Below are 57,671 nucleotides of genomic sequence, written 5' to 3'. Positions count from 1 at the left end.
GAGGGAACCCCCGGGAAACGTATTCCCCCCACACAAAAAAGAGCCCCGGGAGGGGCGACATGTATGGAAAATGGTTGAATCTATTGGGGAAATCCCGCCTAACCACAAATGATAACCCAATTTCATGAAATTTATCCATCATGGAACGGGAATATGTCGCGGCTGCCGCGGCTCCGGGGGTGGGGTTTGGGATCATTTCCCCCGGGGGTTCCCGCATTCACCTTCGGTGAATTTGGTCACCCCCGGCTACAAACAAAACACCCCTCCGGGGCTTAGTAACTGTGTCTTTCTAAATGCTCTTAATTTCACGGGTTTTCTGAATTCCTGAGTATGGAATAAAGCAGGTGCCAACTTGTGTATACACCATGGACCTAAAAGGTCGCGGCTATTCCAGTTCGATGAGTTTATTGTGGATGACGTACTGCGTGAGCTCCACGTTTGACTTCATGTTCATCTTCTCCAGTATGCGGTTGCGGTATGAGTAAACCGTGTTGATGCTGATTGAGATCTCTTCTGCTATCTCCTCGGCCGATTTCCCCGAGGCTATGCGGCACATTATCTGGTATTCCCTGTCTGAAAGCGTTTCGTGCGGAAGTGCCCTGTTCTTTGATTCGAATATGGAGGCAAGCTTTTCCGCCAGAGGCTCGCTTATATACCTTCCGCCAGAGACGATTTTTCTTATCGCCTTTACCAGTTCATCCGGGGCGCTTACTTTCTTGAGGTAGCCCGCGGCCCCGGCCTTGATTGCCCTCAGGCCGTACTGCTCCTCGGTATACATGCTCAATATTAAAACAGGAAGCGCGGGATAGAGCACCTTTAGTTCCTTTAAGGCCTCAAGACCGCTTTTGCCCGGCATATTGATGTCCAGGACAACAATCGTCCACTTACTCTTTTTCAGAAGATCGAACATCTCATTGGCATTTGAAGCCTCGCCAAGCACCTTCATATCGTTTTCTTCGGCCACAATCTGCTTTAAGCCCTCGCGTACAATTGCGTGGTCGTCTGCTATAAGAATTCTGATCAACTGAACTCCCCTTTTATTTTGTGTATGGAATCAAAAGAAATCCCGGCTAAAAATCAAGCCTCAGACTGTACTTTGTCTGCCGCCTGTTTTAATCCTTTTATACCCCGGCGTTCAGGATTTCATTTCTGCCGGCTACAGGCATAGCAACTTTTACAGAAGTTCCCCTGCCCGGCTCTCCTGAAATTACAACCGAGCCGCCCAGAATATAGGCGCGCTCCTTCATTCCCAAAAGCCCCAGTGACCTGGGGTCATAGAGCTGCTGTCCGGTAATTCCCTTGCCGTCGTCTGTCACCTCAAGAACCAAGTTCCTGCCGGAAATTCCCATAAATACGGATATAAGACTTGCATCTGCATGCCTTGCCACGTTTGTAAGCGCTTCCTGAAAGATCCTGAATATGGCTGTGGACTTTTCCTCATCCATTTCAATTTCCTCTTTCGGTAGGCTTAAGTCGCATTTAATTCCGGTACTTTTCTGAAAATCCTGTGCCTGCCATTCTATGGCGGGTATCAGCCCCAGGTCGTCGAGTATCCCCGGCCTGAGCTTTGCCGATATCCTCTGCACCGATTCAACTGTTTTATCAATTACCTTGCTGGCAGATTCAATTTTTTCCTTTAAGTATTTCTGGTCGTCTCTGAGTTTATTTGCAAAGAGGGATATCTGTATCTTCAGGACCGTAAGCACCTGTCCTAGTTCATCATGGATCTCGCGGGCAATCATTGTTCTTTCCTCTTCCCTGATGGACTGTATTCTTGAAGAAAGGTTTCTCAGCTGCTGGCTTGTTGCTTCCTCCTGCTGTTCATGCTGGTAGATCCTGTTTGTAAGTTCTTTTTCAGTTTCCTCGAATCGTTCTGTTTTCTCTTTTATAAAGCTCCTTAATTCCACAACCATCTTGTTAAAGTTCCGCCCCAGATTGCCTAGCTCGTCCATTGCATTTATATCTACCGTGGCATCCAGGTCCCCGATTGACACCCTGTTTGCCGCTTCATTGAGCCTTTGAACCGAGCGCGTAATGTTTCCCGAAACAAAAATAAAGATCATTGTTGTAAGCAGAATAAAAACGCCTGCAATGCCGAGAGCTAAATACTTTTTATATTTAAGCTCTACGATCCTTTTTTTAATCAGGTTATCCAGCTCTTCGGTGGAGCTTTTCCAGAGCTTGAAGTTTGAATCCACGGCCTGAATTGCCGAGGCTTCAAATAAAGCCTTTTCAGGAATAGTTCTGTTTTTTAAGGCGCTGTCCAGTATCTGAGTAAAAAACCTGGATTTATTTATGGCATCCAGCAGTTTTGTCTTCAGGGCACTTTGCAGCTGTCCGCCTGCGTTACGCCCGAAGGCGTATTCCATAGTCACCCGGGTTTTAACTATATTGGATTTTAAGAGCCCGTTAAGCTCAAGCACGCGTGAGAGTTCATCAGGGCTCAGCCTGAGTCCGGTATGTATCATATCGGAATAATGTATGATCTGGTAGATCTGAAAAGTAGCTTCCGGAATTCTCATCAGGACCGTATTCATCAGGTAGTAGCTGTCGAGCCTCGGGTCAAGTATGAGGTTGGATAAGTCTCCTACGTCAATGATTACAAAGCGGACCTTCTGCAGCATTTCCATGCTCTTATAGCCCTTTTCCTGAAGGGAGGCAACAGGAAAGTTACTGATGAATTCAGACCTCAGGGCTGTAATTTCCTTTATATCATTAGATATCCTGCTGTAGCATGGGAATTTCTTTTCATATTCATCCAGGCGCCTGAAGGCGGCGTCAACTTTGCCGGAAAGTACTTCAGCCTTAGTGTTTATTTTTCCGTAAATTGCCTCACGGTCAAGCTGCCACATATACCTGTAGAGTTCACTTAAGGGCTGGAGATAGACTGTTCCCCTTAATTCTCTGTCCGCAAAATCTATCGATATATTCTTTTCTGAGATGAGCTGGTAAAGCAGTATTACGAGGGGCAGAAGAAAGCCCAAAGCCGTAAGCCTCAGCTTCCAGGATATTTTTATATTCCTGATGATCTTGGGTTCAAAAGGCGCCATTGGATCCTTTGTTTAATTACTCGGAGCAAATTCTTATTCCTGCGAACATATTAAAAATCCATGCAAAGGTAAAGGGAAAGGCGGAGGTATAGAATTCAACTTAAAACTTAAAACTTAAAATTTAACATTTATTGGGGCTGATTCGAAATTAAAAGAAGTTTTTATTATCTTCGCATTATACTATAATTTTTTTTGGAGTAAGTAAGAACCGATGCAATTTAAGACACGAACACATACCTGCGGAGAGCTGAGAGAGCAAAACATTGGAGAGGAAGTCGTCCTGAACGGCTGGGTAGATACCAGGCGTGATCTTGGAGGAGTAATATTCATTGACCTGCGCGACCGTTACGGCATTACGCAGGTGGTCTTTGAGCCTCATTATAATTCAGAAACTCACGAGCTTGCAAAAGACTTAAGAGGAGAGTATGTAATTTCCGTAGTAGGCAAGGTAAGACGCCGCCCCGAGGGCACTGAAAACCCGCAGCTTTCTACAGGACTTATAGATGTAATGGCGGATAAGCTCATTATACTCAACCAGGCTAAAACGCCGCCATTCCCTTTGACAGATAATGTGGATACAAATGAGGACCTGCGCTTAAAGTACCGCTATCTGGACTTAAGACGCCCTTCTATGCAGAAGAACCTGCTTCTGCGCCACAAGATGTACCAGATTACAAGGAAGTATTTTGACGAGAACAGCTTTGTTGAAATTGAAACTCCGGTCTTAATGAAAAGCACTCCTGAGGGCGCAAGAGATTATCTGGTGCCGAGCCGCGTCCATAAGGGAAAATTCTACGCCCTGCCGCAGTCGCCGCAGCAGTATAAGCAGATACTGATGGTTTCAGGCATGGACCGCTACTTCCAGGTTGTAAAGTGCTTCCGCGACGAGGATTTAAGAGCCGACAGACAACCCGAGTTTACGCAGATAGACGTTGAGATGTCTTTTGTGGACCAGGAAGACGTTTTCGGTATCGTCGAAGGCCTGATGCAGCGGTTCTTTAAGGAAATTAAAGACTACGACCTCACGCTCCCCATTCCAAGACTGACATTTGACCAGGCCATGGAAAAGTACGGCAGCGACAAGCCCGACCTTAGATTCGGTCTTGAGATGATTACATTAAATGAAGAGCTTAAGAATTCAACTTTCCGCGTCTACCAGGATGCAATAGAAAAAGGCGGCATCGTAACTTCACTTCTTGCAAAAGGATGCGGAGATTATACAAGAAACCAGCTTGACGTTCTGACAGATTTTGTAAAGAAGCTTGGTGCCAGCGGCCTCATATGGATGAGGGTAAAAGAAGACGGCCTGGAATCTCCCACTGTTAAATTCTTAACCGAAGAAGAACAGAAGGCAATTATTAAGAAGATGGGTGCTGAGGCAGGAGATTTGATATTCATAATTTCAGGCCCACGCCTGAAAGCTCTGACCGTAATGGGCTACTTAAGGCTTGAGATGGCACGCAGGCTAAGCCTGATTACGCCAGAAGCCAAGCCGGCGCTTCTGTGGGTTACGGACTTCCCTCTTTTCGAGTGGGACGAAGATACAAAGCGTTTCTATGCAATGCATCACCCGTTTACCTCTCCAAGGCTTGAAGACGTTGAATACATGCTTACAGACCCGGCAAGGGTTAAAGCCCGCGCATACGATCTTGTATTAAACGGAAGCGAAATTGCCGGAGGCAGCATAAGAATCCACGACGCAAACCTTCAGTCATTGATGTTCAAGGCTTTGGGTATTTCGGATGAAGAAGCCGAGATGAAGTTCGGATTCCTTATGAACGCCTTCAAGTACGGAGCACCGCCTCACGGAGGAATTGCATTCGGATTCGACAGAATGGCTATGATATTTGCCGGTGCGCCTTCAATAAGGGAAGTAATAGCGTTCCCGAAGACAGCCAGCGCAGTATCTTTAATGGACGAGGCCCCCTCAACCGTAGCCGACGACCAGTTAAAAGAGCTGCACATAAAAGTCAGATAATCTACAAAATAATATAAAAAAGGCGGGTCTTTAAGCCCGCCTTTTTTTATATATTAACTTGATGCCATGAACAATTTCACAGTATCTCTGGTATGGATGAGATTGTACCTGCTCCAGTTTCATTCCGGCTTTCTGAATATAACCTATTGCTATCCGCTTTAGCGGATACCTATTTGTAGGAATATGAAAGAAAAGATTTTCAGAACCACGTAGTGGTTCCATATTTTTCCCTACCCAAACACATATTTAAGATCATATTTCACCCCGAATGATTTCAAAAATTCAATGTATTCTTCCTGAAATGTCCGTATCCTGTGGTGTTCTTCCTGGCGAGCAATGTATCTGACCACCCTGTCAATATGTGAATGTGAATATGAAAATGCACCGTATCCATCCTGCCATTTGAATTCACCCAGGCAGAGTCTCTTATCATTGATAAAACATGTTGAAGAACGCTTTACTTCCCTGACAATCTCAGCAATGGACAATTCCGTATTCAGACCAAGGAAATAATGGATATGATCACTTACGCAGTTAATTGCAATCATCTTCTGACGTTTTTTAGATACAATTCCTGTAATGTACTTGCAGAGCTCATCCTTGAAGTCCGGATGGTTTAAAGGTACTCTGCCCAGTGTGGAATGAACAATATGGATGTAGACCTGGGAATACGTGTTTGCCATGCCAGCATACCTCATAATTGTTTTTAAGGGAAGGTTAATGATATTATTATAAATAATACCACAACATGCAAGCGGGAAGGGAAAATATAGAATGTTTATTATTCCGTGCAAAGCCGGCATATGGAACCACTGCGTGGTTCGGAATTTATTTTTGATCTGCTTTTCTACAAATAGGTATCCGCTAACGCGGATAGGACAATTTTCAATTCAGTGTTGAAATAATTCTTTTAACCGCTTTCAGCGGTTGTCTATTTGTAGGTATCCGCTAACGCGGATAGGAAAAACTTTGCTTTGAATCAAAGAAATTTCCTAACTGCGTTAGCAGTTACCAATTTGTAGCATTTGTAAACGAATTATTTCAAGATTGTCATCTTCTTTGCGGAGGTGTAGTTACCGGCTTTGAGACGGTAGATGTATATGCCGCTTGGAAGGCCTTCGCTCTTGAATTCAGCTGTGTAACGGCCGCTATTCTGGTGCATATTAACTAGCGTTGCCACTTCACGCCCCAAAATATTGTATACCTTAAGCGTTACATCCGATGCCTCAGGAATTGAATAGTCGATCTGCGTCCCGGGGTTAAAGGGATTTGGATAGTTCTGGCTCAGGCTGTATTCAACCGGAATCGCAACCTCTCCTGTATCACTTGTGTTTACTATCTCATGAAACTTCTTCCTGGCGTTCTGGACCGTATTCCTCAAATCCGCCATCGTCTCTCCTGCAAAAATTGCAAAGGCAACTTCAAGCGTGTCGTTTGCTTTTATGCTATATGGGCCTCCGGATACCACCATGGAAATGTCCCCTGTTCCGGCGCTCATTTTCTGTGTCGAGAGTGTTGTCCACTTCTCCTGTTTTGTAAATTCGTTCTGGCTCGGGGTATATAAACCAACCCCGCCTTCGGAGCCGTCGTTGCGTATGGCGTAATAGTTGAAATCGCCTGAAGATACAAGCGCGCATCCTGCAATTACTCCGGGATTACTGAGCTGGCTATATGCATAGCCGAAGTTGTAATCCTTTTCCCAGTATGCATTATCAGCCGTAGCCGTATCGGCATTAATGTCCCAGTCAAGGAATAACCCCGCACGGAAGCCGGTTATGTCGTTTCCGCTTTTGTTGGCCATGCGGTATCTTAAGATCACAAATTTATCATAGGGCGCCTGTGCGTATGAATAAGAACGAAGCGTTGTTTCAACCCCCAGGCTGTAGCTCCCGGCGTCCTCGTCATTAAACATGGTAAACCCTTCATAGCCTCCCGTTAACTGATTTTTAGCAAGCATAAAATTCTTCAGCACCTTAAAATCCTGTTCCTGCACGTCACCCGTTCTTGCGGCGTCTGTGAGCTTATCCGCGGAAATTCCGTACATAAGGGCGCCTTCAAAAAGAAGGTTCGATCCCCCGTTGTAGCGGAAGCCGTCGCCTTCAAAATTCATCGGGTAGTCATTAAAGCCAAGATTCCCCTTGCTCGTAATTGTAAGACCGGCTTTTCCCGATGTCTGGGTCATGTAGGAAGGGTTAACCTTAACTGCAATCACCTGGTAGTCGGAATATGTGCCGTCATTATATTTAAGGAGGAGCTTCATTTCATAATTATTCGGCACATTGCTGTTTATGGTAAAGCGGAACTTGCTCATGCTGTTATTAAAGCTTGAAAGTGTCTGAGCCTGCCCCTGGCTGAATGACGCTCCTGTAACCGAAGCATAGCCGTCCAGACTCTCTAAAGTTATACTCAGTGAAGATACCGGATCCAGGTAATTTACAAAATTTGCTGAAAGGGTTACTGTTTCGCCGGGTTCAAAAACCCCATTGTTATTCCCCTCCTCATCGGAGAAAACAAAATCGTAACCCCTTACGGATTTCGAGTTTACGTTATTTAATGCCTTAAAGGCGTTGATCCTTCCTCCGCCTAACTGGTACTTATACGAAGGATTGGCGGCGTCTATGTTGTCGCAGTTAACCCTTATCTGTTCTGCTGCCTGGCGGGGCGTAAACTGTGGAAAACGCGACAGTACCAGTCCTGCAAGCCCTGCAACAAGTGGTGAAGCCATTGAGGTTCCGGAGAGGTTTCTGTATACGTCCTGTTTCCATGTAGAATAAATGTTGCTTCCCGGGGCAAATACATCCACCGTAGAGCCGAAGTTTGAGTAGTATGATCTGGTGTCATTCAGCTGGTCTGTTGAGCCCACTGATAGCACGCCGTCGTAAGAAGCCGGATATGAAGCCGCGTCTGAATTTTCATTGCCGGCAGAGGCGACAATAAGCACATTCTTTGAAAGGGCGTAATCCACCACGTCCTGCCCCATCTTTGAATATCCGTCACCGCCCCAGCTGCAGTTGATTACCCTGGCGCCGTTATCCACGGCATAGATTATTCCCTCATAGCCGTAATCGACATAAACTTCACCCTGGGAATCACGGTCGTCGTTTCTTGAGGTTTTAACTGCCATAATCCTGCAGTTATACCCTATGGAGGCTATTCCTTTTCCGTTACCCGTTGTGGCAGCGGCAATACCGGCCACGTGCGTCCCGTGGTCAGCCTGATCCTCGTCCGGGTTATTGTCGGGCGTTCCTGTCATGCCACCGAAGTCCCATCCCCTTACGTCATCAACGTAGCCGTTATGGTCGTCATCAACTCCGTTATCCGGAGTTTCCTTTGTATTTATCCAGATTTTATCCGTCAGATCGGGATGGCCCCATTCTACTCCTGTATCCACGATGCCGATAATTATTGCATCGCTTCCTTTGGTAATTCCCCATGCAAGCTCGGCCTGTATGGTCGCAAGGCTCCACTGCTGGCTGTAGCTGGGGTCGTTTGGCACTGTGCTGGTTTTGTATACAAAGTGGGGTTCTGCCCAGAGGACTTCACCTGTGGATTTGACTTTCTCTGCCATATCCCGGGGATCAACGTCCGAGCCGTACTCAACTGTAACTATATCTTCCAGAATGCCAGTCTTATCGGGAAATGTACTTGATATATTTTTAATACTGTAGGCACTCAGCTTTTTACTTAAGGAAGCATAAGCCAGAGACTTATTCAGCCTCGCTCCGGACTTCAGCTTTACTACAACTTCACCCCGGAGGTAATGAGTGTTTCCCTGGCCCAATACCCTTCCCTTTTGGGAGGTGGCGCTAAAAGCCAGATTACTTAAAAATATAAAAAAGAACAGGTAAGCAGCTTTTCTTAACATCTTGACGACCTTCACTTATGTCTGGTAACAGTTCAGGACATACGCCTGAACTGTTACTTTGATTGTTTATAAGGAACTTTGATTATTAAATTCAAAAAAGTTATTCTTTTTGTTAATATCCGGAACCGATGGATCACCCAGCTCTACTGATTTTATTTTTCCGCTTGTTCCGCATTCGATCCACGTGGAGCTGGAATCTTTCCATACTTCAGCGTCCCGCGGAATAATTACCTTCCTGCCGTCTTCCCACGTTATGTTAAGAACAATTGGAACAGGTATTGTACCTTCATTTGTAATTAGCAATTTTAATTTATTATCTTCAACTTTTACTTCTTTTATTGCCAGGTCGGGGTAACCTTTTTCAAAAAACCATCTGTTCCAGAACCAGTTTAAGTCAGTTTTAAGATAATCATTGAACGTGTTGAAGAAATCATATGGGCCGGGGTGTTTTCCGTTCCAGCGGCTTATGTATTCTCTGAGCGCATTATCGAAGGTTTTCTTTCCCAGTAAAGCCCTCAGCATGTCGTAGGCCACTCCAGGCTTTCTGTATGAAGCAATTCTGTACGAGCCCCATTTCATCATATAAGAAAGCGTCATAATGGGCATGTCCTGCTCGCCTCCGGCAAAAGAGGCATAGTCACGGGCATTTTCCGATCTCGGGTCATATCCCGGAGCAAGGGAAGCCTGCAGGTCGAAAGGTATCATGGTTGCCCAGCCTTCATCCATCCACGCGTACTTGCGCTCGTTTGTACCCATATAAAACGGGAAGTATGTGTGCGTAATTTCGTGGGAGGTAACGTGCACGGTTTCAGAGCGGTTTTCCATAGAGCCGTCGTTAACCATCATGGGAAACTCCATGCCTCCTTCACCGTTAAAAACTGTAAGGCACGGGTACGGATACGCTACACCCGGAAGGTCGAACGAAAGGCTTTCAACCGTTTTTCTTGCAATTGAAGCTACCTCATAGAAATCCTTTGAAGCCTCATTGTATGCTGCACTTATAAAAGTCCTGCGGTGAGAGCCTTTATCCACCTCAATGCTCACGCCGTCCCAGAGATAATGGCTGCTCATTGCAAAGGCAAAGTCGGGCACGCGACTGGCCTTAAAGTGCCAGGTGCGGCTGTCATTATCCTGGTAAATGTCTTTTTTTGAAAGGTCTTCTTTTGTAACAATGTTAACTACATTGTCCGAAGTTTTTGCAAGATTTATGCGGTCAAGAATCTTGTCTGAAAATATATCTTTGGCGTTCTGAAGTTCACCCGTAGCCCAGAGGCCGATTCCCTCAGGCTCGGTCAGTTCAACGTCATAGTTTGAAAAATCGTTATAAAATTCCACCGTTCCCGTGTAATCTGTCCTGTCCCATCCGTCTATGTCGTCATATACCGCCATCTGTGGGTACCAGTATGCAACCATGAACGTTGAATCTCCGTAAGTGCCCATTCTGAATGAGCCGTTGGGCATTGTAAAGCTCCAGCTTACTTCAAGTTTAATGTTGCTTTTAGGGAGGATCTTTTCAGGCACCTTAACGGTCATGTTTGTACCCGAGCGGTTTACTGTTTTATTGTCCTTAATATTTATTTCACTTCCGGCAACGGTTAAATTTTCAATATTCATCCCGTCCGAGAGGAATCTTTTGCCCACTGGAAAATCCCTTGCGGCCTCATACCTGAATATATCATGGTAAAGCCTTATTACAATTTCCTTAAGCGTGTCGGGGCTGTCGTTGAAGTAAGTAATTTCTTCTTTTCCCGTAAGGAGTCTTGTTTTGGGGTCCAGCGAGGCCTGGATCTTATAGTCCGAACGGTTCTGCCAGTAGTTTTTCCCCGGCATTCCGCTTAGCGTGCGCGTTTGCTTTTCTACGGCATTTTTAATGTTAAGAGGGACATATAAATCCTTAGCCTGTGAAAATAAATCTGTACTTAATAATAAAAGAGTAATTAATAATGGAAGCATGATGCGTGCAGCAGGTAAAGACGGGCTCTTCATCTTTTGTCTCCTTGGTAATTATGTCTGAATTACAAAATCCCGGAAGTCTTTTATAGTAACTCCCGGGATTTATAATTTATTCTTTCTAAAGATTAATATTTTTTATATCTGTTCAAATCAGATCTGTTCAAAAACCGTTGTATCTGTTTTTGTGGTTTCTGCAAGTGCGTTTTCAAGGCACTCAATTATATCGGCAGCGTTTTCAATTCCTACCGAAAGCCTTACCAGGCCTTCTGTAATTCCAGCGGTTTTTCTTCCTTCCTTGCCCATTGAGGCGTGTGTCATGCTTGCAGGATGCTGAATTAAGGTTTCAATGCCGCCAAGACTTACAGCCAGCTGGCAGAGTTTAACCGAGTTCATCATAATCTCACCTGCCTCGTAGCCTCCTTCAACTTCAAAAGAGATAACGCCGCCGTGTCCGCCATGGTGCTGTTTCTGAGCAATTTCATACTGCGGATGGCTCTTAAGTCCCGGATAGGCAACCCATTTTACGAGTGGGTGCTTTTCCAGAAATTCAGCTACCGCCTGTGCGTTTTCGCAGTGCTTCTGCATTCTGAGAGAAAGGGTTTTGATTCCCCTGTGCACAAGGAATGAATTAAAGGGATCAATGACGCCGCCTATCTGATTTAATACTTTTTTAAATACCTTATAAGCTTCCTCATCCTTAACCACAACAATTCCCGCAACGACATCCGCGTGCCCGTTTAAGAATTTCGTCATGCTGTGCAGCACAACGTCAGCACCAAATTCCATAGGGCGCTGCAGAGCAGGGCTTAAAAATGTATTATCCACAACAAGCTTTGCACCGTTAGCGTGCGCAATCTTTGCTGCTCCTTCCAGGTCGGTAATAGAAAGTGTCGGGTTTGCGGGGGTTTCCACGTACAGCATTTTTGTATTTGGGCGCATTGCCTCTTTTACTTTCGCGAGGTCCGAAGTGTCTACAAATGTAGTCTCCACGCCGAAGTTTGCCATTATAGTGATGAGGAGTGTGGAAGTGGGGCCGTATACAATTGAAGAACATACAACGTGGTCGCCTGCTTTAAGCATTGCCATAAAAACAGTGTGAACTGCGGCCATTCCGCTTGCGCATCCAAGTGCCTTGTATCCGCCTTCAAGTTCAGCCACACAGTCTTCCAGAGCTTCCACGGTAGGGTTGGTCATCCTTGTGTAGATATATCCCTTTTCCTTTCCTGCGAAAAGAGACGCTCCGTGCTGGGCCGAATCAAACCTGAATGTTGAGGTCTGGTAAATTGGAGGAGTTACTGGTCCGAACTCATAACTGCCGATTCCTGAATGAACGCATTTTGTGTCGAAATTCCGGATGTCGTGATTTTTCATAAAAAACCTGGTTTTTGTTTTTTAATCATGTATTTATTTTTCTTCCGGATCTAAAATAGCTAACGCCGTTAAATATTCAAAGTGGATTTATTTTTGTCTTTTTGGGTGAAAAAAAACCCTGAAAAGTACAAAGACCTTTCAGGGTTTAACAAATTTAAGATCAAATTACGCGATCTTATATATCCAGAGCCTCTTCAACTTCAACGGACTCTTTTCCGTTTGCAGTTTCCTGAGCCTCATCATCTTCGGAAATTACGCGTGCGATATCAGCAATTGAATCGTCTTCGCTGAGTCTTATGAGCCTTACGCCCTGGGTATTCCGTCCCATGACTCTCAGGTCTCTGACGCTCTGGCGAATGATCATTCCCTGTTCGGTCATGATTACGAGTTCATCGTTGTCGTTAACTTCCCTCATTGCTATCATCTTGCCGTTTTTATCGCTTGTCTTGATAGTAATGATTCCCTTGCCGCCGCGGTGAGTGAGTCTGTAATCCTCAAGGTCCGAGCGTTTGCCATAGCCCTTGTCGGTTACAACAAGAACCGTTGAAGCGCGGCTTATGACTATGAGTCCAACAACAACGTCTCCCTTGCCAAGGTTGACTCCGCGTACGCCGGTGGCTGTACGTCCCATGTCGCGGACGTCTTTCTCGCTGAAGCGGATTGCCATACCGTTGCGGGTACCAAGAATGAGGTCGTTATTGCCGTCGGTTTTCTTAACCTCAATCAGGCGGTCGCCGTCAGTAAGGTTAATGGCGTTAATGCCGCCTTTTCTGACGTTTGAGTAGGCTGAAAGGACAGTCTTCTTAACCGTGCCCTGTTCTGTTGCCATAACAAGGTACATGTCGTCACTGAATTCCTTGACAGAAACGAAAGCCGTAATGTTTTCGTCCTTTTCCTTTTCAATCAGGTTAAGTATCGAGCGGCCTCTGGAGGCGCGTCCTCCTTCGGGAATCTCGTGAACCTTCAGCCAGTAGCACTTGCCCTTGTCTGTAAAGAACATTATGTAATGGTGCGTTGAAGCGATAAACATGTGTTCAACAAAGTCATCTTCTTTCGTACCGGCACCGGTAACTCCCTTGCCTCCGCGTCCCTGCTTGCGGTATCCGCTGACCGGGAAGCGCTTGATGAAGCCGTTATGCGAGATTGTTACAACAACGTCTTCCTCGGCAATGATATCTTCAAGTGAGAATTCCTTGTAGTCGCGGATGATATCTGTTCTTCTTTCGTCGCCGTATCTTTCCTTGATAGCCTGGAGTTCCTGTATGATAATCTGATATCTTTTTTCTTCGCTTGCCAGAATGCCTCTTAATTTTTCAATTAACTTTATTATTTCCCTGTACTCGTCTTCAATTTTCTTTCTTTCCAGGCCTGTCAGCCTCTGAAGCCTCATATCCAGGATTGCGCGTGCCTGTATTTCTGAGAGCTTGAAGCGCCTCATAAGGTTGTTCTTGGCGGTCTCAACGTCCCTTGACTTCTTAATTGTCTCGATCACTTCATCTATATTGTCGAGTGCAATTATATAGCCTTCAAGAATGTGGGCGCGCCGTTCTGCGGCGTCGAGCTCGAACTTTGTCCTTCTGATCAGGACTTCCATTCTGTGTTCGAGGAAGTACGACATCATTTCCTTCAGCGTCAGGATCTTCGGTATACCCTTAACGAGTGCCAGCATAATGACGCCGAAAGTGATCTGCATCTGTGTGTGCTTAAAGAGCTGGTTTAAGACCACCTCAGGCTGAGCGTCGCGCTTAAGTTCAATTACAACCCTCATTCCGTCCCTGTCCGACTCATCGCGTATGTTCGATATGTCGTTTATTTTTCCTTCGCGGACCAGTTCAGCAATTTTTTCAATGAGGTTAGCCTTGTTTACCTGGTAGGGAATTTCAGTTACAACGATGTTTTCCCTGTCGTTTTTGAGTGTTTCAACGTTAGCCTTTGCCCTTACAACCACACGGCCGCGGCCCGTTGTATAAGCCTCCTTTACGCCGTCGTAGCCGAAGATAATTCCGCCCGTGGGAAAGTCAGGCGCCGTAACATACTTCATCAGTTTTTCAGAAGTAATGTCGGGGTTTTTAATGAGTGCCACCAGGCCGTCAACCACTTCAACAATGTTGTGAGGCGGAATGTTTGTTGCCATACCAACAGCAATACCGCTTGCACCGTTGACAAGAAGGTTCGGAAGGTATGAAGGCATAACCACCGGCTCCTGCAAAGAGTCGTCAAAGTTAGGTGCGAAATCAACCGTGTTCTTATCCAGGTCGCGCAGCATTTCCTCGGCTATTCTTGCCAGGCGTGCCTCTGTATAACGCATAGCAGCAGCAGAGTCGCCGTCAACGGAACCGAAGTTACCCTGGCCGTCAACCAATGGGTATCTAAGTGAGAAATCCTGCACCATTCTAACCATCGTATCATATACTGCCGTATCGCCGTGCGGATGGTACTTTCCTAAAACCTCACCGACGATTCTTGCTGACTTTTTATACGGCTTATTGAACGGAACTCCCAGTTCATGCATTCCATACAAAACTCTGCGGTGAACAGGTTTAAGGCCATCTCTTACATCCGGCAATGCTCTTGAAACTATAACAGACATAGCATAATCTATATAGGAGGATTTCATTTCCTCTTCCAATGCAACCGGCACTATTTTTTCAAAAATTGTAGCCATACTAAAAATATTTCCTGTTTTATAATAATTTTATCTTAACTCTTTACTGCCTACTAATTACAACTTGCTAATTAGTAATTTATACGTCCAGGTTGCGGACATACTTTGCATTCCTTTCAATGAATTCCCTTCTGGGTTCAACAGCATCTCCCATAAGAGTTTCAAATATCTTATCGGCTGCTGCGGCACTTTCAAGGTTTACCTGAAGGACCGTTCTGGTCTCAGGATTCATTGTTGTAGCCCAGAGCTGCTCGGGATTCATTTCTCCAAGACCTTTATAGCGGGATATCAGTACGCCTTTTGGTGAACCGTCGGCTGCAAGCTCTTCGCCGTCCTGTCCGTCGTTTGAAGAGCCGTTACCCTTAAAGCGTTTTAATATGTTATCCCTTTCTTCGTCGTCATATGCATACTGCTCTTCCTTTCCCTTCTTGATCTTATACAAGGGCGGCTGAGCTATGAATATTCTTCCTGAAGTCACGAGCTCTTTCATGTGGCGGTAGAAGAAGGTCAGAAGAAGCGTTCTGATATGGCTTCCGTCCACGTCGGCATCCGTCATAATTATCACTTTGCCGTAGCGCGCTTTCTCGGGGTTAAAGTCGCCTCCAATACCCGCGCCTATTGCGGCAATGATGGTCTTGATTTCATTGTTTTCAAGTATCTTGTTCAGCTTTGCTTTTTCGACGTTCAGGATCTTGCCTCTTAGAGGCAGGATTGCCTGGAAGCGCCTGTCGCGTCCCTGCTTGGCAGAGCCGCCTGCGGAGTCACCCTCAACTATATACATTTCGCAGTGTTCGGGATCGTTAATAGAGCAGTCTGCAAGCTTGCCCGGCAGGTGCATGCTGTCGAGTGCATTCTTTCTTCTTACGAGGTCACGCGCTTTTCTAGCAGCTTCCCTGGCCTCTGCGGCCCTAAGGCACTTTTCAATTATTTTTTTGCCTACAGAAGGATTTTCCTCCAGGAATTCAGCCAGCTTTTCTCCTACTATCGATTCAACAACAGACTTTACCTCGCCGTTTCCGAGTTTTGTTTTTGTCTGTCCTTCAAACTGCGGCTCTGCTACTTTTACCGAAATTACCGCTGTCAGCCCCTCTCTGAAGTCGTCACCTGAAAGCGTGATCTTGCCTTCTTTAATGAGGTTATTTTTTGCAGCATAGTTGTTGAGCGTACGCGTAAGAGCCGACTTAAAGCCCACGAGGTGAGTTCCGCCTTCGTGTGTATTAATATTATTTACGTATGAGAATATATTTTCAGAATATGTATCGTTATACTGGAAAGCCACTTCAACCGGAGTGTTTTCCTTTTCACCTTCAACATAAACAGGTTTATGCAGTGCCTCACGGGCCTCGTCAAGGTACTTCACAAATTCAATGATTCCGCCCTTGAAGTGATAAGTAATATCCTCGCCTCCGTTGCGTTCGTCCTTGATCTGGATGCTGATATTCTTGTTCAGATAGGCCAGTTCCATCATTCTTTCTGTAAGGGTGTCGAATTTGAACTTCTGGTTCTTGAATATTTCCTTATCTGGTAAGAATGTAACCTTTGTGCCTGTCTCACCCTTTTTGGTTTTACCTACGATCTTAACGTCGTATTTTGGTACCCCGCGTGTGTACTCCTGCTGATAAATGTTGCCGTTTAATTTTACTTCAACCTGAAGCCATTCCGAAAGGGCGTTTACAACAGAGACACCAACGCCGTGCAGACCGCCTGAGACCTTATAGGAATTCTTATCGAACTTGCCGCCTGCGTGAAGCACGGTCATAACCACTTCAAGCGCCGACTTCTTTTCCTCGGGATGTAAATCAACCGGGATACCGCGCCCGTTATCTATAACACTAACGGATTCGTCTTTATTAATTGTAATTACAATACTGTCAGCATAACCGGCAAGTGCCTCATCAATACTATTATCAACCACTTCATTCACCAGGTGATGAAAGCCTCTTGCGCCCACGTCGCCAATATACATGGCTGGCCTTTTACGGACGGCTTCCAGTCCCTTTAACACATTTATATTCTTTGCCGTATAACTATTTTCTGCCATTTCTTTTGCCAATTTTACACCTTTTAGTTATTACTGTACTTCTTTTTAAGCAACGAACTTTATTGACTTAATAAGCTCCTTGTGGAAGTGGGAGTTTATCTTGTCTATAATTATTTTTTGCCTGAATTTCAGTTCGCTCCTCAAGACCGAATTCTCGACCTTGAGATAGAGAACCTGCTTGTCTACCTTTTTTGCCTTTGCCAGCTTTTTAAGGTCGGGAAATAGTTCATAGAACTTATCAACGACCTCCGCACTCTGTATAAATGCTCTTAAGTTGGCTAAAGTTTCATCTTTTTGAAAAACTTCCGAAAAACTTTTTGCATCAGGCATATGTGGCCTGTCCGTCTTTAACTTTTATTAAAATGTCGTTTTCCGATTTAGTTAAATAGGAAAAATTTGAAAAATCTGTAAGCGTTACAAACGCCTGCCCGACGTGCCTGAGGTACTCGCTTATCTTAGAAGCCCTCAGTGTGTCGAGCTCTCCGAAGACGTCATCCATGAGAAAAATGGGTACTCTTGAGAGGCTGTCTTTCAGATAAAAAAACTGTGCAAAGCGCAGCATAATCTGAAATGTTTTATTCTGCCCCTGCGAGCCGTATTTTTTCAAATTCACCCCGTTGATGCTGAAATCAAAGTCGTCCCTGTGCGGCCCGACCAGGTTAGTGCCCCGCCTGATTTCATCATCCCGCTTTTTACCTAAGAGCTCCAGAAACCTTGCCTCAACATTTACTCCATCTGCAAGTCCGTCCAGGTACTGATAAAGTACCGTCGGGTTTTCCAGGCTTCCCATGATATTTTTGTAAGAACTTTCCACGTAGACGTTAAAGCTTTCCAGGAAACTGATCCTGTGTTTTATGATCTCAGAGCCCGCCTCGGCAAGCCTTTCCGACCAGGCATCCAGCTGCCCGAATAAACTTCTGTCCCGGGTTTCTTTAATTTGGGATAAAAGAGAGGATCTCTGGCGCAGTGTACGGTTGTATTCCAGAAGAATCTGCAAATATGTTTCGCTGGACTGAGAGATTACAGAATCTATAAATTTTCTTCTGTCGCCGGGGGATCCCTGTGTTATGGAGTGATCCTCGGGAGTCAGAATTACAACAGGGTACTTTCCGATAACGTTTGCCGCACGGAAGACCTGTTTGCCATCCACAAAAAAATACTTCTTGTTATCCGGTGCCGTATAATATACTCTGACGTTATTATCAGTCAGGCCCTTAAATGTACCTTTGACCTCAAAGTAATTGTCATTAAAGTTTACAACCTCGCTGTCGGTAACAGAGTTGTACCCCTTGGTCGTACACAAATAATAGATCGCCTCTAAAATAGAAGTCTTCCCCTGTCCGTTTCCTCCTACTATGTAATTTATACCGTTAGAAAACTCAATTTGTGTATCTAAATGAATTCTAAAATTCTTTAGCAGTATGGATTCTAATTTCATTCCGCTCCGGCGGATTTACAATTTAATTGTTTAAGCGAACAGGCATTAAAAGCATCATCAGTTCCTCGTTCTCCCTGTTCTTCACGGGCTCAATTATAACGGCCTTTGTTGGAGAATGAAGCCTGAAGGTAATCTCTTCCTCGCCTGAAAGATGGCTTATGACGTCATTTACATACGCCGAATTAAAGCCTATATCCATCGGTTCGCCCGAATACTCGCACTGTATGTTTTCCTTTGCAAAGGCACCCAGGTCCAGATCCTCGGCTGAAACCTCAAGGTTGTCCTTTGATATGGCAAATTTTACCTTTCTGGAATTTGAAGGTGAAAACAGGAGCATTCTTTTTACGGTTGAAAGCAGGTCCTGATTCTTAATCTTCATCTTGTTTTCATTTTCAAGAGGAATAACGCTCCTGTAGTCGGGGTATTTCTGCCCGATGAGCCTTGTTATAAACTCCAGGTCGCCGACCCTGAAAGAGATGTGTGTCTTGCTTAAGAGCATTTTTACGTCTTTTTCATCCAGAATTTTCACCAAAACTGAAATAGCCCTTTCAGGAATTATATACTGCTCGTTAAAGCGGAGGCTGATGTTTTTCTTGAAGAGGTTAACCAGCCTGTGGCCGTCTGTGGTAACGAACCTGAGACCGTCATCCTGAAATTCCAGGAGGGTTCCCATCATTGCCGGGCGCATATCCTCTTTGCTCATTGCAAATGAGGTCTGTTCAATTGCCTTTTTCAGTTCACCTCCCGTAATGTCCACTTCTCCTATGCGTTCTGTATCAATATCCCCGGCCGGGAAAGCGGGTATATCGGGAAATTCCTCGGGCATGAGATAACTAATAGTGTAAACACCATTATCGGTCTTTAAGTTTATTTTTCCGCTGCCGGAAATGTCAAAAATTATGGTAGTTTCCTGCAGTGAACGGACTATATCAAAAAGGAGGCGTGCAGGTACAACCAGCCTCATATTTTCTTCGGTTACTACGTTTAATGATGATTTTAAGGCTATCTCCAGATCGGTAGCATAAATGGTAAGCAATCCGTCCTTTAAGTCGAATAAAAAGTTCTCCAGGATAGGCATAGGTGTGCGGTTTGGGACGGCCGGAATTATTTTCGTCAGCAGTTTTTCCAGTGACTTACTGTTTACCTTAAATTCCATTTTTTTCTCCAAATTAAAGTGTAAAAATATCATTTTTTAACCTCACTTTCAATGCGAATCGTGAGGTATTAAGTCGTGTTATCAACAATCCACAGGCTTATATTTATTATTATTTATGTTTTTAAAATAATTAATAAATTTAATAATAGTGTTAATATGTGGATAACTCAAAATGCCGTGGATTCGGCTCAAATTCCGCGTTTTTAAACGTTTTTAAATGTGGACAACTTCAGGCTAACTTTGAGTAATTAACACTGTGTGAATAAGGGGTGTTTTATCCACACCATTTCCACTGTTTATCCACAGCTTGTCCACATAAGTTTTGTGGAAATCCACATTAAAAGAACACTTGTTTCGGGGTAGTTTCCAGGGGCTGTTTTTGGGTAGAATAAGCCCTCCTCTACCCCGTTTTCAGGCCCCGCAGGGGCCGTTTTTTTTTTAGGATACGCTCATCTCTATTTTGTTCTTTATCGTATCCACGGTCTCCTTCAGCGTCTGGTCTTCATCCATCATCTGCTCCATGCTCGAAAAGGCATGAATTACCGTTGAGTGGTCCCTTCCCCCAAAGTGGAGCCCAATTGTCTTTAGGGACGACTTTGTGAGCTTTTTGGACAGGTACATTGCAATCATGCGCGCCTGTACGACCTCTTTTTTGCGGTTTTTGTCCCTCAGCTTGTCTTCTTCAACGTTCAGTGTCTCGCAGACAATCTTGGTAATGTATTCAATTGAAATATTAACCTTCCTGTCGGTTGCAATCTCACGGACAGTTTTCTTTGCCAGCTCAATATTTATCTCTTTTGAGCTCAGTGAAGCGTTTGCCAGGAGCTTTATCAGGCAGCCTTCAAGTTCACGTATGTTGGATGTGATATTAATTGCAATATATTCCAGTATTTCAGGAGAAAGGCTTATTCCGTAGTTTTCGCTTTTTTTCTTTAATATGGCTATTCTGGTTTCAAAGTCAGGCGGTTGAACGTCAGCTGTAAGGCCCCACTGGAAGCGCGAAATGAGCCTTTCATTCAGGCCTTTCAGGTCTTTAGGGGGTTTATCGCTGGAAAGTATGATCTGCTTGCCCGACTGGTGAAGTGTGTTGAAAATATGGAAGAATAAGTCCTGCGTTTTTTCTTTATTTATGAGGAACTGGATATCATCTATTATGAGGGCATCCATGCTTTTATAGAAGTTGGAGAATTCATTTACTTTATTTGACTGTATGGCTTCAACAAATTCAACAGTAAAGATGTCGCTGGAGAGGTAAATAACCCTTTTTTGTGGGTAATTGCTTAATATTTTGTTTCCAATTGCCTGCATGAGGTGTGTTTTGCCAAGCCCTACGCCCCCGTATATAAACAAAGGGTTAAAGGATGTTTCGCCCGGGTTATCCCCAATTGCAATAGCTGCAGCGCGGGCAAGCTGGTTTCCCTCCCCCTTTATAAAGTTGTCAAAAGTGTAGCGGCTGTTCAAATAAGATTCAAAAGGAGGTTTTTTATCCTGTTCGGGAGCAGCATGCGTAACCGGTTCCGGTTTTTCGGGGGCTGTTTCCCGTCCGAGTTCTATCTCGGGCACTTCGTTCTCCTCAGAGATCACATAAGCGAGCTTTGCCTCAGAGCCTATTATCTGCCTTATGGTCTTGTTTATCAGGGTGTTATAGTGCTCATCAATCCACTCTATAAAGAAGTTGTTAGGCACCTGAATCTTTAATGTCAGGTTATCCAGGTGAAGAGGTTTGATGGGCAGGAACCACGTATTGTAGGTTATAAGGGGGACGTTTTCCCTGATGACTTTTAAGCATTCTTTCCAAATTATTTTAGGATCGCTACTTACGGCTTCTGTAGCAAAGTTTTCAGCATTATTCATAGTTATTAACATTTAAAATGGGTTAAAAATTGAAAATTCTAAAGATTCTGGCGTTTTTCCACAATCCCCCACAAATTGTCAACAAGTTATCCACATTAATGTGGAAAAGTTAAGTTATTGAAAAATAAGCATTTACAGACACTCTCTTGGTTTCACTCACAGTTATCCACATTTTCAAAATGTGATCTGTGTATCATTGAGTATGTGAAACGGTTTCACGTTAAAAAGTTATTCACAAGTTATCCACACTTATTAACATTCTTTGGGGGAATGAAAAATAGATAGATTTTTCTGCCTGTGCAAATTAATTATTAAGAAAATTCTCTAAGTCATTATGCCGGAATAAGATAAAATTTTATATATTTCATGCTTTGATCTTTCTTAAAAGCGGAAGTACATTCATAACAAAAATATCGGGGTAAAATGTGGATAACTTGAATGTGGATAACTTAAAGGTGGTTATTACCGGCGGAGCCGGTTTTATAGGAAGTCATATTGCCGAGTACTGGATTGCCAGGGGTGCAGATGTGCACGTCATAGATAACCTGAGGAGCGGCCACCTGAAGAATGTGACGCTGTTTCCAAAAATAAACTTTCACCGCGGAAGCATAACAGACAGGGATCTTGTTTTTTCTGTTCTTGAGGGTGCAACCTACGTCCATCACCTGGCCGCAATGATTTCTGTACCTGAATCGGTAGTGAAGCCCGTGGAATGCGTTGAGATTAACGTACTGGGGCTTCTAAACGTGCTTGAGGCTGCAAGGCAGCATAATGTAAGGAAAGTCGTCCATTCGAGCTCTGCGGCCGTTTACGGCGATAATCCCGAAAGCCCGAAATTTACTACAATGCGCCCTATGCCCAAGAGTCCCTACGGCATTACAAAACTTGACGGCGAGTACTACCTGGAAATGTACAGGGAAAGCTTTAATCTGGGGACGGTTTCCTTAAGATACTTTAATGTATTCGGGCCCAGGCAGGACCCCCAGAGCCAGTATGCAGCAGCTATTCCCATATTTGTCAGCAAGGCGCTTAAAAATGAACCGATTACAATTTATGGCGACGGAGAGCAGACACGCGACTTTGTTTTTGTTAAGGATGTTGTAAATGCAAACGTCATTGCGGCAGCGAACCCTCAGGCGCACGGGGTCTTTAATGTTGCAAACGGGGCGTCTATTACTATAAAGGAGCTTGCTGAACTTATAATTAAAGAAACAGGAAGCCGGAGCAGGATCGTTTTTGAGCCTGAAAGGCCCGGCGACATAAAGCACAGCCTGGCCTCAATAAAGGATACCGTTGAAGGCCTGGGCTTTAAGCCTGAGTTCAACCTTATTGACGGCCTAAAGGAAACAATATCCTACTTTGTAAATGAATTCAGCCAGGAAAAGGCCTGAAATTCATCCCTCCGGATTTAATCGTATTTTTTTATTTCGGAAAATCTGCTTTATTAATTATAGAGAAAGAATTTCTGAAAACGGAAAAATTAAAAAAGGAAGATGACAATTCCCCAAGAGGTTCTTCATCTTCCTTTTTGTCTCCTTCTTTTTGCACGTGTCCAGTATCTTTTCCGGAAATCATTGAATAATAATGTTCGTTTATATATAAGACGGAAATTTCATGGAACGTAAGCAAATAAGTATCCTCCAGATAGAGGATAATCCGGGTGACGTGCGTCTGATAAAGGAAATGCTGAAGGAAGTTAAATCCCCGGGCTGTTTACTAAGGCATGCTTCGGATCTGGCCTCAGGAATAGAATTCCTGAAAAGCCAAGAATTTGACCTCATACTTCTGGACCTCGGGCTGCCCGACAGCATGGGGCTCTCGACGCTGGAGAAAATTCACTCCATTAATTCTATTATTCCCATTGTTATTATGACAGGTCTTGATGACGAGGAACTTGGGCTTAAGGCCGTTAAGACCGGAGCGCAGGATTACCTGGTCAAATCTGAAATTGACCCTGACATTTTAATCCGCTCCATCCGTTATGCAATTGAAAGAAAAAGAATTGACGAAAAGCTGAGGCGCAGCGAAGAACGCTTCCGCTCGACATTCGACCAGGCAGCCGTCGGGCTGGCACACGTATCGCTCGTGGGCGACTGGCTGAGGGTTAATGAGAAGCTCAGTAATATTCTGGGGTACAGCCCCGCCGAACTCCTCGGCATGAACTGCCTTAAGATGACGCATCCTGATGACCTGCCGGAAGACGCAAGAAATATAGACCTCCTGCTTAAATATAAGACAAAAACCTACACAATTGAAAAACGCTACCAGCATAAAAACGGCCAGTACGTCTGGTGCCAGTTGACGCGCTCACTTGTAGAGGAAAGCCCCGAGGCTCCAAAGTACTTTCTTTCTGTAATTCAGGACATATCAAAAAGAAAGCAGACAGAGCTTGCACTCCTGGATTCGGAGCAGAGGCTAAGGACCATCTTCAGGGAGTCCCCTTCGGCTATTGTTATAACCTCCATGGCTGACGGGCGCTACATAGACATTAATGAGGCCTTCCAGCGCATTACAGGTTACAGCCGAACGGAAATAATTGGCCGCAGAATTTCAGAAGTCGATATCTTTGCAAATCCCTCGGACAGGAGGAATATATATAAGGCGATTGAAAAAAACGGGGAAATCCGTAATATGGAATTTGAGTTCCGCCTTAAGTCGGGAGACTTAGCAACAGGCCTCCTTCAGGCGACGGTACTGAATATTGAAAGCGAACCGCAGATGCTTTCTGTTGTAACCGACATAACAGAACGCAAACAGGCCATGATTCAGATTCAGCAGTATGTGGATGAACTCCAGGCAAACAAGGTTACTTTAGAGAACAATGCCCGCGAGATGAATGAACTGAACCAGAAGCTTAAGGAATTAAATACGAGCAAGGACAAGTTCTTCTCCATCGTGGCGCACGACTTAAGGAGTCCTTTTTCTGCCCTGCTGGGCTTTTCGGAATACATGTACAAACACATCGAGGAACTCACTCCCGATGAGATAAAGGATTTTTCATTCAGAATATATAAATCGCTTAACAGCCTCCTTAAGCTCATTGAAAACCTCCTTCAGTGGGCGAGGATTCACACGGGCAAGATGGAGTTCGCTCCCGCTCTTTTCAGCCTCAATGATCTTTTAGACGAGATACTGAACGTATACAATATGAATGCCGCCCGGAAAAACATTAAGATCCTCTGTAGCCCCGATCAGCAGTATAGCCTCTTTGCCGACAAGGACATGATGGACAGCGTTCTGAGGAACCTGCTTTCAAATGCAATTAAGTTTACTTCTTCCGGCGGCGAAATCAGAATTTCAGCAAGGAAGGCCTCGCCTTATGTTGAGGTCAGTGTATCGGATACAGGGATCGGCATAGACAAGGATGACATTGAGCGTATGTTCAGGATAGATGAAACGATGACGCGCGAGGGAACGGAAAAGGAAAAAGGAACGGGGCTGGGGCTTGTCCTTTGCCGTGAGTTTGTGGAGATGAACGGGGGCACGATCAGCGTTGAGAGTGAAATTGGAAAAGGAAGCACATTCCGTTTTACTGTGCCCGGGGAATACTTAAAATAAAAAAAGCGCCTGTATGACGGGAATACTTTTCATCCCCTCAAAAGGCGCTTAATAAAAACCCAAAAGTAATTATTTTTTTACTTTACAGTCTTCAAGTAAAACGGAGTATGAATACCCTGCCCCGAAATCCTTGTTTACAGAAACTTTTCCCTCTACTGTAATAACGCTTCCCACCTGGGCTTCATCGGTGCTGGTAACTAAAAGATCATAGTTGCCCTGGCTGTTTGTTCCATCCTGTATGTGTATCCAGTTTTTACCCATAATGCCGGCGTTATATTTTACAACCTTGCCGCGTACAGTAACAGGCTTGCCGCTTAAGGATTCCTTCTGTGCGTAAACTTCGGCTACAGTTTTTCCGCCCTTTACAGGATCGACCTTAACCTGTTCCTGATCGGTTTTTACCTGCGGGTGGGCGCCCATGGTAGGCTGTGCAAGCTGACCGTTTTTAGCGACGTCGGAGACAAAGAGTATTGTTTCCCACGTGCGGTTTAAGGTTTCGCTGTGGAAGTTCTTCATTTCCATCGATTTTGCAAACTGTACCGTCTCCCCTTTTTCTATCTGCATCTGCGGAGCGGCAATCCAGTAAGTGTTTCCGTTTTCTTCAAGCTGAAGGTAACTGTAATTTGAAGCGTTTATTTTATCTATAACTTTACCTGTGTGGACCCCCTGGGCCGAGACAGGTTTTGAATCTTCTTTTTTACTGCATGCCGTGAGGCTTAAGAGCGCCACAGCCAGGAATACGATTAAAGAGCGTTTCATCTGTTCTCCATTAATAATTGTTAAATTCCGGCGTTAAGATACAAAAAAGAAATTAAAACATCTTTCCTATTTTAGGGATAAAATTAGCTCCCTGTCAAGAGGCAGCCAGTGATATTTTGTTCGCGGCAATGAGGTTTATTGCGGATTTGTCTTATCCCCTCAGTTTGTCCAGCAGGTGGTTGAGGTTCTGTACCTCCTCATGGTCCAAAGTAGAAAGCCTTCCTTCCAGCAGGTGCTCCATAGCATCTATTTTTTTTAAGAGTTCCAGCCCCTTTGGAGTTATCATTACGTCAACGTTCCGTCTGTCCTTGGGACAAATGGTTCTTTCGACGAGCTCCTTTGCCCTCAGCTTTTCTACAATTCTTGAAGCGTCAGACATCTTGTCCAGCATGCGTTCTTTGATTAGTTTTATGGTTGCAGGATTTGGATGCTGCCCCCTCAGTATACGGAGCACATTATACTGCTGCATTGTAATGCCGTGGGGCTTCAGTATATCCGTCTGCTGTGAGGCAATCCAGTTGTTTGTATATATAATATTTACCAGCGCCTTATGGTATTGGCTGGAAAAGTGTTTTTGTTTTATTTCTTCTTCTAAACGCATTTGCTCTTTTAACCGGATGCCGTTTAATTCTAAATCTTCGTTCATCATAATAATTTTCTTAAATTACACAGTAATGTCAATAATCAGTTTATTCAATTTCATTATTCCTCTTTTTGTGGAACTTCAATCTTTTCCGGCTCCAGGCTGGCAGGCGTTCCGAATTTTCCGCTGAATACAATTTCACTTAACGGCTTTCTTTGTCTTGGAGCGTTTTCCCTCACCTTCAGGTTTTCAGGCAAGTCGCTTTCTTCCGATTTATAGCCAACAGCAAAAACGATTGCAGGTTCAAAATTTTCAGGGATGTCAAAGAGTTCCCTTAATATTAAAGGATTAAATCCCCCCATCTGCCTGACATAAAGGTTTCTGGATGTCGCCTGAAGCGTCAGGTTTGTCACCGCGCTCGAAAGGTCGTAGAACGCATACTTGTTTAACTTTTTGTCTATGCCGCGGTCCAGCTTTGCTACGCCCACAATTAAGAGTGGTGCATGTTTAGCCCAGACCTTATTTCCCTCGGCAAGAGAGCTGAAAATTTTCCAGTAGTTTTCCGGGTCATTTTTACCCGCGATAATAAACCTCCAGGGCTGTTCATTTCCCCCCGAGGGCGCCCAGCGGGCTGCTTCAAAAAGCGATAGAATTACGTCGCCGTCGATCAGTTCTTCAGAAAAAGTTCTCGTGCTGTATCGTTTCTTAATTAAATCGTGTACCATGGTGCCTTTCTTAAAGTTCTGCGGGATAGAGCTGCTATCCCGCGTGAGGTCAATTCTTACTTACTAAATTACTTCTGTTTTACGATTTCAACGTCGCAGTTGATAGTTATTGTCTTACCCACTACTGCTCCGCCCGTCTCAATAAGGGCGTTCCACTTAAGCCCGTAATCGAAGCGGTTTAAGCTTCCCTTTACGTTAAAGCCTGCCCTCAGGTTCCCGTAAGGATCCATGATGAGTCCGCCGAAGGTGACGTCCAGGTCTATTGTTTTTGTTACGTCCCTTATTGTCAGGTCGCCTCTCATCTTAAAGTTTTCGTCGTCAATTTTTTCAATCGAGGTCTTTACAAAGCGGATCTCCTTAAAGTTTTCCGCGCCGAAGAAATCCTCGCTTTTAAGGTGCGTGTCGCGGTCAGCTACTCCGGTGTCTATGCTTTGTGCATTAATTGTAAATTCGATGTCACTGTCCTGAAATTTTTCATTTTTAACTCTCATCTTGAGGTCGTAGTCCTTAAACTCTCCTGCCACGTGTGCAATTACCATATGCCTTGCCGAGAACTGAATTCTTGTATGTGTCCTGTCCAGGTTCCAGGTTCCGACGATCGATTCTTTCTTTGTAGCTTCCATTTTTTTTCCTCCTTGTTAAATGACTTTGTTGTAATTAAAACAAATGTTGTAACATTTAAAGTTTCCACACATAATAATTTCGTTAAAGATTTTTCTCTTCAGAATTGAAATTAAAAACCTGGGACTCAAAAACAAGAGAAGAATATCCGGTTATAATTTGTAAGACAAGGCTCATGAAGTATTCCCTATTCTGAATTCTTTTCTTTAATTTTAATAAACCAATTATTTAAGAGGAGCTAACAAAATGAAGTACTTATACTTTTTGCCGCTGATGTTTCTTTTTGCCCCCCTTCTTTTAAGAGCGCAGGACGCCGTTAAGTTTGACGACTATTTTATTGATAAGACTATGCGGGTGGACTACTTTCATATAGGGGATTCGAAAAGTGAAATTGTAACCGTGGACAGGATTTTTCAGCAGGGGATCTGGGCCGGGAGCAGGAAAAACCTGATTGATAACTTTAATAACGGAAAATACTATTATAAGGTTTATGACGCGGCCTCGGGAAGCCTCATCTTCTCCAAAGGCTTCGACAGCTACTTCGGCGAATATAAAACAGGCGACCAGGCCCTTAAAGGAATTCAAAAGACCTACCATGAATCGGCACTCCTGCCATTTCCTAAAAATAAGATCAGGTTTACTGTTGAAGTAAGGAACAGGCAAAATGAGCTGAAGCCCTTCTTTGAAGAGGTAATTGACCCTAAGGACTGGACGATCTTGCGCGAGGAGCCAATGGATAAAAGCGTTAAGGTTGTAAAACAGGTCTATAACGGCGACCCGCATACGAAGGTGGATGTTGTTGTTCTTGCCGAGGGATATACGGCACAGGAGGAGAAGAAATTCAGGCGTGACCTTAAAAAGTTCTCGGACATTTTCTTTAATAAAGAGCCTTATAAGACTCACAAGAGTGATTTTAATTTTTACGGTGTCTTTAAGCCTTCTGAAGAAAGCGGCTCAGATGAGCCGGATCACCTCTCATTTAAGAATACTGTCCTTAATTCTACATTCTACTCGCTTGGCTCTGAGCGATATCTTTTAACGGAAGACAATAAGTCGATGCGCGACATGGCAGCCCACGTGCCTTATGACGCCATCTATATAATGGTTAACCACAAGCGCTACGGGGGCGGAGGCATATATAATCTCTTCTGCACATTTACTACAGACAACCAGTGGCATGAATATGTATTCCTGCATGAGTTCGGGCATTCCTTTGCCGGGCTGGCCGATGAGTACTACACTTCTGACGTGGCATATAATGAGTTCTACCCCAAGGGAGTTGAACCGGTTGAGCCTAACATTACGGCGCTCTTAAACCCGCAGGACTTAAAGTGGAAGTCCTTAATTACTCCCGGAATTGAAATTCCTACTCCATGGGAAAAATCGGGCTACGACAGCCTGGACCTTTCATACCAGAAGGTGAGACGCGAACTGAACCAGAAAATTGCAGAAATGAAACGCAATGGTGCTCCTGAAAAAGAGGTGGCTAAAGTGGAAGATGAAGCAGAGAAGCTTTCAAAAGTAAGTGCAGACAGAACCGATAAGTACCTTCAGGAAAGCAGGTATTGGGGTAAAGTCGGGGCCTTCGAAGGCGCAGGCTACGCTTCAAAAGGACTTTACCGCTCCATGCTCGACTGCCTTATGTTCAGCAAGGGAAACAAGCCCTTCTGCAGGGTTTGCGATGAAGCGGTAGTAAATGTAATTAAGCATTATACTGAATCAGTAGTGTCCGGACGTTGAATTTTTAAAACGCCGTAACTACTTGTAATTTAATAAAATAGAAGGAAAATTAGTCGTTCCCGATTTGAATTGAAAATTGCTTAATTTGATGCTTTTCAAAGAATTATTAAGAAGAGCATCAAAAGTGAATAATGGCAAAACAGTATTTTCTCAGTTGATCGACTATGTTCCTTTTCATGAATTTCAAAAATGTGTCAATCGATATAAAGGTAATTACAAGGTAAAATCATTTACGTGCTGGGAACAGTTTCTGGTCATGGCTTTTGCACAGCTTACATACCGTGAAAGTCTTCGTGACATTGAAACATGTTTAAGAGCAATGCAAAGTAAACTATATCACATGGGAATAAAGAGTAAAATATCCAGAAGCACAATCTCTGATGCAAATGAAACAAGAGACTTCAGAATATATCAGGATTTTGCCCATGTGCTTATTACACATGCACGTGACCTTTATAAAGATGACAATGAATTTATTTCCGAACTGAATTCAACTGTTTATGCTCTTGATGCAACAACAATTGACCTGTGTTTATCACTCTTCCCCTGGGCTCACTTTCGCGAGCACAAAGGAGCAGTAAAGATGCATACTCTTTTAGACCTTAATGGCAATATACCCTCATTTATAAAGGTTACAACGGGCCTTGTTCATGAAGTCAACATCTTAGATGAACTGCCCTTTGAACCAGGAGCTTATTACATCATGGACAGAGGCTATATTGATTTTGAAAGATTATATAACCTCAATCTAAGTCATGCATTTTTTATAACAAGGGCCAAAACTAATTTTGATTTCAGGAGAATTTATTCGAACACAGTTGACCGTAAGACCGGACTTATCTGTGATCAGACGATTTCACTTTCAGGATTTTATTCTTCTATTCATTATCCAGATAAACTAAGAAGAATAAAATACTTTGATGAAAAGACAGAAAAGAACCTTACGTTTCTGACAAATAATTTTATTCTTAAGGCCCTTGTTGTAGCTCAACTTTACAAAGAACGATGGCAGATAGAGCTTTTCTTCAAATGGATTAAACAGCATTTAAGAATAAAATCATTTTATGGAACAAGTGAAAATGCTGTAAAGACTCAAATCTGGATTGCAGTCAGCATTTATCTTCTGGTTGCAATTGTAAAGAAAAAGCTTAAAATCAATTTGTCACTTTACACTTTTCTACAGATTTTAAGTGTGTCAATTTTTGAAAGAACCCCGATTTTACAGCTTGTAAACGGGATCGATTACACAAATTTTAACCATGATCCGGCTAACCAGTTGAATTTATTCAACTTATAACCGGACAGTAGTGATACTGAATAATGCTTAAAAAGCGGTGGATTTGTTTTTGTATATTAATATTTTGGTGCTTTTAATTATCTTTGTGAATTCATAAGTTTAGCTCTTTATTTTTAAAAAGTAATATTATATATGTTTTCAATTATAGTTTATTTATTTGCGATTGTTCTGGCTAATATGACCGTGCTCTGGTTCGGTCCTATTTCAACGCCCATAAATGCGTTTTTCTTAATCGGCCTGGATCTTACACTGCGCGACAGGCTTCATGAAAAATGGATGGGAAATAACCTGTGGCTTAAAATGTTTCTTTTAATTGCAGGAGGTTCCGCTCTTACCTATATAATTAACAGGAACGCCGGTCCCATTGCCCTTGCAAGCGTCGTATCGTTTGCAGTTGCAGCCTTTGCGGATGCATTTATTTATTCGAAACTTTTAAGCAGGTCTTTCATGGTTAAATCCAACGGATCGAACCTGGCAGGCTCTCTTATGGATTCGTTCTTGTTCCCTACTCTTGCTTTCGGCCACATAATGCCGTGGGTTATAATGGGGCAGTTCACGGCTAAAATCGGAGGCGGGTTTATCTGGTCGCTTCTGCTGAATAAGCACAAAAGGAGTAAAGAGCTGGCTGAAGAGAAATCTTCAAACTAAATATATTTAGGTTAAAATATTCTGTATTAAAAAAGGCCGCTTAAGTTAGCGGCCTTTTTGTTGATTATATTATACCTCTTTTACCGGTTCCTGTTTGTGGAATTCCAGTTTGCCTCTGTCTCCCAAGGTTACCCCAATTGTATCCCCCGCCTGGAAGGTTCCCATTAGCAGCTGCGTGGAAAGAGGATTGATAAGGTAATTCTGTATCGTCCTTTTAAGAGGCCTTGCGCCGTAGGTGACGTCGTAGCCTATTGTAGAAAGCCAGTCTTTTGCTTCATCGTCAACAGTAATGTGAATGTCTTTATCATGGAGCATCTTGTCTACCTTTTCAAGCTGTATGTCTACAATCCGGCGGAGCTCCGGTTTAAGCAGCGGCTTAAATAGTACTACTTCATCAATACGGTTTAAGAACTCCGGCCTTATGGTTTTTCTCAGCATGTCCACAAGTTTTACCCTCAGGTCATCCAGCACATACGACGCATTCTCTTCCGTCATCGTCTCCAGTTTTTCCTGTATCAAATGGCTTCCAAGGTTTGAAGTCATGATGATAATTGTATTCTTGAAGTTGACTGTTCTTCCCTGGTTGTCTGTAAGGCGTCCGTCATCTAAGACCTGAAGAAGAATATTAAACACATCAGGATGCGCTTTTTCAATTTCGTCCAGAAGTATTACAGAGTATGGACGTCTTCTTACGGCCTCAGTAAGCTGTCCTCCTTCTTCGTATCCCACATATCCCGGAGGTGCACCAATAAGTCTTGAGACCGAGAACTTCTCCATATATTCCGACATGTCAATTCTTACCATTGCGTGCTCGTCGTCGAACAAGAATTCAGCTAGAGCTCTTGCAAGTTCGGTTTTCCCGACGCCTGTTGTGCCGAGGAATATAAACGATCCTATTGGGCGGTTAACGTCCTGCAGTCCTGTGCGTGAACGCCTGATGGCGTTTGCAACAGCAATGACGGCAGCTTCCTGCCCCACTACTCTCCTGTGGAGTTCATCTTCCATTCTGAGGAGCTTGCTCCTTTCACTTTCAAGCATGCGCTGAACAGGTATGCCTGTCCACTTGGCTACTACTTCTGCGATGTCTTCGGGTTCAACTTCCTCCTTCAGCATTTTGTGCTGGTGCTGGATTTCCGAGAGCTGTGCCGATTCCTGTTTTAATTTTTTCTCAAGGCTTGCAATTGTGCCGTATCTTAGTTCTGCAACTTTTCCCAGATCGCTTTCGCGCTCGTATTGTTCGGCCTGAAGCTTTGCGTTTTCAATCTCGCTCTTCATTTTCTGTATCTGCTGAATCTTATCTTTCTCTAACTGCCAGTGGCTTTTAAGATTATTTCTTTCTTCTGTAAGCCCGCTCATTTCGCGGTTAATGTCTGATATTCTGCGCGATGACTCTTCATCTTTTTCCCTTTCCAGGGCCACCTTTTCAATTTCAAGCTGCTTGATTTTGCGTTCAACATTATCAAGTTCTTCTGGCATTGAATCAATTTCAATTCTGAGTTTTGAAGCCGCTTCATCAATCAGGTCAATTGCCTTATCGGGCAGGAAGCGGTCTGTTATATACCTGTTTGAAAGCTGTACTGCAGCTACAATTGCGGCGTCGGTTATTCTTACGCCGTGGTGGACTTCGTAGCGTTCCTTGAGTCCTCTTAATATTGATATCGCGTCTTCCTCTGACGGCTCACCAACAAGCACAGGCTGGAAGCGTCTTTCCAAAGCTGCATCTTTTTCGATGTACTTTTTATATTCATTCAGAGTTGTTGCTCCTATTGCATGAAGCTCTCCTCTTGCAAGTGCGGGCTTAAGTATGTTTGCCGCATCCATTGATCCCTGCACTGCGCCTGCTCCAACAAGCGTATGGAGCTCATCAATAAATAGTATTATTTCACCATTCGAATCCTGTACTTCTTTTATTACAGCTTTAAGCCTTTCCTCAAACTGCCCGCGGAATTGTGTACCTGCAACGAGTGCTCCTAAGTCGAGGGCCATGATTTTTTTAGTCTTAAGATTTTCAGGTACGTCGCCGCTCACAATTCTGTGTGCAATGCCTTCGGCTATTGCAGTTTTACCCACACCGGGATCCCCTATCAGCACAGGGTTATTTTTAGTCCTGCGCGACAAGACCTGAAGTACCCGTCTTATCTCCTCGTCGCGCCCTATAACGGGATCCAGTTTTCCTGATCTTGCAAGGTCGTTCAGATTGCGTGCATATTTTGTCAGCGCCTGGTATGTGTCCTCGGGGTTCTGTGATGTAACCCTCTGGTTTCCCCTGATATCTTTTAAGGCTGCAAGAAGCGTGTCGTGGTTAACGCCGTAATCGCGCAATAGCTGCCCTGCCTTGCCGTCGCCGTCAACAAGTGCAAGAAGGAGGTGTTCGGTTGAAACAAATTCATCTTTTAAGTTCTTTGCTTCTTCAGCCGCCTGATCGAGGAGGCGTGCCGTCTGCCCTGAAATCTGCTGGTTCCCGGCGCCGGCGCCGGAAACTTTAGGAAGTTTTTCAAGGAGCTCATTTACCTTAAGCTTAAGGTGATTTATGTTTACTTCTGCTTTACGCATGAAGGATACTGCAATGCCTGATTCATCCTGAATCATTGCAGCAAGCAGATGCTCAGGTTCAATAATTTGATTATTGTAATTCTGAGCGATCTCAAGCGCGTTCTGGATTATCTCCTGCGCCTTAACTGTCAGTTTACTAAAATTAAATGCCATAATTTTTTTATCCGCTCTTATTTCAATAAATAAATTAACTATTATACCAAAATAAAATCAATGAGTTTCCGTATGTTGCCGTGTGCTCATTGTATTTTTAATTTCTAATAATAAGAACAAAATTTCGGCTTAAATAAATCCCTGTCCTTTTGTCCCGGCAAGATTTAGAAAAGTAAAAAATATATAAAACTAAAGAAAAATGTTTCACGTGAAACATTTAAAAACCCGTGAAATAAAGGACATGGGGTAAAATTAGCGTTGAGTTTATACGCCCTTATCTTTAATTTTAATACCTATGTTAAATAACTTGAATGAAGACACTATTACCGCAATTGCAACCCCGATGGGTGTTGGCGCCATTGCGGTTATAAGGGTTAGCGGAGCTAAAAGCTTTGAAATTGCCGACAAGGTTTTTCAGGGTAAAAAGCCTGTTTCAGGCTCCCCATCCCACACGATCCATTACGGCAAAGTTGTGGACTCCAGGGGTGAAGCGATTGATGACGTGCTCATCTCAGTCTTCCGCAGCCCAAATTCCTATACAGGTGAAGACAGTGTGGAGATAAGTTCACACGGAAGTCCCCTTGTTGCAAGCCGCATTGTTGAAGCCCTCCTGCACCAGGGCATAAGGCTTGCTGAACCGGGAGAGTTTACAAAGAGAGCTTTCTTAAACGGAAGAATTGACCTGGCGCAGGCTGAGGCCGTAGCCGATGTTATTAACTCCAGGACCGATGCCGCCCTAAGGGGTGCTCGCAACCAGTTAGATGGCATACTCTCCTCCAGGGTGGAACTCATCAGGACTTCCCTTCTTAACATTTCTTCCCTGATCGAGCTTGAGCTCGACTTTGCCGAAGAAGATATCCAGTTCATGAACACGAGCCAGATCATTAAGAAGATCGATGAGATTGTGCTTGAGATCAGGAAACTCCTTGGCACTTATTCTTTCGGCAAGGTAATCAGGGACGGCATTAATGTCGCGCTTGTTGGAAAGCCTAACGTGGGAAAGTCCTCCCTGCTTAACTACCTCCTTAAGGAATCCCGCGCCATAGTAAGCGAGATTCCGGGTACGACCAGGGATGTTATAAGCGAGGAAATTTTTGTCGAAGGAATTTTGTTCAGGCTCTCAGATACTGCCGGCATCCGCCTGACAGAAGATGTAATAGAAAAAGAAGGTGTAAGACGGAGCCGTCAGGCCGTAAAGGATGCCGACTTTGTGCTTTTCCTCAGTGACGAGGAATCAGGATTTTCAGAAGATCTTTATTCGGAGCTCGGGACTATAACGGAAGATAAAAGGATTATACGGGTCACCAATAAGGTTGATCTCTACCCTGGTAAGGGTCCTAAGGCAGACGTTTTTATTTCCTCAAAAACAGGTGAAGGGATCCATGAACTCCTCCGCCTGATGAAGGAAAGGGCCATAGGCACAGAAGTCTACACGGAAAACGCTGCCGTTGTTTCCAACATGAGGCACTATAAGGCGCTTGAAGATGCCGCAGAAAGCCTCCTTGCGGCAAAGGAATCCTTAAAGGAAAACCTGAGCGGCGAGTTTGTTTCCGTGGACCTTAGAAAGGCCGAGACCAGTCTTGGGGAAATTATAGGTAAAGTTACCACGGAAGATATTCTTAATAATCTATTTTCAAAGTTCTGCATAGGAAAATAATTCCCGGGGAGGAAGCATCTTTCCATGGTGTATTATGCAGAAGAACTTTTTCAGATGAATAACGTTTCTATAGAACTAATGTTTCACGTGAAACATCAAAAAGGACTAATTTTTGAGAAAATTTGATATAATTGTTGTTGGCGGTGGTCACGCAGGCGTGGAAGCCGCAGCCGCAGGGGCAAACATGGGTCTTGAGGTGGGGCTTCTCACCATGGACAGGTATGCCATGGGACGAATGTCCTGCAACCCTGCAATAGGAGGAAGTGCCAAGGGGCACCTGGTGCATGAGATAGATGCCCTGGGAGGCGTCATGGGCTTAATAGCTGACAGGACAGGAATTCAGTTCCGTACACTTAACCTCTCCAAGGGTCCGGCCGTCTGGGCTCACAGGTGCCAGTCAGACCGTAAGCTCTATTCGGAGGAAGCCTGCAGGGTGATTACTTCCATACCCGGAATTACCATAGTGGAAGATACCGTAGTTGAGGCTCTGACGGAAAATAATAAGATGACAGGAGTCATCACCGGAAAAGGTGAAGAGATCGCCTGCCGGGCTCTCGTAATATGCTCGGGTACATTCTTAAACGGCCTCATGCATACGGGACTTACCTCAACCAGCGGCGGGCGCTTTGGTGAAAAACCTGCCGCGGGACTAACCGAGAGCATGATTAAGCTAGGCTTTAAGGCAGGACGCTTAAAAACCGGAACACCCCCAAGACTCCTTAAGAGCTCCATTAACTACAGCATTCTTTCCGAGCAGCCGGGAGATGAAGTGCCGAAGCCGTTCTCCTTAAGAACGGACCTGGCATCATTCCCCAGGCTTCCGCAGGTAAGCTGCCACATAACAAACACCCATGAAGGCACACATAAGATTCTGGAAAAAGGTTTCTCGCGTTCCCCTCTTTTTACAGGTGTCATCCACGGCGTGGGTCCCAGGTACTGCCCTTCCATAGAGGATAAAATAGTGAGATTCAAGGAAAGGAATTCACACCACCTTTTCCTGGAGCCGGAAGGACTTGACAGCGACCTCATTTATGTAAACGGATTCTCCACTTCCCTGCCTGAGGAGATCCAGTTAGAAGCAATTCACTCGGTTAAGGGGCTGGAGGAAGCTGAAATGGTGCGCCCGGGCTATGCTGTGGAATACGACTACTTCCCACCCTACCAGGTGGACCTGACGCTTGAGACAAAGCTTGTTGAAGGGCTCTACTTTGCCGGGCAGATCAACGGCACTTCGGGCTATGAGGAAGCCGCGGCGCAGGGTCTTATAGCAGGAATTAACGCTGCACTTAAAATTAAGGGCGAAGGAGAGTTCACTCTCAAAAGAAGCGAGGCTTATATAGGAGTTCTGATTGATGACCTCGTAACCAAGTCCACAGAGGAGCCCTACCGCATGTTTACCTCGCGCGCCGAGCACAGGCTTCTCTTAAGGCAGGATAACGCCGACAGGCGCCTGCTTGAATATGGCGCCAGGTTAGGACTGATACCCGATGAGACCTTAAGCGAAATGAAAAAACGCGAGGCTTTGATAAATAAAAATATGGATTTTCTCAGGGAATTCAAGCTCCACGCAAAAGTTGTAAACCCTTACCTGGAAAAACTGAATACAGATCCTATTGAATCCACAGAAACAATTGCAAAGCTCTGCAAGCGTCCTGAACTGAAGCTTCAGGAGATTCTGGAGCTGGTTGAGGAAGAAAAACGTAACGGCATCGGTGAACTGCTGAATAACCCCGCGGCATTAGAGCAGGTGGAAATTGAGCTTAAGTACGAGGGCTACATAAAGCGCCAGCAGGAACTGGTTGAAAAGCTGGAGCGGTATGAGGAGATGCAAATTCCTTTAAACTTTAATTATTTACAAATAAAATCACTTTCTTCCGAGGGACGGGAGAAGCTGAGCCGTGTAAAGCCGCGTTCAATAGGCCAGGCCTCCAGAATTTCAGGAGTAACCCCTTCAGATATTTCTATTTTATTAGTATATTTGAGGCATTAATTTTTAAAGTTGTGGAGTTCAGTGGAAAATCAAGAGCTGTATTATAACCAATTAAGCTCCTTTTTCCGGGATAATGGCCTGAATGCTGATCCTTATCAGTTAGAACGCTTATCAATGTATGCCAGTCTGGTAGTTGAAAAAAATCAGGCGGTAAACCTGATATCAAGAAAGGATACTGCTTCGGTAGTCGAAAACCACGTTTTTATCTCGGCATTTATTTCGCACTTCATACCGGAAAAATGTACAAGGTTTCTGGACATAGGCACCGGGGGCGGATTTCCCGGCATCCCCCTGGCTATCATGCGCCCGATGATGAAGGGCGTAATGGTTGATTCTACAACAAAGAAGATCGATGCCGTCCAGGAATTTATAAGCAAGCTTAAGTTAAGTAATGCCTCGGCTGTAAACAGCAGGGTTGAGGCTCCTGAATTTACGGAAAAATTTACAGGCTGTTTCGACCTGATTGTAAGCCGCGCTACAGTGCCCCTTGCAATGCTTTTAAGATACGCTATGCCTGTGATAAAGGAAAAAACAATTCTTGCCTCCTTAAAAGGCGGTGATCTTAAAGAGGAGATCAGGGCGGCGGAATTAAAGTACAAACCGCACATAAGAAAGCTGACAGTCTTTGAATTAAATTATAAACCGACTAATGTCAGAAACGAAAAAGAAAAAAAATTAATTTTACTGGAATTGAACAAATGAGTGCAGATACCAAGAAGTTGTTTGCTGAAATTGCCAGCCTTACAACAGAACAGAGAAACCCGAATTCAATGGATATAGATGCCCGTTCAACCGGCGAGATCCTGAGAATTATTAACAATGAAGATAAGCAGGTGCCCCTTGCCGTAGAAAAAGAAATACCCTATATCGAGCAGGCAGTTGAAATTATTGTTAAAGCATTAAAAAACGGCGGAAGACTTTTGTATTTCGGCGCAGGCACAAGCGGCCGCCTTGGCGTTGTGGATGCCTCTGAATGCCCTCCTACTTTCGGAACACCCTTTGGAATGATTGACGGCTTTATTGCGGGCGGAAAAGAAGCCATGTTCAGGGCACAGGAAGGAGCTGAGGACTACGAGGAAAACGGAGCCAACGACGTCCTGAAAGCTAATGTTACAGATAAAGACGTTGTCTGCGGAATTGCAGCAAGCAGAAGAACCCCTTATGTTGTCGGCGCCGTAAAAAAAGCCAAGGAATTGGGAGCCAAAACGCTCTTTGTAACCTGCAACCCGAGAGAGAATTTTAACATCAAGGAAGTTGACGTTGCCATGTGCCCTTACGTTGGCCCCGAAGTCATCATGGGCTCAACACGCATGAAAAGCGGTACAGCACAGAAACTTGTTCTTAACATGCTTACTACTACAGCTATGGTCCGCATGGGCAAGGTTTACGAGAACATGATGATCGACCTTCAGATGACAAACAAGAAACTCGTTGAACGCTCAAAGAGAATTGTAATGACAATTACAGGCGCCAGCTACGATGAGGCCGCAGAATACCTCCAGAAAGCAGGCGGACACGTAAAGACGGCTCTTGTTATGTTTAAGGCCAATGTTACAGCTGAGGAAGCTAAAATAAGGCTCGAAAAAGCCGACGGATTTGTAAGACGTGCTATTGAAGATAAGTTTTAATTTATTTTATAAAAGTAAAACATTTTATTAAAGAGCGGGCTATGTGTCCGCTCTTTTTATTACCGGGCAACCGGAATCCTCCCTGTAATTTTATGGTTAATTTCAGGCGGGAATTAGTTATGTTTAATTCTTGAAAATTTTTTATCTGAATTTGGAAAACGAAAATGGCAGTAAAACAGAAAATATTCTTACCTGGTTCGGGCGAACAGTTGAGGTTCCTTGAAAATGAAATAACAATTGAAGGAATGGCCTCTGCCGTTTTCGGTTCGGGCAGCGGCACAATTGCCAGGCTCATTCAGGATGATTCGGGAAAAAGTGTTGAACTAATAGTGGAAGACTATGACTCGCTGATACAGGCGCAGCTGGAGATAAAAAATCTGGAAGGCATAAAGGCGCGTATAATGTCTTTTTCGGCAACGGACTTCCCTGACGACTCCTTCGACCTCGTCTATGCGCAGGCGTCAATTTCAGGATCTTCAAGAGTAAAGATACTAAAGGAAATAAAAAGAATTCTTAAGCCCGGGGGCTATCTGTGCGCGGGTGAAATTGTAAAACTCTCAAAGGACACTCCGCGCTTTGTGCAGGACGTATGGAAAAGCTCGGACCTCTCCCCTGTCTACCAGGATGAAATAGAAGACTTCTACAAATCAAAAAATTTTGAAGTCGTAAAAAGTGCGGATATGAGCAGGTCGCTTAAAGAGTTTTACCTGATGGGACAGGAACAGTTAAAGAAAAATGTCAGCCTGATGACAGAACAGGAAAAAAGCTACAACAAGAAACTGATCAACAGAATGAGCCATGAAACCAACGTCTATCTAAGACAGGGCGGCGACAGGCACATCGGCTTTAAGGTACTGATATTAAAAAACGAAAAATAAAATTGAACCAGAAGAGTGGAGAAAAAAGAATTGAAAAAAGGTGATATAATAGAGCTGGAGATTTCAAAGTACGCTTTTGAAGGAAAAGGAATTGCAAAGGTTGAAAAAAGCCTGATCGTTCCGGGAACAGAAAAAAAAGTTGAAGTCGAAATAAATTCTGACGCCGACTATGATGAACTGACATCAGATAAAGATCAGAAAAACTACGTCATCTTTGTCCATGGCTCATACCCGGGTGACAGGGTGAAAGCCATGATAACAAAGATTAAGAAGTCCTATGCCGAAGCTAAAACAGTTGAAGTCCTAAGCGCCTCTGAAGAAAGAACAAAAGCGCCATGCAAATATTTCGGGGTATGCGGCGGCTGCAAGCAGCAGGACCTCAGCTACGGGGCGCAGCTGAAATACAAGCAGGAGCAGGTTAAAGATATTTTTGAACGCCTGGGAGGCTTCCATGATTTTGAATTCCAGGAGATACTGCCTTCAGAAAAAACATTCTTCTACAGAAACAAAATGGAGTACTCGTTTGCCGAGCGCCGCTGGCTTACTAAAGATGAGCTGGGTGATGAAAACGTGGAACGGAATTTTGCACTCGGACTTCACCTGCCGAACATATTCGACAAGGTCCTTGACATAAATGAGTGCCTCCTGCAGTCGGAGGAAAGCAACGGCATTCTTAATTTCACAAGAGACTTTTTTAAGAAAAGAAACACAACGATATATTCAACTAAGACACATTCGGGCTACCTCAGGAACCTCATAATAAGAAAAACGCATCACTCCTCTGACCTCATGGTGAACCTGGTGACTTCAGAAGAAAATGACTCTCTTATGAAGGAGTATACGGAAGGATTGCTGAAGGCGGTTCCTGAAGTGACAACTGTAATAAATAACATCAATACAAAGAAGGCTCAGATTGCAGTCGGCGACTATGAGATAGTATACTTCGGAACGGGAAATATTTACGACACGATAGGAAAATATAATTTCAGAATAAGCGCAAACTCATTCTTCCAGACAAATACACTGCAGGCAGAAAAGCTCTATCACACGGGACTTAAGTTCGGTAAAATTACAAAAGACGACGTTGTATACGACCTGTATTCAGGTGCGGGCACAATATCAATTTATGTTTCAGAGTCGGCAAAGAAAGTCTACGCTTTTGAGACAGTGGAGCCCGCTGTAAAGGATGCCGAGGAAAACAGAAAAATGAATAAAATAGACAACGTGAAGTTTATTACGGCAGATTTGAACCGCTCGTTTTTAGACGTTGTAAAAATTAAGGGCCTCCCTTCTCCTGACGTTGTGATACTGGATCCGCCAAGAAGCGGCATGAATCCCGTTACGGTTAAAGACGTTGTAGCATTAGATCCTGACCGTATCGTCTACATCAGCTGCAACCCGGCCACCCAGGTGCGCGACATAAAAATGTTTAACGAGGAAGGCTACCGCCTGATGAAGGTTCGTCCGGTGGATATGTTCCCGCACACATATCACATTGAAAATGTTGCCCTGCTGGAAAAGTGAGGTTGAATAGCCACGGCCCTTAGGCCGTGGATCAAGAAATCAAACAAAAACGGGCTTTAGCCCCAGATTCTCGAACGGAAGATCTGGGGCTAAAGCCCAAATATTTTTTGGATTATTAAACCCCGACCTGAAGTTCGGGGCTAATCATAAAAGCACAATTAGGCTACAACTGATTCTTCAGTTGGTAGAAAAAAGGCCGGATACGTTTTTTAGTATCCGGCCTTTTTTTGTTTTATATTCCCGAGAGATTTTTATACTGGGAGTAAATGTATTTGTCTAGCCAGCCGTAGAATTCTTTTGCCTCACCCAAGTTAAAGCCTTTATCACGCCACTTTGAAATTAAAGCGTTTGTTTTTGAAACTATCTCTTTTTCCTTTGGAAGAAGCGTCTGTGCAATGCCTGTACCTTTCTTGTTTAGTAAAGCAGACAGGTTAAGATAGTCACTGCCGTTATCCATAGTGGCGGTATAACATTTCTTTTTGAGGTCAAGGGCATATTGGTTAATTGGTGCAGTTTTTCCCTCAGGCGCCACTGTGACCTCTGGAAGCGAGGCTCCGGCCTTAACCCAGACGGGAGTTACAAGCGTCGTCATGGGCCAGCCAAGGACAGTCCAGAGTGTGGTCATATCCGGGTTTTCCCCCGGCTTTACTCCCTGAACGATCATTGAAGAAACAGTGGAGTTACGAACAATATAATCCCTGAAGGGGATGTATTTTACGTCCTTTGTATCTTCCGGAAGATCCATCTTATAAAGGTCCGTTTTAAGAAGAGAGTTCTGGAGGTTGCGGTCGGCATCGTGAAGAATGAACTCCAGTGAAATATTTTTATTTGTGTAATAATTCTTAAAAAGACTTTCAGCCGTGTTGTAGCGTATGTGGCCAAGCCCGTGCTCCTCGTCTCCTGTAAAGGAGAAGTTCGTTCTTATCAGGTATCCGTCGGGTGCAACTTTAGGATCGTTGACGTCAAACTTAACAAAAGAGTAGTAACCTGTTTCATAGTAAGCCGCGCCTCCCTGGGCGTCAATTACGCCGAAGTTTGCGGCTATACCCCACTTCCCTTTTCCTTCCTTTAAGAACTCTTCAAAGTCTTTGAGTGTTGCGCACCTTTCAAGAGCGGCTTTCATAAAAAGCCCTTCCTGGTCGTCCGGCACACCGGCCTTCTGTCCTATGTTAAGATTATAAGACATGGTATTCATAATGCTGAAGCCCGCGCTGTTGCTTCCCATCCAGATCTCACGGCCCAGTGAGTCTGCAGAATTTATTACACCTATATAGTCATATTTGGCTCCGTGATAAAACATGAGCTTATTTTCAATGAATCCCGAATCTCTGTGCTTCCAGAGCAGCGGGCGCCCGTCCGGCGTGGCCTTGCCCGAAACAATTGCCGATGTGCAGGCGTTCGTAATATTAAAAGAGATAATAAGTAATAATAGAGTCACAAGTCTTTTCAAGTTAACCTCCGTTTCAAAAACAATTACTTCAAAAGTAATCAGGATTGGGTGAAAAGTAAATAATAATCAGGACCGATAATAAAATGAAAAATATGGACTCTCATTTTTCATTTTTTAATTAAGCGGGGATTTGATAATTTTGAAACAATTTTTAGGAAAATGAGAGCATGAAAAATATTCTCGTGGTTTTTACAGGCGGCACCTTTTCAATGAAAATTGATGAGACTACTGGAGGCGCCGTACCGCACTTTTCTGGTAACGCACTAATTGAAATGATGCCGGAAATAAACAAGCTGGCAACTATTTCCATCTATGATTTCGGCAAGTACCCGGGACCACATATGACTCCGGAACTGATGCTTAAACTTTCGAAAGACATTCAGGGCTATATTGAAAAAGACCACCCCGACGGCGTTGTAGTAACGCACGGGACGGATACGCTTGAAGAAACGGCATACCTTCTGGATCTTACAATTAAAACTGAAATCCCGATTGTTGTTATAGGCTCCATGAAAAACAGTTCTGAGCCTGACTGGGACGGCCCCCGCAACCTCAAGGATGCAATAAGCATATGCCTGAACCCCAACAGCCGGGAGCTTGGAGTGCTGGTCTGCTTAAACGGCGAGATCAACGCTGCAAGCGAAGTTACTAAAACACACACCGATAACATTGAAACCTTCCACAGCCTGGACTTTGGCGCCCTGGGCTTTGTTGACCGCGGAAGGGTTTTCTTTAACCGCCTTCCAAGGAAGCTTGAACACATTTTGACTGACAGCATAAACCCGAATGTCGACCTCCTGAAAGCTTATGCCGGAATGAACGACAAGTTTTTCAGGTATTCGGTTGACAGCGGTACAGACGGAATTGTTGTTGAAGCCATGGGGGTCGGAAACGTTCCTCCTGCTGCATTTGAAGGAATTAAATACGCCAGGGAAAAAGGCATTCCTGTTGTACTGGTATCACGCTGCCCTGCCGGCGAAACTCTTGACATCTACGGATACCCGGGAGCCGGTAAATGGCTTTCAAAAATAGGTGTAATATTTGCCGACTACCTGAACGGGCAGAAGGCAAGAATTAAAATGATGCTGGCCCTCGGGGAAAGCAGGGATCTGGAAAAGCTGAGGGAATTTTTCAGATAGAAATAAAAGAAATGAAAAAAGGCCTTCGGAAATAATCCCTGAAGGCCTTTTTTAGTACTATTGTGAGATGAATTTATTTTTCAATTCCAAGCAGTTCAACGTCAAAAATAAGTGTTGAGTTAGGCGGAATCGTCTGTCCGGCACCCTGTTCACCGTATGCGAGTTCAGAAGGAATAAAAATCTGCCACTTGTCGCCGACCTTCATCAGCTGAAGGGCCTCGGTCCAGCCTTTAATTACGCTTCCAACGGTAAATACGATTGGTTCGCCTCTTTTATAGGAGTTGTCGAATTCAGTTCCATTGACCAGTGTGCCGCGGTAGTTAACTTTAACCTTGTCTGTTGCCTTTGGTGTTGCTCCGGTTCCTGCGGTAATAACCTTGTACTGAAGGCCGCTGGCCGTAGTCTTAACGCCCTCTTTCGTCTTGTTTGCAGCAAGGAAAGCATCCCCTTCTTTTTTATTCTTATCGCCCAATTCTTTCATCTTTGCAGTCTGTTTTTCCATCATTTCCTTCTGGAATGTCATCATGGTCTGCTGAATTTCAGCTTCTGTTAAAAGATAGAGGCTGTCTTTTCTTATGGCATCCTTTACTCCCTGTAAAAGGGCATCTTCATTGATCTCAATTGACTGTCTCTTAAAAGTTTTGCCTATATCCAGACCTATTGCATAGCTGGCTTTATCCTTTGAAGTCTTGAGATCCTCTTTCTTAAGATCTTTCTGCTGGCAAGCAGCGATACCCACGCTTAAGATAGCCAGGATCGCCATTAATCGAATTTTCATTCGTTCTCCTTTTATAATTTAATCATTTTTGAAAAGTCCCGGTCAAAAACAGGTTACTAACTTAGCTCATGTATACATCATTTGCAATTGATTAGTTCCGGGAGAGGTATACAGAAATTCAGGGTCCGTTTAAGGACCCTGAGGTAAAATTATTTCATTTTCTGGGGCCTGAGCATGTGCTCGGGTGCAAGAAGTTCGTCCAGCTTTTCCCTCGAAAGGAGATTTTTCTCCAGTACGAGCTCGCAGACACCGCGGTTTGTAGCAAGAGCTTCCTTGGCCAGTTCCGTGCAGGTTTCATAGCCAAGAATAGGATTAAGGGCCGTAACAATGCCTATTGAGTCCTCAACTAATTTTCTGCAGCGGGCCTCATTTGCGGTAATGCCCTCAATGCAGCGGTATTTGAGCGTTTCCATGCCGTTTTTCAGCATTTCAATTGATTCAAAAAGGCTCTGTGTTATTACGGGTTCCATAACGTTCAGCTCCAGCTGTCCGGCTTCGGCAGCAAGGGTTACTGTAAGGTCGTTACCGATTACCTTAAAGGCTATCTGGTTTACAACTTCAGGGATAACCGGGTTTACCTTGCCCGGCATAATTGAAGATCCGGGCTGCATCGGGGGAAGGTTAATTTCTCCAATGCCTGCTCTGGGGCCTGAACTTAAAAGTCTGAGGTCGTTTGAAATTTTTGAAAGCTTAACGGCCAGGCGCTTTATTGCCGAAGAATACATTACGAAGGCTCCTGTATCCTGTGTTGCCTCAACAAGGTTCGGGGCCAGTACAACATCAAGACCCGTAATTGACTTGAGGTGGCTGATTACTTTTTCACTGTATCCGGGTTCAGAGTTAATGCCTGTGCCTATTGCCGTAGCACCCATGTTAAGCTCCAGGAAGAGTTTTGCATTCTGCTCAAGGCGCTCAATTTCTTCTCCAAGCGTTACGGCGTAAGCCTCAAAGGACAGTCCCAGTGTCATCGGAACGGCATCCTGGAGCTGTGTGCGTCCCATTTTTATGACGTGCGAAAACTCCTTGGCCTTAGCCTTGAAGGAAAGGATCAGGTTTTTAAGCACTTCAATTAACTTCTTGTTGCTGTAGATAACTGCAATCTTAACAGCCGATGGGTAAACGTCATTTGTCGACTGTGAGAGGTTAACGTGGTTATTCGGGTGGCAGTACTTGTACTCCCCTTTTTCATATCCAAGGATTTCAAGTGCGCGGTTGGCAATCACTTCATTTGCGTTCATGTTTGTTGAAGTGCCTGCTCCCCCCTGAATCATATCGACAACAAAATGGTTGTGATGTCTTCCGTTAAGTATTTCGTTGCATGCCTGTACAATTGCGTCAGTTACAGGTTTTGATAAAAGTCCCAGTTCATAGTTAGAAAGTGCGGCAGCTTTTTTGACCATTGCCAGCGACTGTATTAAAACCGGGTACTGGGCAAGTGTAATACCGCTGATGTTAAAATTTTCAAGTGCGCGGAGGGTCTGAACGCCGTAATAAAATTCCTGTGGCACCTCGCGTTCGCCCAGAAGGTCATGTTCCAGGCGTGTTCTGCCCGATTCAAATTCCGCGGCAGCATTAACCATATGGCTGTTGGTCTGTTTCATGCGGCGTGAAATAACCCTTGCAATGCGTGATAAGATCTTGCTCCCAAGTGCGGAGTTCTGTTTAAAGAGCTCATGGAACCTTTCCCTGCTTATTTCAAAAAGCGTGGAATTTAAGAGTGTTCTGGCGCTTGTCGAGTGCGGGGAGTCGTCCATCAGGGCACCTTCCCCCAGAAAATCGTACTTTGAGAAGAAGGAAAGGCGTTTTTCTTCGCCGAAAGGAGTTTTCTTAAAAAGTTCGATCTCGCCTTCATAAATAATGAAAAGGTTTTTACGCGGTGTGTTCTCGGCAAAAACAATGGAATTGGCCGGGTAAGTCTGAACATCTATCTCTTCTGAGAGCAGTCTGCGTTCATCTTCGGTCAGATCCTTAAAGAGCTCGATTTCCTTAATGAATTCATTAATGACACTTTTTTCCATTTAACAAGTCTCCATTAAAATTTTCCAGTCAGCCTGGAAATTAGAAAATTATTTTCGCTATTAAAATAAGCAAATTTACCGGGGTATACATAAAAAGAAATAAGATAAACAGAAAATTAATCTGTGTAAAAGGCGGGAAAAAAGAATGCTGTTAATAAAACATGACGGCATGAATACTTTGTAATTTCTCCATGCCGTTGTGTTATTTCCCATGCTGCCCGGGAAAATCAAGTGCTATAAATTCTAGCGCCAGTAAGTTAATATAAAACCCATGGACATGAAGCCAAGCAGGTGATAGCCGGCATCAATAAACTGCAGTTTTACTTTTCTTTCTTCAAATATAAAGGAGACTCCGACCGTAAGGGCCAGAATAGAAATCGAGAGAATAATTCCAATCCACATTCCCCCTGTTACTGTGCTGGTCTTAGCAAAACAGATAAAATAATCTAAAATGAGGGCAGCAGTAAGTGTGGAAAGGAAAGCAATGGTTAAAATCTTGGAGGTGTTTCTTTTGTCGTTATTTTTAATATAGTTCATTTGGAGCCACTTATGTCCGAAGGTTTTCGGAGTGTACCAGGCGGCACCTAAAACAAAATAAGCGCATGCAGCCATAAAAACTGCGGGGTAGTCAATCTGCGATAATATGGTAATAGGCATAGATAATCTCAAAAAATTCAAAAAATCGTTTTCAAATATAATCATCGGGTCTGAAAAAATCCGAAACTGCCATATTATCGGCACGGAATCAGGAAAGTTTATTGCAGAAAAAAATGCCCTTTAAAAGGTGACTGCCGGGGCGAATAGTATTGTTATTTTTTAGGCTTCCATACCGGGCCGTAGCCCATGCCTATGAGTGCCGGTTGTTTTGTTTCCAAATCAATGACGTAGAGGTAGGAATCCCACTGAACCCAGGGGACAGGTAAATCAACATTCTTTGAAAAAGCAAAGAATTTGTCATCAGAACTAAAGGCAAAGGGGTTAAAATCTATCCCTTCGTTATTTTGTGTAATTCCGAACAATTCGGTTTTTATGCCGCCTTCAAGAAGGAATATTTTAGATAAGAATTGACGACCCGACTCTTCGAATGCAACTTTTAAATAATCACTAGAGAATTTTGGAAAGTGATAGGACTGGCCAGGATCTGCAACTGCGAGCGTATCAAGCTTTTTAGTTTCCGTGTTAAATGTCAAAAGCAGGTTGGTAATCTGGGGAGTCGGATCGGCCAATATTAATAGTTCATGCCTGAAAGGATCAAAGTCAAATACGTTGACATAGTTTTTCCCAAGTGTCTTTAAGTCAAGAATGAGTTCTTTTGAAGAGTTGTCTGTGTTTGTCTTATATATATTGTAACCATCCTTATAGATAAAAGAATAACCGTCGCCGTAAAAGTAATAGCGATACTCTTGATTAAGCAATTTACGCTTATTGCTTCCGTCTGCATTCATTATGTATCTGCCGCCGTAATAGACTATTTGCTTACCATCGGGTGTCCATTCAGGGTAATTCCCCCCTCCTAGATTTTTTATTGTTTCTTTTTCTAAGTCAGAAAGGTATATCTGGCCGGAGTTCTCGAAAGCCAGATATTTCCCATCGGGCGACCATGCTGCACCATTCCCCCAGGAATCTAAGGACAGGTTCTTATTTATTGCTCCAGTAATGTTGCTTTGGAATATCGCCTGTTTACGGTCGATAAGCTTAGTATAGCAAAGAACATATTCACTGTCTGCTTCTTTTACTGTAAAGTTTAATACCGTATCTCCCTGAAGCGTCTGTGAAATGATATTCTTTTCAAATACCTGCGGTTCTGTAGCCTGGAGGCTTTTAATTGTAATATTAAATGCCGCTGCACTTAAATATTCTTTTCTTAACCTATTCTGCTGTGAATAAGTTATTTTAGGAGCTGAAAAGTTTGCCGTGGAGCTTCCGGTACCGAAGATCATCTTTCTTACAAGCGACTGCCTGCCTGATAAAAGCTGGCAGAAGTAAACTCCTGCTGTCACTCTCTGGCCTGAACTGTTCTTCCCATCCCAGATTATTTTGTACTGGCCCCGGGACTGCTCTCCCGGAGTAAATGACTTTATTTCCCGTCCAAGTATATCAAATATCCTGAGGGTTACTTCCGGCTGCTTTTCCAATAGCTGATATGGAATAGATGTGGAGGATGAAAATGGATTTGGGTAATTCTGATCAAGCCCTATTGTATTTACTGTTACATTAAGCGGGCTTTGGTTATTTACACCGGTTGTAATGCCGAGTTTGTAAGTGCCCAGGATATCTGTAAGTGCGGAATATTTAATGGAGGTATCTGTTGAACTTACAAAAGTTATTAAGGCATTGCTGACCGGCATATCGGATGCCGTAATTTTGCCCTCAATATTCAGGATTTGCTGTGAAAATAAATTGCCGTATGAAAAGAAGAGGATTAAACACAACAGTGTTTTGTAGAAATTAAGGCAGATAACTCTCATCGCATTATGTCCCGGTTTACTTGGGTAAAATCAGTGTTCTTATAATTTGAATATAAAACAGATCTTGTGATTTTAACCTGAAGAAAATATTATAGCTTAAATAACTGAATACTTCTATGTATAGTAACTTTTTCCAGTTCTATTATAACTTTCATTAGTAATAATTATTAAACCATCCGGGGACTAATCTGTCTGCACATCGGATCCAAAGGCATAACTATTGTAAACTCAAAGGCATTTCAAGTTGGCAACAATGAAAACATTCCGCCTCATTAATCAATAATCGTTCCACAGGTAAAAAGTCTTGTTTTTGCATATAATGATAATTTATTAATGTGTCTCGAATTGTAACTTTATTAAAACAATAAAAGGATTTTATCAGATTAATAACTCGCCTAACGCAAATAAGGTGAAAATAGTGTAATTAGAAGGAATCGATTTCCCCTTCTTCTTAGTATAGAGGGATAAAAATGCCAAAAGCTCAAATACGTTTTTTAATCCGTCTTTGAGCTTTTGTTTTTCAAGCTGGGAAGGGGGAAGCTTTCATCCCCCGGTATAAATAAGTTTATTTGGTAGTGAAACTCTTATCCGGAGAAATTAACCTTTCTATGGCCGGAACTACCATAATTTCTGCCTGTCCGCGCGGTTTTTTAGCCCTTTCAATTAAGGATGCCTGTTCACTCTGCCAGCTCTTGTCAAGTGACTTGCCGGAGTGCAGAGTCTCCAAAGCCGTAAGTCCGGTCTGAGAAAGCTCAGAAAGGTCTGAAGACATCGACTCAATTTCCTTAAGTACCGGCGACTGGTTTATAACCGTAAGAAGGCTCTTGTGGTTTTCCTTCCAGAGCGTCAGCCACATTTTTAAGGCGTTATAGGAGGCATCGTCATTTGTCTTCAGGAAACTGTCAACAAGCTTTCTGAAGTCGCGCACTGTCTTGGGATCGGGCACTGCGGCGTCTACCAATCTTGTGTATGGCGAATACTGTGTGTACTTAACCCCCTGAGAATGCCTGGCATAAAGCTTTACTGGTTCCACAACATCTACAAAGGTCTTAAGGGGTGTGGTGTCAGCATAATTTGACAGGCGGCGGAGCATCATCCCCTGGTTTTTAATGTGCATAAGGCCAAGTTCTTCAAGATAGGGACTTATGGCATCCATGCGGCGGTACATATCCTCAACGTCGTTTACCGACTGAGGCGACCAGAACCTTTCGGCAATGGCTGCCGTGCGCGGCCAAATGCGTGAATCCACGTTCTCGGGAGTTACAAGTTCAGCCCACTGTGTAACTTCCCCGCCCATGACGAGCTTCTTCTCATCTTCTGTTAAGGGGGAGTTTGCCGGAATAGGATCGTTCAGGTAATGGAAGTCTGTAGGCTGAATAAGATCAATATAATATCCGTTTGAAAGGATTACCTGGAAGCCTGCCTTTGCGGCGTCAGCCAAGCCTTTTTGTCCGCGCCAGGACTGTATGACGATATTTTTCGGAAGGTCCGGCTGCTGGATTTCATCCCAGCCTATCATCTTCTTGCCGTATTTGGTTAAGATCTGAAGGATTCTTTTGTTAAAATAGGCCTGAAGAGCGTGATTATTCGGAATATTGTTTTTCTTCATGAACTGCTGGATTTCGGGATTGGTGTTCCACTGCTTTCCGTTATTCTCATCTCCGCCTATGTGCATATAAGGATCCGGGAAAATCTTTGTCACTTCGGCAAAGAACTTGTCGAAGAATGTGTATGTGGCTTCAATTGTAGGGTTGAAAGTAGGATCGAACACTCCCCATCTCCTTTCAACCTTGTAAGGCCCGGGAGCGCTTGCCAGTTCAGGGAACGCTGCAAGATAGCTTGTTGAATGTCCGGGGATGTCAAATTCGGGAATTACGCGTATACCGCGGTCGTTTGCGTACTGAAGGACCTCCCTGATCTCTTCCTGTGTGTAGTAAAGACCGTCTGAAGCAATCTTTGTAAGTTCGGGTATTGTTTTTAATTCAACGCGGAAGCCCTGGTCGTCGCTAAGGTGCCAGTGGAATACGTTCATCTTTACAGCTGCCATACCGTCAATATTGCGTTTCACAACATCAACCGGCATAAAGTGGCGTGCAGCGTCCATCATGAGCCCTCTCCACTGAAAGCGCGGATTGTCCTCAATCTTCATGCAGGGGATGTAGTAGCCGTCCTGGTCAACCGAAAGAAGCTGAACAAAAGTTTCAAGACCCCTCAATGCGCCAAGGTCATCTGTGGCGTTAAGGGTTACTTTTCCGGGTGTGACTTCAAGAGTGTAGGATTCATCCTCGTTTAGTTTTACTTCACCCGGTCTCTGGCAATTAATATAGAAAGAAACCGTATCGGACTGTGAAGCTTTTGTAATAAAGTCCTGCTGGAAGAAAAGTCCCGTTCTCCCGGAGAGTCTTCTTAATATCCTTGTAGCATAAGGATAAAGCCTCTCGTTAGGGCTGCCTTTTACTGACATTGCAAATTCAGGGGTAAGGCGGAACTTGCCTTCGCTTAAAGATATCTTAGCCGGCATAGGCATAAGGTTTAGTTTAGTATCCAACTGTCTGCCGGATAAGATTGCTGCTGAAAAAAGTAGCAGGAATGAAATTTTACTGAAAATTTTCATAGTACCTCTTGGAAAGAAAGTTTAAGTCTTTGTTCAACATTAAAAAGAGCGCTTTCAGGGCTCTGGAATTTTGCGTACTGTGCTGATGAAAATACGCCATTTCGAAATATAAAGAAAGAATAACTTTTTAAAAAGAAAATTGCCCGTGCCCTCTTCCGGCACTGATAATTCTCTTTTTTAGCCCCGAGGGGGTTTTCCGCCTTTCAGGTTTATTTATTATATTTGCAAAATAATTATTAACAGATGGCTCTTTTTGTGATAAATAAAAGCATTCTACTTATCCTCCCGGCAAAGGATTTTAACGAAGAGGAATTCTTAACCGTTAAGAATACCTTTGAGAAAAAAGGCTTTAAGATCTTTATTGCCTCGGACAGCAATACGCTTTGTACGGGTAAGTCGGGACTGAAGGTTAAGGCTGACATAAATTTTTTTAATATCCATGAATCCAACTTCGCCGCCATTGTTTTTACCGGTGGACAGGGAGTAAAGGATTACTGGAATAATTCAATTCTGCACAAGACGTCACAAAAATTCTTTAACTCCAAAAAACCTGTTGCCGCAATCTGCAGCGCTCCTGTAATCCTGGCAAAGGCAGGACTCCTGAAGGGCTTACCCTCAACCTGTTTTCCGGATGATAAAAAAGAGCTGGAAAGGATGGGCGCTGAGTACAAGGACACGCCCGTAGTAGCAAGAAAGAAAATTGTTACGGCGCAGAACGCACAGGCCTCGCTGGAGTTTTCTGAAGCCATTATAGCTCTGCTTTAGCAGAATTATTTAAGAACTCTTACCAAGAGATGAGTGTTATTTAAAGATATTATTGAAAGGCGATATGGACCAGTTGAATAATCAGTATTGCAGCAGTTTAACCCGGTATAATAGATTCAGAACACGTGAAGTAAAGATTGGCGACGTTCCTCTAGGGGGCAATAACCCCATCCGCATCCAGTCGATGACCACAACAGACACCATGAACACCATTGCCACGGTCGAACAGACTATCAGGATGGTTGATGCCGGCTGTGAATACGTGCGCATTACGGCGCCCAGCGTCAACGACGCGCAGAATCTCCTCGAAATAAAAAAAGAACTTAAGAAAAGGGGCTGTAATGTGCCTCTTATTGCCGACATACATTTTACGCCAAATGCAGCAGAGCTGGCAGCCAGGATTGTTGAGAAGGTAAGGGTTAATCCGGGCAACTACGCCGATAAGAAAAGATTCAAGAAAATCGACTTTACGGAAAATGAGTACCAGGCCGAGCTGGAGAGGATCAGGGAGCGCTTTACTCCCCTGGTAAAAATCTGCAAGGAATATGGAACGGCAATGAGGATCGGGACTAATCACGGCTCCCTGTCGGACCGCATCATGAGCCGCTACGGCGACACCCCGCTTGGAATGGTTGAGTCGGCTCTGGAATTTTTAAGGATCTGTGAGGATCTGGGCTATCACGATATAGTCCTTTCAATGAAGGCCAGCAATACGCGCGTTATGGTTCAGGCTTACAGGCTCCTGGTTAAAAAGATGACTGAAGCCGGAATGAACTATCCCCTGCACCTGGGGGTAACGGAAGCAGGCGACGGAGAAGACGGCAGGGTTAAATCCGCTGCCGGCATTGGCACCCTCTTAGAAGACGGCCTTGGCGACACAATACGCGTTTCCTTGACGGAAGACCCCGAGCATGAATCCCCCGTTGCAATTCAGCTTGCCAACAGGTATAAAAACAGAAGCGAGCATAAAGATATTCCTCCTGTTGTAACTATCCCCATCGATCCGTTCACATATAATAAAAGAAAGAGTTTTTCTCTTGAGGGCCTTGGAGGCGATAACGTTCCAAGAGTATTTGCCGATTACAGCAATTTGGAAATAAAAAGCCCGAAGGATCTGGAGGCAATAGGATATTCTTACAATCCCCAGTCGGATAAGTGGAACCTTAAGGATGCCGCAGCCGACTTTATCTATCTTGGAAGCCGGACAATTCCATTTGAACTTCCACTCAACCTGATGGGTGTATATGATTACAGCTTCTGGAGGAAAAGGAGGTCCGGATATCCTCTCTTTACATTTGAAGAATATTCATGCGCCGGGGAAAAATCTTCGGAACTAAATCTTGTACTTACAGATATAAATAATATAGATAAGCTCGAAGCACTTAAAGAAGATAAAACTGCCGTAATAGTACTGGTAACTGAAAACCTCCACGGCATGGCGGAACAAAGAAGGATCATCTTTGAAATGATAAACAGGAGCGTAAATAATCCTGTTATAATAAAAAGGTCCTATGGTGATCTCGATCAGGAAAAGTTCATGCTCTACAGCTCAACTGATTTTGGCGCCCTATTAATTGACGGCATGGGTGACGGCGTCTGGGCGGATGTTACACTTCAGGACATGAGGCCCTGGGAAGAAAAAGAATCTGTAAACAGAATTTTATTCGGCATACTTCAGGCCTCACGCCTCAGGATATCAAAAACAGAATACATCGCCTGCCCTTCCTGCGGACGCACGCTCTTTGATCTTCAGGAAGTGACGCATCAGATAAGAAAACGTACAGGGCACTTAAAAGGCGTAAAAATCGGCATAATGGGGTGCATTGTAAACGGCCCCGGTGAAATGGCCGATGCCGATTACGGCTATGTCGGCTCGGGAGTAGGAAAGATCACATTATACCGCGGACAGACAATTGTAAAAAGAAGCATCGATTCTGCCCTGGCCGTGGATGCCTTAATTGAGCTTATAAAGGAAGACAACCGCTGGGAAAACCCAAAGGAGATGTAGGTCCTTTTTTACCCGAAAACGCATTGCCCTAAAAGGGCCGAATTTTATTTTTTATAGTGTTGAAAATATCTTGTCAATCGTGTATTTTTGTTTTAGAATTATGGAAAACAAAATTTCAATATTACACTTTCTACAGAAAATTAAAACCGGAAAAGTTTAGATAAATTTATAAAAATGCACTTCCCCTAAAGGGAGTGCATTTTTTTTCTTATGACAGCAAAAGATCTTATAAAACATATTGAAAACTGGGCGCCTAAAGAAGCTGCATGGCAGAAAGATAATCCCGGGTTGCAGGCGGGATCTTTAGGAAACGAGGTGGCAAATATTTTTCTCTGCCTCGAGCTCTCCGAAAAAGCCCTCGAGGAGGCGATAAAGAAAAAAAGCAACTTCATCTTTACGCATCATCCTCTGATCTTTCAGCCTCTTAAGAAAATAGATACTCAGAACGATAAAACCTCCAGACTCATTGAGAAGCTCCTCATAAACCAAATCACCCTCTACTCGGCCCATACAAACCTAGATTTTACAAAAAACGGTGTAAGCTATCACCTGGCAAAAACCCTCGGACTTAATAACATCAGATTCCTTGAACACGAAGAAGCCAACCAGATGAAACTTGTTGTCTTTGTTCCTGAAGATAATCTCAGGGAAGTCTCAGATGCCATTTTTGCCTCGGGCGGCGGAGTAATAGGAGAATACTCCAGCTGCAGCTTTAAGAGCACGGGCCGCGGCACTTTCCTTGGATCTCAGGAAACAAACCCCGCAATAGGACAGGCCGGAAACTTCGAAGAAGTAAGTGAGGTAAGACTGGAAGTTATAGTGGATAAATGGAAGCTGAAGGGCGTTATATCATCAATGCTGAAAGTGCATCCTTATGAAGAGCCTGCCTACGACATTTATCCTCTTAATAATATGAATGCCAACTACGGCTTTGGCGCCATAGGTGAACTTGAACGTGAAATGGATGAAAATGAATTTTTAGCTCACACGGCAAAGTGCCTTAAAACAGACAGCCTGCGCTTTACTATGGGCCGGGGTGTGCCTGTAAAAAAAGTAGCTCTCTGCGGAGGAAGCGGCTCCGACCTTATCCCCGCTGCCATGGCATCGGGAGCCGAAGCCTACGTGACGGCCGACATAAAGTACCACACTTTCCAGGACGCCGAGGGAAAGATCCTTCTGGTGGATGCCGGGCATTATGAGACGGAATTTCCCGTCCTTGAAGAAGTAAAAAGAAGACTAGAGAATTTTATAAAAGATAAAGATGCCGATATAAATGTTTATATATATAGCGGAACTACAAACCCCGTAAAATTTTTTCATAAATAAGGAGATAGATAAAATTGATAAATCGACTAAAAACACTGTATGAACTGCAGCTTATAGATGACCAGCTCGATGAACTCGAAGAGCTGAGAGGAGATCTTCCAGCTGCAGTAAATGAACTGAAGGGACGCATTCAGGGACTTAAGGACCAGAAAGACCAGAAGCAGGCTGAGCAGCAGGCTTCTATCGATAAAAGAATGAGCAATGAAGAAGAGATAGAACACTTAAAAGCAAACCAGAAAAAGTTTAAAGCCCAGCTCTACCAGGTAAGAAACAACAAGGAATATGACGCTCTTACAAAAGAGATTGATCACATAGACGAAGACATAACAAAGCTTGAAGCCCAGAACACCGCCCTCGAGGAGCTGATACAGAAACTTAAAATTGAAATTGAAGACATCAATCCCCAGCTCGATACACTTGAAGAGGAAATGAAAGGCAAAGAAGCCGACCTGAAGGAAATCATCAAAGCCAACGAAAAAGAAGAAGCAAAGTTAAGCACAAAAAGGCAGGCCGTTGAGGTCGAGACCAAAAAGCCCGACTACGCTGCTTATATGAGAATCCGTAAGGCAAAAGGCGGACAGGCTGTTGCAACAATCAGGCGCAGTGCCTGCACAGGATGCCACAACGTTGTGCCACCGCAGCGTCAGCTTGAGATCCGTCAGAACAGAAGGCTTTACAACTGCGAATACTGCGGCAGAATCCTTGTCTCGGCAGAAATAGCCGACCAGGTAGAAACAGCCGTAAAATAAGTGCTGAAGCTTTTTCGGAAATTTCAGGGCTGAAACATTTCAGGATCAGAACAACTTTTTTTATAAGACCCCGTAAAGGCTTTAATGCCTGCCCGGGGTCTTTTTTTTAATATAACAACAAGTGACTTTCACAAATGAATCGTTCATTTAGCAAAATATCCGCCTGTTTTCTTGCTGCCTCTGAATTCTATTAATCCTTTTTCTCTCAGCTGTTTTAAGCGTCTTTCTATTGTCTTAAATGGTACTGCGGACTCAGTGGATATTACAACCGCATTCCAACCTGGATTGCTTTGGATCATGGCTAGTAAAGATTTTAAACCCTCATTTAAACCCTCACTTATACCCTCATTTATACCCTCACTTTTCGGCTTCAACACAGATTTCCGGCGGAATGAAGCGATAAAGATATCTCCCACAAGTATAAACTCGGTATCCGGTTCCTTCTGTATAGGCACTCTATTATGCCTAAAAGTAAAACTTTAGAGCATGTTTTGTCGTTTATTTATACGTGGGTATTTATTAAATTATGCGGAAGATAAAACAGGCCTCAGCCGTGTTTTTTTATGAGAAATGAACATTTGAAAATTACGTATCGAGAGAGTCCCGGAGGGACGAGTTGTATAACGGGTAGACACGTTAGTCATTTTTTTACAAGTCGCTCCGCCGGAGCT

41 protein-coding genes are annotated in these 57,671 nt (G+C 43.9%); 17 read left to right on the top strand and 24 right to left on the bottom strand.

Annotation, left to right across the window (positions count from 1 at the left end):
* Nucleotides 1-385 precede the first annotated feature (385 nt).
* On the bottom strand, nucleotides 386-1,024 hold the full coding sequence (locus HF312_07725) for a response regulator transcription factor (protein ID MCU7520094.1): 639 nt from the start codon (nucleotides 1,022-1,024) through the stop codon (nucleotides 386-388).
* Nucleotides 1,025-1,121: 97 nt separating this feature from the next.
* Nucleotides 1,122-3,050, bottom strand: coding sequence for a HAMP domain-containing protein (locus HF312_07720; protein MCU7520093.1), 1,929 nt, complete (start codon nucleotides 3,048-3,050; stop codon nucleotides 1,122-1,124).
* 211 nt (nucleotides 3,051-3,261) lie between these two features.
* Here HF312_07720 and aspS point away from each other — a divergent pair, with 211 nt between their 5' ends.
* Nucleotides 3,262-5,028: an aspartate--tRNA ligase gene (gene aspS / locus HF312_07715; GenBank protein MCU7520092.1), complete on the top strand. Its 1,767-nt coding sequence runs from the start codon at nucleotides 3,262-3,264 to the stop codon at nucleotides 5,026-5,028.
* Nucleotides 5,029-5,258: 230 nt separating this feature from the next.
* Here the strand turns inward: aspS and HF312_07710 are convergent, their stop codons facing one another.
* The 10 genes from HF312_07710 to dnaA form a co-directional block, all read right to left on the bottom strand.
* Nucleotides 5,259-5,711 (bottom strand): transposase, encoded by a 453-nt coding sequence (locus HF312_07710; GenBank protein ID MCU7520091.1) that lies wholly within the window; start codon nucleotides 5,709-5,711, stop codon nucleotides 5,259-5,261.
* 353 nt (nucleotides 5,712-6,064) lie between these two features.
* Complete coding sequence (locus HF312_07705) at nucleotides 6,065-8,893, bottom strand: S8 family serine peptidase (GenBank protein ID MCU7520090.1); 2,829 nt, start codon at nucleotides 8,891-8,893, stop codon at nucleotides 6,065-6,067.
* 66 nt (nucleotides 8,894-8,959) lie between these two features.
* The gene (locus HF312_07700) at nucleotides 8,960-10,879 is read right to left on the bottom strand and encodes a M1 family metallopeptidase (protein MCU7520089.1); all 1,920 of its coding nucleotides are present in this window, start codon (nucleotides 10,877-10,879) and stop codon (nucleotides 8,960-8,962) included.
* A gap of 117 nt (nucleotides 10,880-10,996) precedes the next feature.
* Complete coding sequence (locus tag HF312_07695; GenBank protein MCU7520088.1) at nucleotides 10,997-12,217, bottom strand: aminotransferase class I/II-fold pyridoxal phosphate-dependent enzyme; 1,221 nt, start codon at nucleotides 12,215-12,217, stop codon at nucleotides 10,997-10,999.
* Nucleotides 12,218-12,392: 175 nt separating this feature from the next.
* Nucleotides 12,393-14,882, bottom strand: a complete 2,490-nt coding sequence (gene gyrA / locus HF312_07690; GenBank protein ID MCU7520087.1) for a DNA gyrase subunit A — start codon at nucleotides 14,880-14,882, stop codon at nucleotides 12,393-12,395.
* A gap of 79 nt (nucleotides 14,883-14,961) precedes the next feature.
* On the bottom strand, nucleotides 14,962-16,923 hold the full coding sequence (gene gyrB, locus HF312_07685) for a DNA topoisomerase (ATP-hydrolyzing) subunit B (protein ID MCU7520086.1): 1,962 nt from the start codon (nucleotides 16,921-16,923) through the stop codon (nucleotides 14,962-14,964).
* 45 nt (nucleotides 16,924-16,968) lie between these two features.
* Entirely contained in the window at nucleotides 16,969-17,253 is a 285-nt protein-coding gene (locus HF312_07680) for a DUF721 domain-containing protein (protein MCU7520085.1), read from the bottom strand.
* Nucleotides 17,246-18,361 carry a DNA replication/repair protein RecF gene (locus HF312_07675; GenBank protein ID MCU7520084.1) on the bottom strand — a complete coding sequence of 372 codons (1,116 nt, stop codon included), beginning with the start codon at nucleotides 18,359-18,361 and terminating at the stop codon, nucleotides 17,246-17,248. Before HF312_07675 ends, HF312_07680 begins: the two co-directional genes overlap by 8 nt.
* Nucleotides 18,362-18,383: 22 nt before the next feature.
* Nucleotides 18,384-19,517 carry a DNA polymerase III subunit beta gene (gene dnaN, locus HF312_07670; protein MCU7520083.1) on the bottom strand — a complete coding sequence of 378 codons (1,134 nt, stop codon included), beginning with the start codon at nucleotides 19,515-19,517 and terminating at the stop codon, nucleotides 18,384-18,386.
* Nucleotides 19,518-19,955: 438 nt separating this feature from the next.
* On the bottom strand, nucleotides 19,956-21,383 hold the full coding sequence (dnaA, locus tag HF312_07665) for a chromosomal replication initiator protein DnaA (protein MCU7520082.1): 1,428 nt from the start codon (nucleotides 21,381-21,383) through the stop codon (nucleotides 19,956-19,958).
* 428 nt (nucleotides 21,384-21,811) lie between these two features.
* Between dnaA and HF312_07660 the strand changes: the two genes are divergently transcribed.
* Both HF312_07660 and HF312_07655 read left to right on the top strand, forming a co-directional pair.
* Entirely contained in the window at nucleotides 21,812-22,762 is a 951-nt protein-coding gene (locus tag HF312_07660) for an SDR family oxidoreductase (protein ID MCU7520081.1), read from the top strand.
* A 223-nt stretch (nucleotides 22,763-22,985) separates the two neighbouring features.
* A complete protein-coding gene (locus HF312_07655; GenBank protein ID MCU7520080.1) occupies nucleotides 22,986-24,929 on the top strand; it encodes a PAS domain S-box protein in 1,944 nt (647 codons plus the stop codon).
* Between the two features lie 69 nt (nucleotides 24,930-24,998).
* On the opposite strand, the gene HF312_07650 is transcribed toward HF312_07655, so the two are convergent.
* From HF312_07650 to HF312_07635, 4 genes are all read right to left on the bottom strand, one after another.
* A complete protein-coding gene (locus HF312_07650; GenBank protein MCU7520079.1) occupies nucleotides 24,999-25,688 on the bottom strand; it encodes a hypothetical protein in 690 nt (229 codons plus the stop codon).
* Nucleotides 25,689-25,839: 151 nt separating this feature from the next.
* The gene (locus HF312_07645) at nucleotides 25,840-26,289 is read right to left on the bottom strand and encodes a MarR family transcriptional regulator (protein MCU7520078.1); all 450 of its coding nucleotides are present in this window, start codon (nucleotides 26,287-26,289) and stop codon (nucleotides 25,840-25,842) included.
* Nucleotides 26,290-26,390: 101 nt separating this feature from the next.
* Nucleotides 26,391-26,996, bottom strand: coding sequence for a nitroreductase (locus HF312_07640; GenBank protein ID MCU7520077.1), 606 nt, complete (start codon nucleotides 26,994-26,996; stop codon nucleotides 26,391-26,393).
* A 68-nt stretch (nucleotides 26,997-27,064) separates the two neighbouring features.
* On the bottom strand, nucleotides 27,065-27,619 hold the full coding sequence (locus tag HF312_07635; GenBank protein MCU7520076.1) for a YceI family protein: 555 nt from the start codon (nucleotides 27,617-27,619) through the stop codon (nucleotides 27,065-27,067).
* A 271-nt stretch (nucleotides 27,620-27,890) separates the two neighbouring features.
* On the opposite strand from HF312_07635, the gene HF312_07630 reads away from it, so the two are divergent.
* From HF312_07630 to HF312_07620, 3 genes are all read left to right on the top strand, one after another.
* Nucleotides 27,891-29,357 (top strand): peptidase M64, encoded by a 1,467-nt coding sequence (locus tag HF312_07630; protein MCU7520075.1) that lies wholly within the window; start codon nucleotides 27,891-27,893, stop codon nucleotides 29,355-29,357.
* Between the two features lie 124 nt (nucleotides 29,358-29,481).
* On the top strand, nucleotides 29,482-30,654 hold the full coding sequence (locus HF312_07625) for an IS4 family transposase (GenBank protein ID MCU7520074.1): 1,173 nt from the start codon (nucleotides 29,482-29,484) through the stop codon (nucleotides 30,652-30,654).
* Nucleotides 30,655-30,786: 132 nt separating this feature from the next.
* On the top strand, nucleotides 30,787-31,302 hold the full coding sequence (locus HF312_07620; GenBank protein MCU7520073.1) for a VUT family protein: 516 nt from the start codon (nucleotides 30,787-30,789) through the stop codon (nucleotides 31,300-31,302).
* A gap of 69 nt (nucleotides 31,303-31,371) precedes the next feature.
* On the opposite strand, the gene clpB is transcribed toward HF312_07620, so the two are convergent.
* The gene (gene clpB / locus HF312_07615) at nucleotides 31,372-34,008 is read right to left on the bottom strand and encodes an ATP-dependent chaperone ClpB (protein MCU7520072.1); all 2,637 of its coding nucleotides are present in this window, start codon (nucleotides 34,006-34,008) and stop codon (nucleotides 31,372-31,374) included.
* 295 nt (nucleotides 34,009-34,303) lie between these two features.
* On the opposite strand from clpB, the gene mnmE reads away from it, so the two are divergent.
* The 6 genes from mnmE to rlmD all read left to right on the top strand — a co-directional run bounded on the left by mnmE (nucleotide 34,304) and on the right by rlmD (nucleotide 41,685).
* Nucleotides 34,304-35,665 (top strand): tRNA uridine-5-carboxymethylaminomethyl(34) synthesis GTPase MnmE, encoded by a 1,362-nt coding sequence (gene mnmE, locus HF312_07610; GenBank protein MCU7520071.1) that lies wholly within the window; start codon nucleotides 34,304-34,306, stop codon nucleotides 35,663-35,665.
* A gap of 112 nt (nucleotides 35,666-35,777) precedes the next feature.
* Nucleotides 35,778-37,655, top strand: coding sequence for a tRNA uridine-5-carboxymethylaminomethyl(34) synthesis enzyme MnmG (gene mnmG / locus HF312_07605; GenBank protein ID MCU7520070.1), 1,878 nt, complete (start codon nucleotides 35,778-35,780; stop codon nucleotides 37,653-37,655).
* A gap of 21 nt (nucleotides 37,656-37,676) precedes the next feature.
* The gene (gene rsmG / locus HF312_07600) at nucleotides 37,677-38,357 is read left to right on the top strand and encodes a 16S rRNA (guanine(527)-N(7))-methyltransferase RsmG (protein ID MCU7520069.1); all 681 of its coding nucleotides are present in this window, start codon (nucleotides 37,677-37,679) and stop codon (nucleotides 38,355-38,357) included.
* Complete coding sequence (gene murQ / locus HF312_07595) at nucleotides 38,354-39,283, top strand: N-acetylmuramic acid 6-phosphate etherase (protein MCU7520068.1); 930 nt, start codon at nucleotides 38,354-38,356, stop codon at nucleotides 39,281-39,283. The genes rsmG and murQ overlap by 4 nt, the downstream gene beginning before the upstream one ends.
* A gap of 164 nt (nucleotides 39,284-39,447) precedes the next feature.
* Nucleotides 39,448-40,161 carry a class I SAM-dependent methyltransferase gene (locus tag HF312_07590; GenBank protein MCU7520067.1) on the top strand — a complete coding sequence of 238 codons (714 nt, stop codon included), beginning with the start codon at nucleotides 39,448-39,450 and terminating at the stop codon, nucleotides 40,159-40,161.
* A 30-nt stretch (nucleotides 40,162-40,191) separates the two neighbouring features.
* The gene (rlmD, locus tag HF312_07585) at nucleotides 40,192-41,685 is read left to right on the top strand and encodes a 23S rRNA (uracil(1939)-C(5))-methyltransferase RlmD (GenBank protein MCU7520066.1); all 1,494 of its coding nucleotides are present in this window, start codon (nucleotides 40,192-40,194) and stop codon (nucleotides 41,683-41,685) included.
* Nucleotides 41,686-41,917: 232 nt separating this feature from the next.
* Here the strand turns inward: rlmD and HF312_07580 are convergent, their stop codons facing one another.
* Entirely contained in the window at nucleotides 41,918-43,135 is a 1,218-nt protein-coding gene (locus tag HF312_07580) for a hypothetical protein (protein MCU7520065.1), read from the bottom strand.
* 167 nt (nucleotides 43,136-43,302) lie between these two features.
* Here HF312_07580 and HF312_07575 point away from each other — a divergent pair, with 167 nt between their 5' ends.
* Nucleotides 43,303-44,274: an asparaginase gene (locus tag HF312_07575; GenBank protein ID MCU7520064.1), complete on the top strand. Its 972-nt coding sequence runs from the start codon at nucleotides 43,303-43,305 to the stop codon at nucleotides 44,272-44,274.
* Between the two features lie 73 nt (nucleotides 44,275-44,347).
* On the opposite strand, the gene HF312_07570 is transcribed toward HF312_07575, so the two are convergent.
* The 5 genes from HF312_07570 to HF312_07550 all read right to left on the bottom strand — a co-directional run bounded on the left by HF312_07570 (nucleotide 44,348) and on the right by HF312_07550 (nucleotide 52,152).
* Entirely contained in the window at nucleotides 44,348-45,052 is a 705-nt protein-coding gene (locus tag HF312_07570) for an FKBP-type peptidyl-prolyl cis-trans isomerase (protein MCU7520063.1), read from the bottom strand.
* Between the two features lie 149 nt (nucleotides 45,053-45,201).
* Nucleotides 45,202-47,070 (bottom strand): aspartate ammonia-lyase, encoded by a 1,869-nt coding sequence (aspA, locus tag HF312_07565; protein ID MCU7520062.1) that lies wholly within the window; start codon nucleotides 47,068-47,070, stop codon nucleotides 45,202-45,204.
* Nucleotides 47,071-47,313: 243 nt separating this feature from the next.
* Nucleotides 47,314-47,727, bottom strand: coding sequence for a DUF1761 domain-containing protein (locus HF312_07560; protein MCU7520061.1), 414 nt, complete (start codon nucleotides 47,725-47,727; stop codon nucleotides 47,314-47,316).
* Between the two features lie 152 nt (nucleotides 47,728-47,879).
* Nucleotides 47,880-49,538: a T9SS type A sorting domain-containing protein gene (locus tag HF312_07555; GenBank protein MCU7520060.1), complete on the bottom strand. Its 1,659-nt coding sequence runs from the start codon at nucleotides 49,536-49,538 to the stop codon at nucleotides 47,880-47,882.
* A gap of 565 nt (nucleotides 49,539-50,103) precedes the next feature.
* A complete protein-coding gene (locus HF312_07550) occupies nucleotides 50,104-52,152 on the bottom strand; it encodes a family 20 glycosylhydrolase (GenBank protein ID MCU7520059.1) in 2,049 nt (682 codons plus the stop codon).
* A gap of 255 nt (nucleotides 52,153-52,407) precedes the next feature.
* Between HF312_07550 and HF312_07545 the strand changes: the two genes are divergently transcribed.
* The 4 genes from HF312_07545 (at nucleotide 52,408) to HF312_07530 (ending at nucleotide 57,000) form a co-directional block, all read left to right on the top strand.
* A complete protein-coding gene (locus tag HF312_07545) occupies nucleotides 52,408-52,917 on the top strand; it encodes a DJ-1/PfpI family protein (GenBank protein ID MCU7520058.1) in 510 nt (169 codons plus the stop codon).
* A 73-nt stretch (nucleotides 52,918-52,990) separates the two neighbouring features.
* Nucleotides 52,991-54,925 carry a (E)-4-hydroxy-3-methylbut-2-enyl-diphosphate synthase gene (gene ispG / locus HF312_07540; GenBank protein MCU7520057.1) on the top strand — a complete coding sequence of 645 codons (1,935 nt, stop codon included), beginning with the start codon at nucleotides 52,991-52,993 and terminating at the stop codon, nucleotides 54,923-54,925.
* Between the two features lie 210 nt (nucleotides 54,926-55,135).
* The gene (locus HF312_07535) at nucleotides 55,136-56,251 is read left to right on the top strand and encodes a Nif3-like dinuclear metal center hexameric protein (protein MCU7520056.1); all 1,116 of its coding nucleotides are present in this window, start codon (nucleotides 55,136-55,138) and stop codon (nucleotides 56,249-56,251) included.
* 14 nt (nucleotides 56,252-56,265) lie between these two features.
* A complete protein-coding gene (locus HF312_07530) occupies nucleotides 56,266-57,000 on the top strand; it encodes a hypothetical protein (protein ID MCU7520055.1) in 735 nt (244 codons plus the stop codon).
* Nucleotides 57,001-57,143: 143 nt separating this feature from the next.
* Here the strand turns inward: HF312_07530 and HF312_07525 are convergent, their stop codons facing one another.
* A complete protein-coding gene (locus HF312_07525) occupies nucleotides 57,144-57,455 on the bottom strand; it encodes a hypothetical protein (protein MCU7520054.1) in 312 nt (103 codons plus the stop codon).
* Between the last annotated feature and the right edge of the window lie 216 nt (nucleotides 57,456-57,671).

This window comes from Ignavibacteria bacterium (genome assembly GCA_025612375.1).
In the GTDB taxonomy this organism is placed as follows: domain Bacteria; phylum Bacteroidota; class Ignavibacteria; order Ignavibacteriales; family SURF-24; genus JAAXKN01.
This window is presented reverse-complemented; position numbering and strand designations above follow the sequence as displayed.

Excerpts from the sequence above, each read along its gene's own strand:
- HF312_07560 (MCU7520061.1), bottom strand. The coding sequence starts at position 47,727 with ATGCCTATTACCATATTATCGCAGATTGACTACCCCGCAGTTTTTATG.
- aspS (MCU7520092.1), top strand. The coding sequence starts at position 3,262 with ATGCAATTTAAGACACGAACACATACCTGCGGAGAGCTGAGAGAGCAA.
- HF312_07720 (MCU7520093.1), bottom strand. The coding sequence starts at position 3,050 with ATGGCGCCTTTTGAACCCAAGATCATCAGGAATATAAAAATATCCTGG.
- HF312_07640 (MCU7520077.1), bottom strand. The coding sequence starts at position 26,996 with ATGGTACACGATTTAATTAAGAAACGATACAGCACGAGAACTTTTTCT.
- HF312_07655 (MCU7520080.1), top strand. The coding sequence starts at position 22,986 with ATGGAACGTAAGCAAATAAGTATCCTCCAGATAGAGGATAATCCGGGT.
- dnaA (MCU7520082.1), bottom strand. The coding sequence starts at position 21,383 with ATGTTAATAACTATGAATAATGCTGAAAACTTTGCTACAGAAGCCGTA.
- gyrB (MCU7520086.1), bottom strand. The coding sequence starts at position 16,923 with ATGGCAGAAAATAGTTATACGGCAAAGAATATAAATGTGTTAAAGGGA.
- HF312_07635 (MCU7520076.1), bottom strand. The coding sequence starts at position 27,619 with ATGGAAGCTACAAAGAAAGAATCGATCGTCGGAACCTGGAACCTGGAC.
- HF312_07570 (MCU7520063.1), bottom strand. The coding sequence starts at position 45,052 with ATGAAAATTCGATTAATGGCGATCCTGGCTATCTTAAGCGTGGGTATC.
- HF312_07550 (MCU7520059.1), bottom strand. The coding sequence starts at position 52,152 with ATGAAAATTTTCAGTAAAATTTCATTCCTGCTACTTTTTTCAGCAGCA.
- HF312_07695 (MCU7520088.1), bottom strand. The coding sequence starts at position 12,217 with ATGAAAAATCACGACATCCGGAATTTCGACACAAAATGCGTTCATTCA.
- HF312_07650 (MCU7520079.1), bottom strand. The coding sequence starts at position 25,688 with ATGAAACGCTCTTTAATCGTATTCCTGGCTGTGGCGCTCTTAAGCCTC.
- dnaN (MCU7520083.1), bottom strand. The coding sequence starts at position 19,517 with ATGGAATTTAAGGTAAACAGTAAGTCACTGGAAAAACTGCTGACGAAA.
- HF312_07645 (MCU7520078.1), bottom strand. The coding sequence starts at position 26,289 with ATGCGTTTAGAAGAAGAAATAAAACAAAAACACTTTTCCAGCCAATAC.
- HF312_07700 (MCU7520089.1), bottom strand. The coding sequence starts at position 10,879 with ATGAAGAGCCCGTCTTTACCTGCTGCACGCATCATGCTTCCATTATTA.
- HF312_07675 (MCU7520084.1), bottom strand. The coding sequence starts at position 18,361 with ATGAAATTAGAATCCATACTGCTAAAGAATTTTAGAATTCATTTAGAT.
- HF312_07630 (MCU7520075.1), top strand. The coding sequence starts at position 27,891 with ATGTTTCTTTTTGCCCCCCTTCTTTTAAGAGCGCAGGACGCCGTTAAG.
- aspA (MCU7520062.1), bottom strand. The coding sequence starts at position 47,070 with ATGGAAAAAAGTGTCATTAATGAATTCATTAAGGAAATCGAGCTCTTT.
- HF312_07590 (MCU7520067.1), top strand. The coding sequence starts at position 39,448 with ATGGCAGTAAAACAGAAAATATTCTTACCTGGTTCGGGCGAACAGTTG.
- HF312_07555 (MCU7520060.1), bottom strand. The coding sequence starts at position 49,538 with ATGAGAGTTATCTGCCTTAATTTCTACAAAACACTGTTGTGTTTAATC.
- gyrA (MCU7520087.1), bottom strand. The coding sequence starts at position 14,882 with ATGGCTACAATTTTTGAAAAAATAGTGCCGGTTGCATTGGAAGAGGAA.
- HF312_07710 (MCU7520091.1), bottom strand. The coding sequence starts at position 5,711 with ATGGCAAACACGTATTCCCAGGTCTACATCCATATTGTTCATTCCACA.
- HF312_07535 (MCU7520056.1), top strand. The coding sequence starts at position 55,136 with ATGACAGCAAAAGATCTTATAAAACATATTGAAAACTGGGCGCCTAAA.
- mnmE (MCU7520071.1), top strand. The coding sequence starts at position 34,304 with ATGTTAAATAACTTGAATGAAGACACTATTACCGCAATTGCAACCCCG.
- HF312_07680 (MCU7520085.1), bottom strand. The coding sequence starts at position 17,253 with ATGCCTGATGCAAAAAGTTTTTCGGAAGTTTTTCAAAAAGATGAAACT.
- HF312_07575 (MCU7520064.1), top strand. The coding sequence starts at position 43,303 with ATGAAAAATATTCTCGTGGTTTTTACAGGCGGCACCTTTTCAATGAAA.
- HF312_07620 (MCU7520073.1), top strand. The coding sequence starts at position 30,787 with ATGTTTTCAATTATAGTTTATTTATTTGCGATTGTTCTGGCTAATATG.
- HF312_07705 (MCU7520090.1), bottom strand. The coding sequence starts at position 8,893 with ATGTTAAGAAAAGCTGCTTACCTGTTCTTTTTTATATTTTTAAGTAAT.
- clpB (MCU7520072.1), bottom strand. The coding sequence starts at position 34,008 with ATGGCATTTAATTTTAGTAAACTGACAGTTAAGGCGCAGGAGATAATC.
- murQ (MCU7520068.1), top strand. The coding sequence starts at position 38,354 with ATGAGTGCAGATACCAAGAAGTTGTTTGCTGAAATTGCCAGCCTTACA.